Annotated in this window: 53 protein-coding genes (2 of these 53 running past the window's edge); 29 read left to right on the forward strand and 24 right to left on the reverse strand. The window is 71.6% G+C overall.

Going from position 1 to position 56,790, the window contains the following annotated elements:
- Positions 1-662: the 5' portion of a CaiB/BaiF CoA transferase family protein gene (locus tag O7605_RS23130; protein WP_269741102.1), read on the reverse strand. The gene continues 505 nt to the left of window position 1, outside the view; only the first 662 of its 1,167 coding nucleotides appear in the window; its start codon is at positions 660-662; its stop codon lies beyond the left edge, outside the window.
- Positions 663-904: 242 nt separating this feature from the next.
- Here O7605_RS23130 and O7605_RS23135 point away from each other — a divergent pair, with 242 nt between their 5' ends.
- The 5 genes from O7605_RS23135 to O7605_RS23155 all read left to right on the forward strand — a co-directional run bounded on the left by O7605_RS23135 (position 905) and on the right by O7605_RS23155 (position 4,974).
- Entirely contained in the window at positions 905-1,918 is a 1,014-nt protein-coding gene (locus O7605_RS23135) for a TerC/Alx family metal homeostasis membrane protein (RefSeq protein ID WP_269741103.1), read from the forward strand.
- A gap of 72 nt (positions 1,919-1,990) precedes the next feature.
- Positions 1,991-2,590: a sulfite oxidase-like oxidoreductase gene (locus tag O7605_RS23140; RefSeq protein WP_164447298.1), complete on the forward strand. Its 600-nt coding sequence runs from the start codon at positions 1,991-1,993 to the stop codon at positions 2,588-2,590.
- Positions 2,591-2,598: 8 nt separating this feature from the next.
- Complete coding sequence (locus O7605_RS23145) at positions 2,599-3,321, forward strand: ferredoxin reductase (protein WP_269741104.1); 723 nt, start codon at positions 2,599-2,601, stop codon at positions 3,319-3,321.
- A 13-nt stretch (positions 3,322-3,334) separates the two neighbouring features.
- Positions 3,335-3,616 carry a DUF6510 family protein gene (locus O7605_RS23150; protein WP_164447296.1) on the forward strand — a complete coding sequence of 94 codons (282 nt, stop codon included), beginning with the start codon at positions 3,335-3,337 and terminating at the stop codon, positions 3,614-3,616.
- A 56-nt stretch (positions 3,617-3,672) separates the two neighbouring features.
- The gene (locus O7605_RS23155) at positions 3,673-4,974 is read left to right on the forward strand and encodes an NAD(P)/FAD-dependent oxidoreductase (protein WP_269741105.1); all 1,302 of its coding nucleotides are present in this window, start codon (positions 3,673-3,675) and stop codon (positions 4,972-4,974) included.
- 70 nt (positions 4,975-5,044) lie between these two features.
- On the opposite strand, the gene O7605_RS23160 is transcribed toward O7605_RS23155, so the two are convergent.
- Positions 5,045-6,025 carry a DUF2267 domain-containing protein gene (locus O7605_RS23160; RefSeq protein ID WP_269741106.1) on the reverse strand — a complete coding sequence of 327 codons (981 nt, stop codon included), beginning with the start codon at positions 6,023-6,025 and terminating at the stop codon, positions 5,045-5,047.
- A gap of 213 nt (positions 6,026-6,238) precedes the next feature.
- Here O7605_RS23160 and O7605_RS23165 point away from each other — a divergent pair, with 213 nt between their 5' ends.
- Positions 6,239-6,541, forward strand: coding sequence for a hypothetical protein (locus O7605_RS23165; protein WP_269742724.1), 303 nt, complete (start codon positions 6,239-6,241; stop codon positions 6,539-6,541).
- A 66-nt stretch (positions 6,542-6,607) separates the two neighbouring features.
- Here the strand turns inward: O7605_RS23165 and O7605_RS23170 are convergent, their stop codons facing one another.
- Both O7605_RS23170 and O7605_RS23175 read right to left on the reverse strand, forming a co-directional pair.
- Positions 6,608-6,955: an STAS domain-containing protein gene (locus tag O7605_RS23170; RefSeq protein WP_269741107.1), complete on the reverse strand. Its 348-nt coding sequence runs from the start codon at positions 6,953-6,955 to the stop codon at positions 6,608-6,610.
- A gap of 55 nt (positions 6,956-7,010) precedes the next feature.
- Entirely contained in the window at positions 7,011-7,319 is a 309-nt protein-coding gene (locus O7605_RS23175) for an STAS domain-containing protein (protein WP_269741108.1), read from the reverse strand.
- 285 nt (positions 7,320-7,604) lie between these two features.
- Between O7605_RS23175 and O7605_RS23180 the strand changes: the two genes are divergently transcribed.
- The 3 genes from O7605_RS23180 (at position 7,605) to O7605_RS23190 (ending at position 11,070) form a co-directional block, all read left to right on the forward strand.
- The gene (locus O7605_RS23180; RefSeq protein ID WP_269741109.1) at positions 7,605-9,356 is read left to right on the forward strand and encodes a SpoIIE family protein phosphatase; all 1,752 of its coding nucleotides are present in this window, start codon (positions 7,605-7,607) and stop codon (positions 9,354-9,356) included.
- The gene (locus O7605_RS23185; RefSeq protein ID WP_269741110.1) at positions 9,353-10,399 is read left to right on the forward strand and encodes a cobalamin B12-binding domain-containing protein; all 1,047 of its coding nucleotides are present in this window, start codon (positions 9,353-9,355) and stop codon (positions 10,397-10,399) included. The genes O7605_RS23180 and O7605_RS23185 overlap by 4 nt, the downstream gene beginning before the upstream one ends.
- Before the next feature lie 224 nt (positions 10,400-10,623).
- Positions 10,624-11,070, forward strand: coding sequence for a response regulator (locus tag O7605_RS23190; RefSeq protein WP_269741111.1), 447 nt, complete (start codon positions 10,624-10,626; stop codon positions 11,068-11,070).
- A 42-nt stretch (positions 11,071-11,112) separates the two neighbouring features.
- Here O7605_RS23190 and O7605_RS23195 read toward each other — a convergent pair whose 3' ends face one another.
- From O7605_RS23195 to O7605_RS23205, 3 genes are all read right to left on the reverse strand, one after another.
- The gene (locus O7605_RS23195; RefSeq protein ID WP_269741112.1) at positions 11,113-11,967 is read right to left on the reverse strand and encodes a hypothetical protein; all 855 of its coding nucleotides are present in this window, start codon (positions 11,965-11,967) and stop codon (positions 11,113-11,115) included.
- A 342-nt stretch (positions 11,968-12,309) separates the two neighbouring features.
- Entirely contained in the window at positions 12,310-12,732 is a 423-nt protein-coding gene (locus O7605_RS23200) for an OsmC family protein (RefSeq protein WP_164447287.1), read from the reverse strand.
- 60 nt (positions 12,733-12,792) lie between these two features.
- Positions 12,793-13,740, reverse strand: coding sequence for a serine/threonine-protein kinase (locus O7605_RS23205; protein ID WP_269741113.1), 948 nt, complete (start codon positions 13,738-13,740; stop codon positions 12,793-12,795).
- Positions 13,741-13,904: 164 nt separating this feature from the next.
- On the opposite strand from O7605_RS23205, the gene O7605_RS23210 reads away from it, so the two are divergent.
- The 9 genes from O7605_RS23210 to O7605_RS23250 all read left to right on the forward strand — a co-directional run bounded on the left by O7605_RS23210 (position 13,905) and on the right by O7605_RS23250 (position 25,258).
- Positions 13,905-14,129, forward strand: a complete 225-nt coding sequence (locus O7605_RS23210; RefSeq protein ID WP_099846198.1) for a hypothetical protein — start codon at positions 13,905-13,907, stop codon at positions 14,127-14,129.
- A 91-nt stretch (positions 14,130-14,220) separates the two neighbouring features.
- Positions 14,221-14,967 (forward strand): response regulator transcription factor, encoded by a 747-nt coding sequence (locus O7605_RS23215; RefSeq protein WP_269741114.1) that lies wholly within the window; start codon positions 14,221-14,223, stop codon positions 14,965-14,967.
- Between the two features lie 17 nt (positions 14,968-14,984).
- On the forward strand, positions 14,985-16,421 hold the full coding sequence (locus O7605_RS23220; protein WP_269742725.1) for a HAMP domain-containing sensor histidine kinase: 1,437 nt from the start codon (positions 14,985-14,987) through the stop codon (positions 16,419-16,421).
- 45 nt (positions 16,422-16,466) lie between these two features.
- The gene (locus O7605_RS23225) at positions 16,467-18,593 is read left to right on the forward strand and encodes a glycosyltransferase family 39 protein (protein WP_269741115.1); all 2,127 of its coding nucleotides are present in this window, start codon (positions 16,467-16,469) and stop codon (positions 18,591-18,593) included.
- 5 nt (positions 18,594-18,598) lie between these two features.
- The gene (locus tag O7605_RS23230; protein WP_269741116.1) at positions 18,599-19,822 is read left to right on the forward strand and encodes a glycosyltransferase; all 1,224 of its coding nucleotides are present in this window, start codon (positions 18,599-18,601) and stop codon (positions 19,820-19,822) included.
- A 149-nt stretch (positions 19,823-19,971) separates the two neighbouring features.
- Positions 19,972-20,121 carry a hypothetical protein gene (locus tag O7605_RS23235; protein ID WP_155220336.1) on the forward strand — a complete coding sequence of 50 codons (150 nt, stop codon included), beginning with the start codon at positions 19,972-19,974 and terminating at the stop codon, positions 20,119-20,121.
- 9 nt (positions 20,122-20,130) lie between these two features.
- Positions 20,131-21,606 (forward strand): class I SAM-dependent methyltransferase, encoded by a 1,476-nt coding sequence (locus O7605_RS23240; protein WP_269741117.1) that lies wholly within the window; start codon positions 20,131-20,133, stop codon positions 21,604-21,606.
- Entirely contained in the window at positions 21,603-23,735 is a 2,133-nt protein-coding gene (locus O7605_RS23245; protein ID WP_269741118.1) for a sulfatase-like hydrolase/transferase, read from the forward strand. Before O7605_RS23240 ends, O7605_RS23245 begins: the two co-directional genes overlap by 4 nt.
- A 239-nt stretch (positions 23,736-23,974) precedes the next feature.
- Positions 23,975-25,258: a citrate synthase gene (locus tag O7605_RS23250; RefSeq protein ID WP_269741119.1), complete on the forward strand. Its 1,284-nt coding sequence runs from the start codon at positions 23,975-23,977 to the stop codon at positions 25,256-25,258.
- 81 nt (positions 25,259-25,339) lie between these two features.
- On the opposite strand, the gene O7605_RS23255 is transcribed toward O7605_RS23250, so the two are convergent.
- The 4 genes from O7605_RS23255 to O7605_RS23270 form a co-directional block, all read right to left on the reverse strand.
- Complete coding sequence (locus O7605_RS23255; protein WP_269741120.1) at positions 25,340-26,008, reverse strand: fasciclin domain-containing protein; 669 nt, start codon at positions 26,006-26,008, stop codon at positions 25,340-25,342.
- A gap of 85 nt (positions 26,009-26,093) precedes the next feature.
- A complete protein-coding gene (locus O7605_RS23260; RefSeq protein ID WP_269741121.1) occupies positions 26,094-28,193 on the reverse strand; it encodes a M14 family zinc carboxypeptidase in 2,100 nt (699 codons plus the stop codon).
- 121 nt (positions 28,194-28,314) lie between these two features.
- Positions 28,315-28,971, reverse strand: coding sequence for a response regulator transcription factor (locus O7605_RS23265; RefSeq protein ID WP_269741122.1), 657 nt, complete (start codon positions 28,969-28,971; stop codon positions 28,315-28,317).
- A gap of 175 nt (positions 28,972-29,146) precedes the next feature.
- Complete coding sequence (locus O7605_RS23270; protein WP_269742726.1) at positions 29,147-29,716, reverse strand: hypothetical protein; 570 nt, start codon at positions 29,714-29,716, stop codon at positions 29,147-29,149.
- Positions 29,717-29,815: 99 nt separating this feature from the next.
- Here O7605_RS23270 and O7605_RS23275 point away from each other — a divergent pair, with 99 nt between their 5' ends.
- Together O7605_RS23275 and O7605_RS23280 are read left to right on the forward strand one after the other, a co-directional pair.
- Complete coding sequence (locus O7605_RS23275; protein WP_269741123.1) at positions 29,816-30,262, forward strand: hypothetical protein; 447 nt, start codon at positions 29,816-29,818, stop codon at positions 30,260-30,262.
- Between the two features lie 129 nt (positions 30,263-30,391).
- Positions 30,392-30,877, forward strand: a complete 486-nt coding sequence (locus O7605_RS23280) for a DinB family protein (RefSeq protein WP_269741124.1) — start codon at positions 30,392-30,394, stop codon at positions 30,875-30,877.
- Between the two features lie 113 nt (positions 30,878-30,990).
- Here O7605_RS23280 and O7605_RS23285 read toward each other — a convergent pair whose 3' ends face one another.
- The gene (locus O7605_RS23285) at positions 30,991-32,394 is read right to left on the reverse strand and encodes a glycosyltransferase family 4 protein (RefSeq protein ID WP_269741125.1); all 1,404 of its coding nucleotides are present in this window, start codon (positions 32,392-32,394) and stop codon (positions 30,991-30,993) included.
- Between the two features lie 359 nt (positions 32,395-32,753).
- On the opposite strand from O7605_RS23285, the gene glgX reads away from it, so the two are divergent.
- The 4 genes from glgX (at position 32,754) to O7605_RS23305 (ending at position 40,054) form a co-directional block, all read left to right on the forward strand.
- A complete protein-coding gene (gene glgX / locus O7605_RS23290; protein ID WP_269741126.1) occupies positions 32,754-34,871 on the forward strand; it encodes a glycogen debranching protein GlgX in 2,118 nt (705 codons plus the stop codon).
- A 1-nt stretch (position 34,872) separates the two neighbouring features.
- Positions 34,873-37,158, forward strand: coding sequence for a malto-oligosyltrehalose synthase (treY, locus tag O7605_RS23295; RefSeq protein ID WP_269741127.1), 2,286 nt, complete (start codon positions 34,873-34,875; stop codon positions 37,156-37,158).
- 16 nt (positions 37,159-37,174) lie between these two features.
- Entirely contained in the window at positions 37,175-38,899 is a 1,725-nt protein-coding gene (gene treZ / locus O7605_RS23300) for a malto-oligosyltrehalose trehalohydrolase (RefSeq protein WP_269741128.1), read from the forward strand.
- A 135-nt stretch (positions 38,900-39,034) separates the two neighbouring features.
- Entirely contained in the window at positions 39,035-40,054 is a 1,020-nt protein-coding gene (locus O7605_RS23305; protein ID WP_269741129.1) for a DUF6236 family protein, read from the forward strand.
- 114 nt (positions 40,055-40,168) lie between these two features.
- Here O7605_RS23305 and O7605_RS23310 read toward each other — a convergent pair whose 3' ends face one another.
- Both O7605_RS23310 and O7605_RS23315 read right to left on the reverse strand, forming a co-directional pair.
- Positions 40,169-40,741: an HD domain-containing protein gene (locus tag O7605_RS23310; RefSeq protein WP_269741130.1), complete on the reverse strand. Its 573-nt coding sequence runs from the start codon at positions 40,739-40,741 to the stop codon at positions 40,169-40,171.
- A complete protein-coding gene (locus tag O7605_RS23315; protein WP_269741131.1) occupies positions 40,738-41,862 on the reverse strand; it encodes a helix-turn-helix domain-containing protein in 1,125 nt (374 codons plus the stop codon). The genes O7605_RS23310 and O7605_RS23315 overlap by 4 nt, the downstream gene beginning before the upstream one ends.
- A 196-nt stretch (positions 41,863-42,058) precedes the next feature.
- Here O7605_RS23315 and O7605_RS23320 point away from each other — a divergent pair, with 196 nt between their 5' ends.
- The gene (locus tag O7605_RS23320; protein ID WP_269741132.1) at positions 42,059-42,229 is read left to right on the forward strand and encodes a hypothetical protein; all 171 of its coding nucleotides are present in this window, start codon (positions 42,059-42,061) and stop codon (positions 42,227-42,229) included.
- Entirely contained in the window at positions 42,216-43,355 is a 1,140-nt protein-coding gene (locus tag O7605_RS23325; protein WP_269741133.1) for a helix-turn-helix domain-containing protein, read from the forward strand. The genes O7605_RS23320 and O7605_RS23325 overlap by 14 nt, the downstream gene beginning before the upstream one ends.
- Before the next feature lie 13 nt (positions 43,356-43,368).
- On the opposite strand, the gene O7605_RS23330 is transcribed toward O7605_RS23325, so the two are convergent.
- The 3 genes from O7605_RS23330 to O7605_RS23340 all read right to left on the reverse strand — a co-directional run bounded on the left by O7605_RS23330 (position 43,369) and on the right by O7605_RS23340 (position 46,925).
- Positions 43,369-44,481, reverse strand: coding sequence for a hypothetical protein (locus O7605_RS23330; protein ID WP_269741134.1), 1,113 nt, complete (start codon positions 44,479-44,481; stop codon positions 43,369-43,371).
- Between the two features lie 116 nt (positions 44,482-44,597).
- Complete coding sequence (locus O7605_RS23335; RefSeq protein ID WP_269741135.1) at positions 44,598-45,476, reverse strand: inositol monophosphatase family protein; 879 nt, start codon at positions 45,474-45,476, stop codon at positions 44,598-44,600.
- A gap of 372 nt (positions 45,477-45,848) precedes the next feature.
- On the reverse strand, positions 45,849-46,925 hold the full coding sequence (locus O7605_RS23340; protein ID WP_269741136.1) for a hypothetical protein: 1,077 nt from the start codon (positions 46,923-46,925) through the stop codon (positions 45,849-45,851).
- 551 nt (positions 46,926-47,476) lie between these two features.
- Between O7605_RS23340 and O7605_RS23345 the strand changes: the two genes are divergently transcribed.
- On the forward strand, positions 47,477-49,276 hold the full coding sequence (locus O7605_RS23345) for a cellulose binding domain-containing protein (RefSeq protein ID WP_269741137.1): 1,800 nt from the start codon (positions 47,477-47,479) through the stop codon (positions 49,274-49,276).
- Between the two features lie 118 nt (positions 49,277-49,394).
- Here the strand turns inward: O7605_RS23345 and O7605_RS23350 are convergent, their stop codons facing one another.
- Positions 49,395-50,366: a DMT family transporter gene (locus O7605_RS23350; protein WP_269741138.1), complete on the reverse strand. Its 972-nt coding sequence runs from the start codon at positions 50,364-50,366 to the stop codon at positions 49,395-49,397.
- Between the two features lie 81 nt (positions 50,367-50,447).
- Here O7605_RS23350 and O7605_RS23355 point away from each other — a divergent pair, with 81 nt between their 5' ends.
- Positions 50,448-51,416 carry a LysR family transcriptional regulator gene (locus tag O7605_RS23355; RefSeq protein ID WP_269741139.1) on the forward strand — a complete coding sequence of 323 codons (969 nt, stop codon included), beginning with the start codon at positions 50,448-50,450 and terminating at the stop codon, positions 51,414-51,416.
- Positions 51,417-51,463: 47 nt separating this feature from the next.
- Here O7605_RS23355 and O7605_RS23360 read toward each other — a convergent pair whose 3' ends face one another.
- The 6 genes from O7605_RS23360 to O7605_RS23385 form a co-directional block, all read right to left on the reverse strand.
- Positions 51,464-51,814: a UBP-type zinc finger domain-containing protein gene (locus O7605_RS23360; RefSeq protein ID WP_269741140.1), complete on the reverse strand. Its 351-nt coding sequence runs from the start codon at positions 51,812-51,814 to the stop codon at positions 51,464-51,466.
- Between the two features lie 130 nt (positions 51,815-51,944).
- On the reverse strand, positions 51,945-52,559 hold the full coding sequence (locus O7605_RS23365) for a GNAT family N-acetyltransferase (RefSeq protein WP_269741141.1): 615 nt from the start codon (positions 52,557-52,559) through the stop codon (positions 51,945-51,947).
- A 91-nt stretch (positions 52,560-52,650) separates the two neighbouring features.
- Complete coding sequence (locus O7605_RS23370) at positions 52,651-53,145, reverse strand: nitroreductase/quinone reductase family protein (RefSeq protein ID WP_269741142.1); 495 nt, start codon at positions 53,143-53,145, stop codon at positions 52,651-52,653.
- Positions 53,146-53,271: 126 nt separating this feature from the next.
- Entirely contained in the window at positions 53,272-53,991 is a 720-nt protein-coding gene (locus O7605_RS23375) for a GNAT family N-acetyltransferase (RefSeq protein WP_269741143.1), read from the reverse strand.
- Positions 53,992-54,137: 146 nt separating this feature from the next.
- Positions 54,138-55,016 carry an RNA polymerase sigma-70 factor gene (locus tag O7605_RS23380; protein WP_269741144.1) on the reverse strand — a complete coding sequence of 293 codons (879 nt, stop codon included), beginning with the start codon at positions 55,014-55,016 and terminating at the stop codon, positions 54,138-54,140.
- Positions 55,013-55,594 (reverse strand): carboxymuconolactone decarboxylase family protein, encoded by a 582-nt coding sequence (locus tag O7605_RS23385; RefSeq protein WP_269741145.1) that lies wholly within the window; start codon positions 55,592-55,594, stop codon positions 55,013-55,015. The genes O7605_RS23380 and O7605_RS23385 overlap by 4 nt, the downstream gene beginning before the upstream one ends.
- 123 nt (positions 55,595-55,717) lie before the next feature.
- Here O7605_RS23385 and argG point away from each other — a divergent pair, with 123 nt between their 5' ends.
- Positions 55,718-56,790, forward strand: partial view of an argininosuccinate synthase gene (gene argG / locus O7605_RS23390; protein WP_269741146.1) — the 5' portion only. The gene runs 376 nt beyond the window's last position; the window shows 1,073 of its 1,449 coding nt (coding positions 1-1,073); its start codon is at positions 55,718-55,720; its stop codon lies off the right edge, out of view.

Here is a 56,790-nt window from a genome sequence, read left to right on the forward strand (position 1 = left end):
GGGGTACGCCACATGCCGAGCTGTTGCAGCGCGTGGATCTGGGTGCTGAGCACCGCGACGCCGTCCACGATGGCCGCGTCCACCACCTGGCCGGTGCCGCCGCCGCGGACCGCGTACAGCGCGGAGACGACACCCAGGGCGAGCATCATGCCGCCGCCGCCGAAGTCGCCGAGCAGGTTCATCGGCGGCACCGGAGGCTCGCCGGCCCGCCCGATGCCGTGCAGCGCGCCGGTCAGCGCCAGGTAGTCGATGTCGTGTCCGGCGTACGGGGCGTTCGGACCGTCCTGACCCCATCCGGTCATCCGGCCGTAGACGAGTGCCGGGTTGACCGCCTGGCAGTCGGCCGGGCCGACGCCGAGCCGCTCGGTGACCCCGGGCCGGAACCCCTCGACGAGGGCGTCCGCGTCGCCGACCAGGGCCAGCACCACCTCGCGTCCGTCGGCGGACTTCAGGTCGACTCCGATCGAGCGGCGTCCCCGGTTCAGCAGATCGGGGTGCGGGGTGCCGAAGACCGAGGCGTCCACCTCGGTGACCCGGTCCACCCGGATCACGTCGGCGCCCAGGTCGGCCAGCATCATGGCGGCGAACGGCCCGGGGCCGATCCCGGCCAGTTCCACCACGCGTACGCCGGCCAGCGGGCCGGTCGCCAGGTCTGCGCTCACCGGGTCACGATAGGCGCTCGGATCGGGACCGGCGGGCCGCTCGTCGTGAGCGGAGCCACTGCGGCGGGCAGCGCCCCGCGTGGCGGGCGGAATTCGGCTGCCCTAACCTTGGCAGCACGAGGGGAGTACTTCCCACGAACCATGCCGGTCAGTACGGCGCGCCCGGAGCGCGCCTCGGGTGGTTGCCCACGAAACGTGGGTGAAGGAGACCTCGAACATGACACGGTGTTCGAGGAGGCCTCATGTCCGATTTGTCTGTCGCGGCCGGTCTGGATTCGGTAGGCACGCCCTCGCTGTGGGCGATCACGATCCTTGGCGTGCTCGCCCTGCTGGTGCTCGACTTCCTGGTGACCAGGCGCCCGCACGAGGTGTCGCTCAAGGAGGCACTCGGCTGGAGCGCCTTCTACATAGCCCTGCCCCTGGCCTTCGGCGCCTGGGTCTGGCACCGGTACGGCTCCGAGCGGGGCTTCGAGTACCTCACCGGTTACCTGGTCGAGAAGTCACTGTCGGTCGACAATCTCTTCGTCTTCATGCTGCTGCTGGCCGCCTTCGCGGTGCCCACCGAGCTCGCCCAACGGGTGCTGCTGTTCGGCATCACCGGAGCGCTGGTGCTGCGCGGCATCTTCATCGCCCTGGGCGCCGCGGCCCTGCAGACCCTGGACTTCGCCTTCCTGATCTTCGCGTTGATCCTGCTGTTCACCGCCGCCAAGCTGCTCCGCGACGCGTTCACCGGGCACGAGCAGTCGGTGGACATCGGCACCATGCGCTCGGTGCGACTGCTGCGCAAGTTCATGCCGGTGGTCCACGAGTACCACGGCACCAGGATGACCGTGCGGGTCGACGGACGCCGGGCGCTCACCCCGCTCGCGCTGGTGGTGGTGGCGGTGCTCGCCACCGACGTGGTCTTCGCCGTCGACTCGGTGCCGGCGGTGTACGGCATCACCGAGGACCCGTACCTCGTCTTCGCCACGAACGCCTTCGCCCTGTTGGGCCTGCGGGCGCTGTACTTCGTGCTGCACGCGGCGCTGAGCCGGCTGGTCCACCTCACCTACGGTCTGGCGATCATCCTGGCCTTCATCGGCGTCAAGCTCGGCCTGCACTGGGCGCACGGCATCTGGGAGGGCGTCCCGGAGATCCCCACCGTGGTCTCGCTGCTGGTCATCCTCGGCGTGCTGACCGTGGTCACGATCACAAGCCTGCGGGCCACCCGCAACGTGGTGCCGGGATCCAAGGAGGTCGTCACCGAGCGGAAGTGAGAGTTCCCGGCCCGGTGCGCCCGGGCCGGTCGAACCCGCCCGTGGCGGTGTGCGCCGTGGTAGGACTGAGCGGTGGGTATCGTCACACCGGGCTTCCAGGGTCGGCCGCGCGCCGACGCCGCGGATCTGCCACCCGGCCAGTACCTGACGCCGGACTTTCCCGTGCTCTCCGCCGGCCCGACGCCTCGGGTCCCGCGCGAGCAGTGGGAGTTCGTGATCAGCACCGAGACCGGTACGGAGCATCGGTGGAGCTGGGCCGAGATGATGGCGCTGCCGCAGGAGACGCCGACCGTCGACATCCACTGTGTCACCCGGTGGTCAAAGCTCGGCACCACCTGGCGGGGAGTCTCGTTGGACACGCTGCTCGACGGCGTGGAAACCGCCGCCGACTACGCCCTGGCCCACTCCTACGGCGGATACACCACGAACCTCCCGCTGGAGGACCTGCGTGACGGGCAGGCCTGGCTCGTGCACAGCTACGACGGCGACGACCTGCCGGCCGAGCACGGCGGGCCGGCGCGGCTGCTGGTACCGCACCTCTACTTCTGGAAGTCGGCCAAGTGGGCGCGCGGCATCCGGCTCACCGTCGAGGACACCCCCGGTTTCTGGGAGACCGCCGGCTACCACGACTACGGCGACCCGTGGCGTGAGCAGCGGTACCAGGGCGATTGACCGGGCGGATGAGCTGGCGGGCGGCCCGGTTGGTGGCGGACCGGGCCGAGACACCGACAGCGAGAACCCTGGTGCTGGAGGTGCCGGGCTGGCCGGCCCACCTGCCCGGCCAGCACGTCGACATCCGGCTCACCGCGCCGGACGGATACCAGGCCGCCCGGTCGTACTCGCTCGCCGCGCCCGCCGACGGCGACCGGATCGAGGTGTGCGTCCAGCGGGTGACCGACGGCGAGGTGTCGCCGTTTCTGGTCGACGGCTACCGCGAGGGCGACCCGGTCGAGGTACGTGGCCCGATCGGCGGCTGGTTCGTGTGGCGGCCACAGCAGACCGAACCGGTGCTGCTGGTCGCCGGCGGATCGGGGGTGGTGCCGTTGATGGCCATGATCAGAGCCCGGCGGGCGGCCGGAAGCCGGGTCCCGTTCCGGCTGATCTACTCGGTGCGCACCCCCGACGACGCGTTCTACACCGAGGAACTGCGACGCCGGGTACGTGACGACGCCGGTCTCGACGTGGCCCACGTCTACACCCGGCAGGCGCCCGAGGGATGGCGCGGCGAGCCGCACCGGCTCGGCCTCGCCGATGTCAACAACAACGGCTGGCCGCCGGAGCTGGAGCCGCTGGTGTACGTGTGCGGACCCACCGGTTTCGTGGAGGCCGTCTCCGATCTGCTCGTCGGGCTGGGGCATCCGGCGCGACGGGTACGCACCGAACGTTTCGGCCCGACCGGTTGAGAGGAGGCCGCGGATGACCGCGCTGCCCTACGTGGACGGCAACATGCTCGACGGTCCGTTGGGGGAGGTGTTCGCGGTCGACCTGAGCACCGCCACCGCCCGGTGCGCCAACTGCGGCACCCCCGGCCCGGTGGCCGGGCTGCGGGTCTACTCGCACGCGCCCGGCCTGGTGGGGCGCTGCCCGACCTGCGTCGAAGTGATGTTGCGGCTGGTCCGTGCCCCTGACCGTGCCTGGCTCGACCTGCGCGGCGCCACCTTCCTCCAGTTCCCGTTGCCGCCAGAACGCACCCGCTAGACCCGGCGACGGGCGATCGGACGTTTGCCGGCGCGGATCGCGGGAACCGGGCCGGAATGACGAAGCCTCGTGTAGTGATCGTGGGGGCCGGGTTCGCCGGGTACCACGCGGCGAAGACGTTGACCCGGTTGGCCCGCGGTCGAGCCGAGATCGTCCTGTTGAACTCGACCGACTACTTCCTGTACCTGCCGCTGCTGCCGGAGGTGGCGGCAGGGGTGGTGGAGCCGGGCCGGATCGCGGTGCCGCTGTCCGGCACGCTGGACGGCGTGCGGGTGGTCATCGGTGAGGCGGACAGCGTCGACCTGCAGAACCGGTGGGTCGGCTTCACCCAGCCGGAGGGTGACCGCAACCGGCTGGCGTACGACCGGTTGGTGCTGGCCGTCGGCAGCGTGAACAAGCTGCTGCCGATTCCCGGGGTGACCGAGTACGCACACGGCTTCCGGGGCCTGCCCGAGGCGCTCTACCTGCACGACCACGTGGTCCGGCAGATCGAACTCGCCGAGCAGGCCGAGGATCCGGCCGAACAGCAGGCCCGCGCCACGTTCGTGGTGGTGGGTGCCGGATACACCGGTACCGAGGTCGCCGCGCACGGCATCCTGTTCACCGACGAACTGGCCGCCCAGCACCCCCGGCTGAAGATCCGGCCAAGGTGGATGTTGCTGGACGTCGCCCCCCGCGTGCTGCCCGAGCTGGACCGACGGATGTCGGTCACCGCCGACAAGGTGCTGCGACGACGCGGGGTCGACGTGCGGATGGGCACCTCGGTGGCGGTCGCCACCTCCGACGGCGTCAAGCTCACCGACGGCGAGTACGTGCCCACCTGCTCGCTGGTCTGGTGCGTCGGCGTACGCCCCGACCCGTTCGTGGCCGAACTGGGCCTGCGGACCGAGAAGGGGCGGTTGGTCGTCGACGAGTACCTCAACGTCCCCGGATTCCCCGAGGTCTACGCCTGCGGCGACGCCGCCGCGGTGCCCGACCTGACCCGGCCCGGTGAGATCTGCACGATGACCGCCCAGCACGCGCAGCGACAGGGCAAGCTGGCCGCGCACAACATCGCCGCCTCGTACGGGCAGGGACGCCGCCGGCCGTACAAGCACCACGACCTCGGCTGGGTGGTCGACCTGGGCGGCAAGCAGGCCGCCGCGAACCCGTTGAAGGTGCCGCTGTCCGGCCTGCCCGCGAAGGCGGTCACCCGCGGTTACCACCTGCTCGCGATGCCCGGCAACCGGGCCAGGGTGAGCGCGGACTGGTTCCTCGACGCCGCGCTGCCGCGCTCGGCGGCGCAGCTCGGACTGATCTCCGCCACCGCCGTACCACTGGAGAGCTCGTCGCCCGAGATGCCCGTGCGGGTCCGCTGACCACGGGGCCGACCGACGTGGCGTGCGGTCGTGGGGGTACCCACGACCGCACGGCTGACATCTCGGCCGCTCAGCCGGCGGCCATGCCGGCCCCCGCCTCGTCGATGGCGTCGTCGACCGTGTGCGCCAGGTCGATGTCCATCGCGGTCACCGCCCCGGCGTTGGCCGAGGCGACGGTCAGCACGGCGGTCGTCGGATCGGCGCGGCCGATCCGTGGCCCGCGGCCGGTCTGCTGGCGAAGCTGGTCGAGCCGGTCCAGCACCCGGTCCAGGTTGCCTGGCGGCAGCTCCAGGGTCCGGGACAGCGCGGTCCCGTCTCCGGACCAGTACGGCAGGTCGGTCAGGGCCGCGCGCAGTTCGGCCGCGGACAACGGTGGCAGCGCGCTGACCGGACCGACCACGCCGCCGCCGACCTCCGGCGGCTCCAGCAGTTGCCGCAGCTCGTCCGGTACGTGCAGTGATTCGATCAGATCACCGTCGTGCGCGGCGAGCGCGGCGAGGGTCGCCTCGGCCTGATAGCGTGCCTGCTCCGGAGGTCGACCGCTGATCCGACCCACCTCGGACAGGAAGCCGGCCAGATCCTGGCGTCGCTCGATGCCGTCCACCGGCACCACGTCGTGCAGCGAGGCGGGCACCGCCTCCAGCAGCCGTCGCCGTTCGCCGGCCTCCAAGGCCCAGGCCAGGACCAGCACCGTCGACTCGACCCCGACCTTGGCGGTACGGAAGTCGACGCCGGCGCGGCGCACGACGTCCTCGACCAGCTCGCGGTAACCCACCGTGGTGACCCCGGGCGCCGGCCCGCCCGGCTCGGGGCGGGGCCGGGGGTTCTGCGCGGAACCGGCCGGTGGGGGAGCGGGCCCGCCGCGCGTGGCGTCCGGTTTGTGGCGGCTGCCGGCCGGCGCCGGGCCGGCCCGCTCGTGCTGGTCGAGGTGGGTCAGTTGTTTGGACGCGCTCAGGCTGGCACCGGTGTCGGCGGCCCGCATGCCCCGTTCCCGCGCCTGGCGGGCCAGTGCCCTCCGGCGCTGGTTGTCGCCCTCCATCTGCTTACGCATGGTGCACACCTCGCTTCCGCTGGTGGTGCCGGGCTTCGTCGATGGCCTTCCCGGCGGTCGCCGGGCGAAACGATCAGTTCGGTGCCGGCAGTGGAGCCCTCGACCACGACGGCGAGGCTTCATCCGGCCGGGGTGAGGGCCGGTCACCCGGGCGGGGTCGACGATCGCGGTGGACCGGAGATCTTCCGAGGCACGGCGGAAGGGAAGGTCGTGATGAAGCGGATAGTCGAGATCGTCCCCGCCCGACCCGGTTGGTACGCGAGGTGGCGGCTGGCACCCGAGCGCACCCGCTGCTACCCGGTGAGCCTGTGGGCGCTGTTGGAAGAGGCCGACGGCGGCGGTCGCGAGGTGATCGGCGTCGACTGCGCCGGCCAGTGGCCCGGCGATCGGGACGACGGATCAGGTGCGGAGTTCGTCCGCTATCTGTTTCAAACGCCGGATTCGGGCGTACCGGAGGACGCGGAGCCGACCACCCGGCCCCACCGCAGCGGCCCGTATCCGGTCCCGGCTCCCTGAGCCATCCTCCGGCCCCCGACCCCTGGTCCCAGGGTCGGGGGCCACCCCTTCGGTGGCCCGGGTGGGTCAGCCGGCCGCCTGCGTGTCCCGGTCCCCGATGGCCGGGGGAAGCTCCAGCAGCTCGGCGAGCCCGGTGCGGACCAGCAGCTGGTGCAGTGTGGCGTTGACGCCGACCAGCCGCAGCGGGACGGAGCCGCCCCGGTGGGCGATCACGAACGCGCTCAACCCCGACGAGTCGCACATGCTCACACCAGTGAGGTCGATGACGAACTGCTCGAAGCCCTCACGCCGTAGGGCGGCCACGGCGTCGACGAGTTCCGGCGCGCTGTCGAAGTCGAGGTCACCGGTCAGCCGCAACTCCGCATGCCCCGTGTCGTGCCGGACGACCTCGATGACCAACAGCTGTGCCTCCATGCTCCCAGTACGCCGGTCAAGCGCAAGTCGCGGGGGCCAGGTTCTCCGGCAACCGCTAAGCGGTGACCGGGGTCTGGCCGTCCGGTTCGGTGCCGGCGGGCTCGCGAGACAGCAGGCCGGTGACCCCCGTCATGTCGAGGATGGTTTCGAGGAATCGGGGAACCGCCCGCAACCTCAGTCGGACGCTCCGCTGCTGCCCCTCGCGCCAGGCGTGGACGATGACGCTGAGCCCGGTGCTGTCGATGAACTGCAGGCCACCGAAGTCGAGTACCAGGGTGGTCGGCTCGGTGCCCATCAACCGGTCGATCTCGGCCCGCAGCGGCGCGGCGGTGGTGTAGGCGAGATCACCGACGACCCGGATCACCGGTGCGAGCGGAACGGACCGGTCGACGGACATGCTCAGCGGCGGCGTCGGGGGTCTGCGACCGTGGGACAGCAACGATCACGCCTTCCGCGGTGGCGGGCGGGCAGGGGCGCTCGGATCGTAACAACCCGTGAGCTGGCCCGCCTCTCGGACGGCCGCCGGTACGCGCCGCGACGCTCGCCCGGGTGGCGGCACCGGCAGAGCCGCGTAGGCTGGGTGCCAGGACGCGACCATGCACGCCGCTCGAAGCGGCTGCGGAACCGACAAGGAGCGAGGCTCAAGCTGGTGACAGGTGCCGACGTCAGGGACCTCGACCCCGGCGACGGACGGTCTGCCACGCCGAGCGTCGCCCGGGTCGCCGCCTGGCGTTCGATCACGTCCGCGCCGGCCACCGGGCTGCCCGCCCTGGAGTCGCCACCGGGTCAGCTCGCCGCCGACTGGCCGGAGATCGCCGAACATCTCCACGAGGGTGTGGTGGTGTGCGGTCCGGACGGAACCGTGCGGCACGTCAGCCCGACCGCCCGGCGTCTGCTGCCCGAGGTGGTCGTCGGCGGTACGGCCGCGGCAGTCGAGCGGCTGGCCTCGAGCGAGCCACACCTGAGCCGGCACGGCCGACGGCTACGGGTGCGTCAGGTCCCGTTGTCCGCCGGGCGTAGCTGCTGGTACGTCGAGGATGTCAGCGACCACGAGACGCGGACCGAGGAACTGGCGGCCGAGCGGTCCAGGTCGGCCTTTCTCACCACGGTCGGCGACAAGCTGGGCAATCCGCTGCACCCGGACCGGGCCGCCGCCGCGGTCGTCCGACTCGCCGTGCCGACCCTGGCCGACGTCGCGGTACTGGTGCTCGCGCCCCGATCCGGGCGGGCCCGATGGTGGCGCGCCCGCCAGGACGCCGACGAGACACCCACTGTCGATCGCGGGGTGCTCGCCGCGACGGAGCTGCCTCCGGCGATCGTCGAGAGTCTGCGCGGCACGTCGCCGCACACCGTCGACTGGCTGGTCGAGCAGGCCATCGACGCGGGCTGGTTGCCCGGTGTCTCCGCCGCCGAGGTGGCCGCCCGCCTGGTCCCGTTGCCGGGCCGGGACGCGCCCGCCGGGGTGCTGCTCGTCGCGCGGGGTGCGGGCGGCTGGTACGGGGAGGACGACCTCGACCTGGTCCGCGCCTTCGCCGCCCGGGCCGGTGCGGCGTTGACCACCGCGCTGCTCTACCGCGAACAGGCGGAGGTGGCCGACATGTTGCAGGCCAGCCTGCTGCCCGTCGAGCCGGCGCCGGCACCGGGTGTGCAGTGGGGTACGGCGTACCGTCCGGCCCAGGCCGGCCTGCGCATCGGCGGCGACTTCTACGGTTCGCACCGGCTGCCCGACGGTGGCTCGGTGTTCTTCCTCGGCGACGTCTCCGGCAAGGGGGTCGAGGCGGCGGTCTTCACCGGGCAGCTGCGTCAGTGTCTGCACGCGCTGCACCGGGTCGAGCAGCAGCCGGCCCGGCTGCTGCGGCTGCTCAACGACGCACTGTTGGAGACGACCCTGGCGCACGGACAGGGCCGGTTCGCCACCATGGTGCTGGGGGTGGTCCGTCCACACCGTGACGGTGGCCTCGGGCTGACGCTCGCCGGCGGCGGACACCTGCCGCCGCTGGTGCTGCGCGCCTCCGGCGAGGTGGAGCAGCTGCCGTTGAACGGCATGCTCATCGGTGTGGTGCCGGACCCGCGGATCGGTCAGGTCACCACACGGCTCGCTCCCGGTGAGACGTGTCTGCTCTACAGCGACGGAGTCACCGAGGCACGGGGCGGTCGGCGAGGTGAGGAACTGCTCGGCACCGATCGTCTGGTGCAGGCGCTCGGTGGGTGTCACCGGATGCCGGCGCCCGCGCTCGCCGAGCGGATCGAGCAGGTGACGTGCGACTGGCTGGCCCAGCGTGACCACGACGACATCGCGGTGCTGGCGTTGCGCGCCACCGGCGTCGGTGGCCGCCCGCAGCGGCACCTGCACGCGGTGCCGCCCGTGGCCGAGCCGGCCCCGGAGGCGACGGACCGGTGACCGCCGCGACCCGGGGCACCTCACCCGAGGCCGTCTATCCGGACTACCTGCACTGTCTCGCCGAGGCCGACGAGCACGCCGCCGTCGAGGTGGCGCGCGGGTTGCTCGACGCGGGGGTGGCCGCCGACCGGGTGCTGCTGGACCTGGTCGCGCCGGCGCAGGCCGAGGTCGGGGAGCGGTGGGCGCGCAACGAGTGGAGCGTGGCCCAGGAACACGCGGCGACACACGTCAGCGAGCAGGTGGTGGCGGCCGTCGCCGCGTACGCCGACGTGCGCCCGACCCGCGCCCGGATCGTGGTGGCCTGCATGGACGGTGAGTGGCACGCGCTGCCGGCCCGACTGGTGGCCGAGGTGCTGCGGCTGCGTGGCTGGCAGGTCACCTTCCTGGGGGCGAGTGTTCCCGCCGCGCACCTGGTGTCGTACCTGCACCGGTACGACGCGTACGCCGTGGCGCTGGCCTCCGCGCTGCCGATGCGGCTACCCCACGCGCACCGGATGATCGAGGCGTGCCGGCGCGCGGACGTGCCGGTGCTGGTCGGCGGTCGGGGCTTCGGCGTGGACGGCCGGTGGGCGCGGCGGCTCGGGGCGGCCTGGGCCGCCAACGCCCCCGCCGCCGCCGACCTGCTCGCTGACGAGCGGGCCCTCCGCGCGGTGCCGCCGGCCGACCTGGCGCACCTGGCCGACGACGAGTACGCCACCCTGGTCAACCGACGCGGCGAGTTGATCGACAGCGCCCTGGCCGAGTTGGCCCAGCGGTTCCCGGCCACCCGCGACCACACCCCGGCCCAACTGGACTCGACGGTCAGCGACCTCGGATACATCCTGGACTTCCTGGGCGCCGCCCTCTACGTCGACGACGGTTCGCTGTTCACCGAGTTCGTCGAGTGGCTGGTGACCATCCTGGACAGTCGCGGCGTGCCGGCCGCGGCGGTGGACGCGTCGCTGGCGCACTACGGCCGGTTGCTGCACGATTTTCCCCGGGCGGTGGACCATCTCCGGCGGGGCCGCGCGGTGCTGGCGGCGGTGGATCGGCAAGCTGCCTGACCGGAGCGTGCCGTCCGGCCTGCCGGGCGGGCTCCTTATACTTGCCGGGCAGCAAACACCCGTCTCCGAGTGGCGGGTGCGCACCCGGACCGTCTCGGACCGGCTGCTCGGGTACGGCTGTGACGTGGTGGAACCCGGCGGTCGCCGATCGTCCGATGATGGGCTACATTTCCGCCAGCACGGGGCCGGTAGGTTCCGTCCTGGCCGACCTGAGGCAGGTAGAGATGGGCGCACGAACCCTCGCTCCGGTTCGCATCCTGGTGGTGGACGACGACCCGGGCGATGTGCTCATGATCGAGGAGGCCCTGGCCACCTCGGACGTCGAGAAGGTGATCGACGTGGTCGGCGACGGCGAGGAGGCGATGGAGTTTCTCCGTCGCGAGGGCCGGCACGGCGACGCCCAACGTCCGGACGTGATCCTGCTCGACCTCAACATGCCCCGCAAGGACGGGCGTCAGGTGCTGGGCGAGGTGAAGAACGACGAGGACCTGCGGACCATCCCGATCGTCGTGCTGACCACCTCGAACGCGGACACCGACATCATCAGCAGTTACACCCTCCAGGCCAACGCCTACGTCACCAAGCCGATCGACCTGGACGACTTCAACGACGTGGTGCACCGGATCGACGAGTTCTTCGGCCGGGTGGTCGTGTTGCCCAAGCGGGTCTGACCCGCCGTCGCCGGCGAGCCGGACCCGACGGCCGGGTCCGGCTCAGGTCAGAGCCGCCACCACGGTCGCGGCCCGCTCCTCGTGCTGGGCGTAGGCGTAGGGGAAGGCGGAGATCTGCACCGCCTGGGCGGCCAGGGTCAGGCTCATCTGCTGCCATCCGGGCACCTGTAGCAGCGCCTCGTAGAACACGCGCGCCGCGTACGCCGGCCGCATCAGGTCCCGGACGCTGCCCCAACCGCTGCTGGGGCGCTGCTGGAACAGCCCGACGGAGTCGTGGTCCCAGCCGACGGCCTGGTGCGGGTAGTTCTGCGACTCGGGCAGCACCCCACTGGCGTAGTTGAGCAGGGTGCTCTCCTGCATGGCGGTGGCGACCGCGATCACCAACCCCTGACGCGGGATCTTCATCTTGACGCCGACGTCCACGATCGCCTTGGCGTTGTCCATCTGTGCCTGGCTCAGCCCGGCGACGGGCCGGGGGCGCGTTGGTTTGGCGGGGGCCTTCTTCTTCGGCTTCGGCTTCGCGGTGGGGGACGGCTTGGCGGTGGGGGAGGGGCTGGCGCTGGTCGGTGCGGGGGTGGGGCTGCGGTCGAGGGAACGGGAGGCGGCCTTCTCCTGAGCCGCGAGAGCGCGGTCGGTGAGCGCCTCGGTCACCCGGGGCGGCGGTGCCTCGTCGTCGTGCCGGGCGGCCACGACGGCGGTGGCGCCGAGGCAGCAGGTGACGCCGGTGGCCAGAGCCACCCGGACCGGGGTGGAGGCGAGCACCGCGCGGACACCCCGGCGCGGTGCGGGTACGGCGCGATGCCGTCCCATCATCCTTTCGGGTGATGCCTCGTCGGCCGAAGGGCTCGCCGGTTGCCCGGGGGTCAGCTGCTGGTCGAAGTCGTCGTCGGGATGCACCCGCCGAGGCTAGAAAGTTGACGGCCGACTGCCATCGGCCCGGTTGGTGGCATGCGTCACAATTCGCGGCTATCCGCCCGGTGAATCTCCGCGCTGTTCGACATACCGGACCAGCTACGCCTGTCCGTCCCTGGGTAAATGTCGGAAATCAACGTATAAAACAGGGCGGAAACGGGATCTTGCTGACGTCGATCGCGCCGCTCGGCCGCATCCGCCGAACGGACGAGGCTGAGGTCGGTCCAACCGGGGGCGGTGGGGGGCGGTCGGACCATGGGTGTGGCCGCGGCCCGTGGTGTCGGCCCGGACGACCCGAAGCCGGGCCCGTTCACCGCGCCACGCGGATCAGTGTCGGCCGTTCTCCGCCGGACTGACGGTGAGCCGGTGCCGGCCGCCGTCCTCGCTGGAGAACGGCCAGAGCCGGTCGGCGTGCTCGACCAGTTCGGTGAGCTGTTGTCGACTCAGCCCGACCGACGAGATGGAGGCGTGCACGTCGGCCCGGTAGCGGCCGTCGTCGTCGCGCCCCAGCTTCGCCTCCGCGCGTACCTGCACGGTGTGCGCCTCGTCGGTGATCCCGCCGGCCGCCTCCACCGCCGCGTGGTGCAGGCAGGACGCGAACGCCGCGGCGAGCAGCTGCGACGGGGTCAGCCCGGTGCAGTGCGGCGCCAGCGGCGAGGCGAGGGCGGTCGACAGCGCCTCGTCGTCGGTGTGGATGTGACCGCCCTCGGCGGTCGCGGCGGCAACCTCGTTCAACCAGGAACTCGGCATCGCGTTCCTCCCGTCACTCCCCGCCCGGCTACCCGGGCCCGGACGCGTGAAACCGGGAAGTCATCCGCCGTGCCGGCTCCACTGCGCGACGGCGGCGGCCTCGGTGACCTCGGCCGCCGCCCGCTCCGTCCACGGGCTCACCGCCGCCGGCCGCTGCCGTGGCATCAGCGGCTCGTGCATCGGCACGTACACCCGGGCGTCGACCGCCTCGGCCAGCAGCAGCGCGGCCACCAGGCTGCTCGGCCGCCGGGTCGGGTCGTCGGCGAGGCAGCGTTGGCACAGGTCGGTCACCTCGGCGGGCAGTCCGGGCAGCTCCGGCAGGGGCCGCGGCACCCGGGGCCGGTCCCGTCCGAGCAGCTGGCTCACGCTGTCCGCCGGGTACGGCAGGCGTCCCGCCAGGCAGTAGTGGAGGAGGACGCCGAGGGCGTAGATGTCGGCCGCCGGGGTCGCCGGAGCGCGGTGCAGCTGTTCCGGCGCCAGGTACGCCGGCGTACCGACCACGAAACCGTCGGGCGCGGTGTCGGCGGCGCCGGCCGGCGTGGCGATGCCGAAGTCCAGCACCTTCACCCCCGACGGAGTGAGCATCACGTTCGCCGGCTTGATGTCGCGGTGCACGATGCCGTGGGCGTGCGCGGCGGCCAGCGCGGCGCCGACCTCCGCGCAGACGCGCACCGCGATCCGCCAGTCCAACGGGCCGGTGCGCAGGTGCGCGGCGAGGGTCTGTCCCTCGGCCAGCTCCATCACGATGTACGGCAGCTGGTGGCCCGTCCCCGTGTCGCAGGTACCGAAGTCGTGCACGCTCGCCACGTTGGGATGCACCAGGCGGGCCGCCGACCGCGCCTCGGAGCGGATCCGCTCCACCGCGGCCGCCCCGTCCGGCTGACCCGGCGAGACCAGCTTCACCGCGACCTGCCGGTCCAGCACGGTGTCGTGCGCCCGCCACACCTCCGACATCCCGCCGATGCCGATGCGCTGGTCGAGCCGGTACCGCCCGTCCAGCGTACGCATCGACCGCCTCCTACCCTCGTGTCGCTCCGCCACGACGTGCGAAACCGTGGCCTGCGCACGGTACCCCGGGTCCGATCAGGGCAAACCCGCCTCGGACGGCGGCTGGTGCGTTAGCGTGCGAGCCGGGACGCCCGACGCGCCGGGCGGGCTGGAGGCGGAACGTGATGAGTGAAGTGACCGTACGTTTCGTCGGCGGTCCGGCCCACGACCTGGTCCGGTCGCTGCCGGCCGGCCCGGACGGCACCCCACCACGACTGTGGGTGCTGCGCCGCCCCCAGGAGGCGCCCACGCCGGCAGCGGACCATCTCTACGTGCGGCAACGCCCCGACGGCTCGGGAACCTGGTCCATGCGTTTCGTCCGGACCGACCCGGTCGGCGTGACCGAGTGACCCGACACCGACCGCACCCCGGCCCGACCGCACAGCTGGCACACAGCCGCCACACAAGCGCCACCAAGTGCGCGGCAGCACCATGGCAGCCATGAGGATCTCCGACGGTGCCGGACTGGATCGGGTGGAGCTGCGCCGACCGGACGGTGAGCCGGTCCGGGTGCTGGTCGTCGACGACGAGCCGACCCTGACCGACCTGCTGTCGATGGCGCTGCGCTACGAGGGCTGGCAGGTGCGTACGGCGGCCGACGGCATGGCGGCGCTACGCGCCGCCCGACAGTTCCGACCCGACGCGGTGGTGCTCGACGTGATGCTGCCCGACCTGGACGGTCTCCAGGTCCTGCGCAAGCTGCGGGCGGACAACGATAGCGTGCCGGTGCTCTTCCTCACCGCCCGGGACGCGGTCGAGGAGCGCGTCGCCGGGCTGACCGTCGGCGGCGACGACTACGTGACCAAGCCGTTCAGCCTCGAGGAGGTCATCGCCCGGTTGCGCGCGCTGCTGCGCCGCTCCGGCTTCGCGGTGGCCACCCGTACGGAGGCGATGCTCACCGTGGGTGACCTCACCCTCGACGAGGACAGCCACGAGGTACGCCGGGACGGGCAACTGGTCACCCTCACCGCCACCGAGTTCGAGCTGCTGCGGTACCTGATGCGCAACCCCCGCCGGGTGCTCAGCAAGGCACAGATCCTCGACCGGGTGTGGAACTACGACTTCGGTGGCCAGGCCAACGTCGTCGAGCTGTACATCTCGTACCTGCGGAAGAAGATCGACGCCGGCCGCCAGCCGATGATCCACACACTGCGCGGAGCCGGGTACCTGCTCAAGCCGGCGGAGTGACCGGGGTGCGCCGGTGGCTGGCCGGCTGGTCGCTGCGGACCCGCCTGGTGCTGACCCTGGTGGCGCTGCTCGCCGTGGTCAGCCTGGCCATCGGCGGTCTCACCACCGTGGCGCTGCGGCAGTTCCTGATCTCCCGGGTGGACGAGCAGTTGCGCTTCACGCCCGGCGGGCGGCCCACCGCGCCGTGGGAACCCGGCCCCGGCACCGGCCCGTGGGGCGATGTGCGGGTGCCGCGCGGCTTCCCGCCCGGCACGATCAGCGCCCAGGTCGTCGACGGCCGGGTCACCGAGGCGTGGACGCTTGTCGGTCGACAGGAGCAGTCGGTACCGGTCGACCAGGTGCGGGCGCTGGCCGAGGTGCCCACCGACGGCCGGGCGCACAGCGTCGGCCTGGGCGAGCGGGGCGGCTACCGGGTGGTGGCCCGGCGGTCGGCCACCGGGACGGTGCGGGTGCTGGGCGTGCCGCTGGCCGGCGTGCAGGAGACCGTCTGGGCGCTGGTGGCCGCGCAGGCCGGGGTCACCGCCGTCGGCCTGCTGGTCGCCGGCACCGCCGGGGCGCTGATCGTCCGGGCCACGCTGCGCCCGCTGCGCCGGGTGGCCGCCACCGCAGCCCGGGTCAGTGAGCTACCGCTCGACCGGGGCGAGGTGGCGCTCTCCGACCGGGTGCCGGCCGCCGACACCGACCCGCGTACCGAGGTGGGCCAGGTCGGCGCCGCGCTCAACCGGATGCTCGGCCACGTCGCCGCCGCCCTCGCCGCCCGGCAGGCCAGCGAGACCCGGGTACGCCAGTTCGTCGCCGACGCCAGTCACGAACTGCGTACCCCGCTGGCGGCGATCCGTGGCTACGCCGAGGTGGCTCGCCGGGGCCGGGACGAGGTGCCGACCGACGTGGCCCACGCGCTGCGCCGGGTCGAGTCGGAGAGCACCCGGATGACCAGCCTCGTCGACGATCTGCTGCTGCTCGCCCGGCTGGACTCCGGTCGACCCCTCGCGGTCGAACCGGTCGACCTCACCGCGCTGGTGGTGGACGCCGTCAGCGACGCGCACGTGGCCGGCCCCGAGCACCGCTGGCAGCTCGACCTGCCCGAGACGGTGATCCGGGTGCCCGGCGACCCCGCCCGGCTGCACCAGGTGCTGGCCAACCTGCTGACCAACGCCCGGGTGCACACACCGCCCGGCAGCACCGTCACCACCAGCCTGCGCCGAACCGGCGAAGCCGCCGAGATCAGCGTGGCCGACGACGGCCCCGGGGTACCTCCCGAGCTGCGGCCGGAGGTGTTCGAACGCTTCGCCCGCGGCGACAGCTCCCGGTCCCGCGCGCACGGCAGCACCGGCCTCGGCCTGGCCATCGTCGTCGCCGTGGTGGAGGCGCACCACGGCACCGTCGCCCTGGACTCCCGGCCGGGCCGCACCGTGTTCACCGTCCGGCTGCCCAACTCCACAGCCCACGCATAGGCGAGGCACGGCGACCCGACAGTTGCCCGGCCGAGGCTGGCCGGCATGGACAACACAGGCAACCCGTCGCACCCGACCGGTGCATCCACCGCGTCGCCGACCCCGGCGAGGCCGGACCCCGCCTGGGTGCGGCCGGCCCTGGCCGCGCTGCTGCTGGCCACCGGGCTGCTCTACCTGTGGGGTCTGGGCGCCTCCGGCTGGGCCAACTCCTACTACGCCGCCGCGGCGCAGGCCGGCTCGCAGGACTGGACGGCCTTCTTCTACGGCTCGTCGGACGCGGCCAACTCGATCACCGTCGACAAGACACCCGCGTCGCTGTGGCTGATGGCGCTCTCCGTCCGCCTGTTCGGTCTGAACAGCTGGGCGCTGCTGGTGCCGCAGGCACTCTGCGGGGTGGCCACGGTCGGCCTGCTGTACGCCGCGGTGCGCCGATGGTACGGGCCGGTCGCCGGCCTGATCGCCGGCGTGGTGCTCGCGGTGACGCCGGTGGCCACCCTGATGTTCCGGTTCAACAATCCGGACGCGTTGCTGGTGCTGCTGCTGGTCGCCGCCGCGTACGCCATGGTCCGCGCCCTGGAGACGGCGAGCACCCGGTGGTTGGTGCTGGCCGGCACCCTGGTCGGCTTCGGCTTCCTGACCAAGATGCTGCAGGCGTTCCTGGTGCTGCCGGTCTTCGCGGCGGTGTACCTGGTCGCCGCGCCGACCACGCCGGGCCGCCGGCTGCGGCAGGTGCTGATCGGCGGGCTGGCGGTGGTGGTGGCCGCCGGGTGGTGGGTGCTGGTGGTGGAGCTGGTGCCCGCCGAGCACCGCCCCTACATCGGCGGGTCGCAGTCCGACAGCGTGCTGGAACTGACCCTCGGCTACAACGGCCTCGGCCGGATCACCGGCACCGAGGTGGGCAGCGTCGGCGGTGGCGGCGGCCCGTTCTCCGGGCAGGCCGGCCCGTTGCGCATGTTCGGTACGCAGGTCGGTGGGCAGATCTCCTGGCTGCTGCCGGCCGCACTGATCCTGCTGGTGGCCGGGCTGGCGCTGGCCGGCCGGGCGGCGCGTACCGACCGGGCGCGGGCCGGGCTGCTGCTCTGGGGCGGCTGGCTGCTGGTCACCGGCGGCATCTTCAGCTACATGTCCGGCATCTTCCACGAGTACTACACGGTGGCGCTGGCACCGGCGGTCGCCGCGCTGGTCGGCATCGGCGCGACCCTGCTCTGGCAGGCCCGCACCGTCGCGTCGAGGGCGCGCCGGATCGCGTCCACCCTGGTCCTCGCCGGCACCGTCGCCGTCACCGCGGTGTGGTCGGCGACGCTTCTGGGCCGTACCGCCGAGTGGTACCCGTGGCTCCGTACCGCCGTCCTGGCCGGCGGGCTGATCGCGGTGCCGGCGCTGCTGCTGGCCCACCGGCTGGTCCGGCGCGCGGCCGTCCCGGCACTGCTGGTCGGTGCGGCGGTGGCGCTGGTCGGGCCGGCCGCGTACGCGATGCAGACCGCGGCCACCCCGCACACCGGCGCGATCCCGGCGGCCGGTCCCCAGGCGCGCGGCGGCTTCGGACCGGGCGGGGGCGGACGTATCACCGCCGGCCCCGACGCAGGCCGTCCGTCCGGCCGCTTCGACGGCACCGGTCGGCCCGGCGACGGTCGGTCCGGCTTCGACCCGCCGGGTACCAGCGCCGGTACCGGCCGGACCGACGGGCGACCGGCCACCGGCCCGGCCGAGGGCCGTCAGGTTCCCGGCGGTGCGGCCTCCGATCAGGTCCGGGGTGGACCGGGTGCGGCCGGACGGACCGGAGCGAACCGTGGCGGCCCGGGCGGTCTGCTCGACTCCCGCGAGCCGAGCGCCGAACTGCGGGAGCTGCTCGAACGCGACGGCGACGACTACACCTGGATCGCGGCCACCGTCGGCTCCAACAACGCCTCCGGCTACCAGCTGGCTACCGGCCGGCCGGTGATGGCGGTGGGCGGCTTCAACGGCAGCGACCCGTCGCCCACGCTGGAGCAGTTCCAGCGGTACGTCGCCGAGGGCAGGATCCACTGGTTCGTCGGCGGGGGTGGCTTCCGGAACACCAACGGCGGTAGCTCCGCCTCCTCGGAGATCGCCGCCTGGGTCGCGGCGAACTTCCCGGCGCAGACCGTCGACGAGGTCAGCCTCTACGACGTGAGCAGCGGAAGGCAGGGGTGACCGCGATGATCACCTCGATCGAGTCCCGGACCGCCGTGCCCGCCCGACCCGGCACGTCGACCCCGGTGCTGGATGTCGTCGTCCCGGTCCACAACGAGGAGGTCGACCTCGGCCCGTGCGTCCGACGACTGCACGGCCACCTCGCCGAGCACTTCCCGTACCCGTTCCGGATCACCATCGCCGACAACGCCAGCATCGACGGCACCCTGGCCGTGGCCGAGGCCCTCACCGCCGAGCTGCCCGAGGTCCGGGTACGGCACCTGGCGGCCAAGGGCCGTGGCCGGGCCCTACGGGCGGCCTGGACGGCGTCGGACGCGCCGGTGCTGGCGTACATGGACGTGGACCTCTCCACCGATCTGGCGGCGCTGCTGCCGCTGGTCGCGCCGCTGATCTCGGGTCACTCCGACGTGGCCATCGGTACCCGGCTGGCGCGTACCGCCCGGGTGGTGCGCGGTGCCCGGCGGGAGGTCATCTCCCGGACGTACAACCTGCTGCTGCGCGGCACCCTGGCCGTCCGGTTCTCCGACGCGCAGTGCGGGTTCAAGGCCATCCGGGCGGACGTGGCACGCGAGCTGCTGCCACTGGTGCAGGACGCCGGCTGGTTCTTCGACACCGAGCTGCTGGTGTTGGCACAGCGGGCCGGGCTGCGCATCCACGAGGTGCCGGTGGACTGGATCGACGACCCGGACAGCCGGGTCGACGTGGTCGCCACCGCCCTGGCCGATCTTCGCGGCATCGGTCGCCTCGGCCGGGCGTTGCTGACCGGTGCGCTGCCCCTGGCCGAGCTGAGAGCGCAGCTCGGCCGGGCGCCGCTGGCAGCACCGCCGGAGCCGGCGCCCGCCGGACTGCCCCGGCAACTGGTCCGGTTCGCCGTCGTGGGGGTGGCCAGCACCTGCGCGTACCTGCTGCTGTTCACGCTGATCCGGACTTCGCTCGGTGCCCAGCCGGCGAACCTGCTGGCGTTGCTGCTCACCGCGGTGGCCAACACCGCCGCCAACCGGCGGCTCACCTTCGGCATCACCGGACGCCGGCACGGCGCCCGGCACCACGCGCAGGGACTGTTGGCGTTCGCCCTCGGCCTCGCACTCACCAGCGGTTCGCTGGCCACCCTGCACGCCGCCGCCGATCCCGGCCGGGCGGTGGAACTGGCGGTGCTGGTGGCGGCCAACCTCGCCGCCACCGTGCTCCGCTTCGTCCTCCTCCGCCTAGCCATGCACCACCACCCCTGAACCCCTTTTCCCGGGGAAGTGGGCGGTTGTGACCGACTGGGGGTGATGGGCGGCGTACGGTGGCATAGGTCCGGCCAGGCCGCTCGTATCCGAAATGTGAGCTACGGCGGTCGGAGTCGGTTTGTGACGGCATAGGGAAGGAGCGGTCGGTGAACCACCTGGCCTACCTGGACGCGGGATCCGGCAGCCTGATCGTGCAGGCGGTGGTCGGCGGAATCGCCGGGGTCGCGGTGGCGGCCAAGCTCTACTGGCGCAGGCTCGTCAGCCGGTTCCGCCGCCAGCCCACCGACCAGAGCTGACCCGACCCGATGGTGATCCCGGACCTTGGCCGGTCGCCACGGCCGGCCCCGCCGCACGTCGGCCCCCGGCCGGAACCCGGCTCGTTCCGCGACCCGGCCAACCGGGTGTTCCACGCCGGCGAGGACGTGCTGCGCGCGCTCGACCGGACCGCCGCCGAGGACTGGCGTGCCCTCGCCGCCAGCAGCTTCTTTCCGCCGCTGCTCGCCGCCGGCAAGGTCTGCGGCACCGAGGAACTGCCGGCGGAGTCGCCGTTGCGGGAACTGCCGTCCGGTCCGGCGGCGTCGGGCTGGGCGACGGTGCTGCGGCACGAGCGCGTCCCGTTCGTCTCACACCCGTACGAATGGTCCTTCGCCATGCTGCGCGACGCCGCGCTGCTGCACCTGGAGATTCTCCGGGCCGCCCTGCCGGCGGGCTTCACCACCAAGGACGGCTCGGCGTACAACCTCCAGTGGCGCGGCACCGAGCCGGTCTTCATCGACGTCGGGTCGTTCACCCCGCTGCGCGACGGTGAACCCTGGGCCGGCTACCGGCAGTTCTGCCAGACGCTGCTCTACCCGCTGATGCTCGGCGCCCACCTGGGGCTGGCCTTCCAGCCGTGGCTGCGGGCCCGGGTCGACGGCATCGAGCCGGAGCAGATGGGACCGCTGTTCCGGGGCACCCGCCGGCTGCTGCCCGGGGTGCTCACCCACGTCCACCTGCACGGCTCGGTGCAGCGCCGCAGCGCCGCCACCAGCACCGCCGACGTACGCGCCCAGTTGCGCGACGCCGGCTACACCCGTGAGCTGGCGGTCGCCACCGTGCGGGGGCTGGAGAAGCTGGTCCGCCGGCTGGACCATCAGCCGCCGGCCACCCACTGGGTCGACTACCAGCACACCTGCGGCTACTCCGGCGACGACCGGGCGAGCAAGGAGCGCTTCGTGGTCGCCGCGCTGAGCGCCGCCGGTCGGCGCCGGCTCGTGCTCGACCTGGGCGCCAACGACGGACGGTACGCCCGGCTCGCCGCCCGGCACGCCGACTACGTGGTCGCCGTCGAGCAGGACCCGGCGGTGGTCGACCGGCTGTACCGCACCCTGCGGGGCGAGGGTGAACGGCACGTGCTGCCACTGGTGATGGATCTGGCCGACCCGTCCCCCGGAGGTGGCTGGCGCGGTATCGAGCGGGCCTCGTTCGCCGCCCGGGCCGACGCGGACACCGTGCTCGCCCTGGCCCTGGTGCACCACCTGGCGATCGGGCGCAACGTGCCGCTGCCGGAGGTGGTGGCCTGCCTCGCCGGCCTCACCGCACCCGGCGGCCGGCTGGTGGTCGAGTTCGTCCACCCGGACGACCCGATGGCGGCCCGGCTGCTGGCCAACAAGCCCGACGGCATCTTCCCCGACTACCGCCGGGACGCCTTCGAGACGCTGCTCGCCGAACACGGCACCGTCGAGGATCGCCTGGAGCTGCCCTCGGGCACCCGCACCCTGTACCGGGTGGCGCTTCCGTGACCGACCGCCCCGGCACCGGAGCCGAGGCGAGCAGCCGCGGTGCCGCCCGGCCCGCCGACACCCTCGACGGCGATCCGACGCCTGACGGATCCGCGTCTCCGGGCGCGCCCCGGGAGCCGGCCCCGCCCGTACGGCGGTGGCGGGGCTGGGCCGGTTGGCGGGCCGAGGGCCGGCGGCTGCTGGAGGTCACCGCGCTGGTGGGACTGGTGGTCACCCAACCGCTGCTGGACATCCTCGGCCGCAGCCCGGACTTCTTCCTGTTCCACCGCGCCGACCGGGGTGAGATCCTGCTGCTGGTGAGCCTGGTCGCGGTGGTGCCGACGGTGGCGCTCGGGCTGGTGGGCCTGCTCGCCGGTCTGGCCGGAGCCGCGGCGCGCATGGTGACGCACAGCCTGCTGCTCGGACTGCTGGTCGCGGCGCTGGCGGTGCAGGTGGGCCGGCACACCACGCCGCTGCGGGGCGTACCGCTGCTGCTGGTGGCGCTGGCGGTCGGTGCCGGCGCGGCCGTCGCCCACCGGCGCTGGACGGCCCTCGGCCGGGTGCTGCGCCTGGCGGCCGCGGGCCCGCCGATCTTCGTCGGGCTGTTCCTGTTCGCCTCGCCGACCGGGCCGGTGGTGCTGCCGCTCGGCGACGGCGGCGTGGCGGGCACGGCGACCGGCAACCGGCACCCGCCGGTGGTCATGCTGATCCTCGACGAACTTCCGCTGGTCTCCCTGCTCGACGCCGCCGGTGGCGTCGACGCGACCCGGTTTCCGCACTTCGCCGAGCTGGCCGCCGCCTCGACCTGGTACCGCAACGCGACCGGGGTCAGCGGTTGGACACCGTACGCGCTGCCGGCGATGCTGACCGGCCGCTACCCGGCGGAGCCGGTCGCCCCGCACTACTCGCACTACCCGGACAACCTCTTCACCGCCTTCGGCGGGCTCTACGACATCCGCGCCGAGGAGAGCATCACCCGGCTCTGCCCACCGAGCCGCTGCGAGCAGCCGGTCACCCCGGAGCAGGGGATCGGCGTGCTGGTACGGGAGACGGCAGGGCTGCTGCGTCAGCTGACCGCCCCGCACGACAGTCGGATCGACCCGGAGGACTCCTACCGCGAGCGCACCGCGGCGGAGGCCGGTGTCGACGCCGCCGAGCCGGTGCCGACCGACCCGAAGTTCCGCTGGGACAGCCTCAACGTCAACCAGCCGGCCCGGTTCACCAGCTTCCTCAACGGACTGACCCCGTCGGCGCGACCGACGCTGCACTTCCTGCACCTGCTGATGCCCCACTCGCCGTGGGCGTTCCTGCCGTCCGGCGCACGGTACGAGGCCCCGGAGGACTTCCCCAACGAGGGTGACGGCTGGGTGGACCTGGCCCGCGCCCGGCACCTCGCCCAGCTCGGCTACACCGACCGGCTGATCGGCGAGACGATGCGTACGCTGCGCGCCAGCGGCCTGTGGGACGAGGCGCTGGTGGTGGTCACCGCCGACCACGGGGTCAGCTTCACCAAGGGGGTGCAGGGACGCGGCGAGGACGCGATCCGAGCCGCCGCCGACGAGGTGGCCTGGGTGCCGCTGTTCGTGAAGACACCCGGCCAGCGCGGCGGGCGGGTCGACGACCGCAACTGGCAACACGTCGACCTGCTGCCGACGGTCGCCGAGGAGGCCGCCATCCGGCTGCCCTGGCGGGTCGACGGTCGGTCCGCCCGACAGGCACCCCGCACCGACGCGGGCAAGGTCTTCTACGACCGGCCGTCGCAACCGATGCCGATCAGCGGCGGGGTGCCGGTCGCGCCGCCACCGGCACCCCCGCACCGGCTGATCGGCACCGCCGTGGGCGCGGCGCCGGCCGCCGGCAGCGCCCGGGTCGGCGGGTTGGGCGCCCTCCGCGCCGTCGATCCCGACGAGGGTGTGCTGCCCGGGATGATCTGGGGCACCGTCGGCGACGAGGTCACCGACGGCACCGAACTGGCGGTGGCCGTCAACGGTACGGTCGCGACGGTGGTGCCGGTGGTCGCGCCGGACCCGGGCGGCCGACGCTTCGCGGCCCTGCTCGCCGACGACCGGCTCTTCCGGGCCGGCGCCAACCGGCTGGACCTCTACCTGGTCGACCCCGACGGTCGGCTGCGCCAGCTGTCGATCTCCTGACCGGTCGGACGGCGCGGCCGGTACGTGCCGGATCGGTCCCGATCACGTCGCCTGGTTGCACATCACGTGTGCCTTTCGTGGCTGTCCGTCCCCGCCGTCCGGGTTTCCCAGCGCTTCGGTCGGGAATCGGGTGACGCATGCCTCACCGCCGAACCACGAGGGGCGGTGTCGCCGCAACCGCAATTACGGTAGAAGCGAAGGCAATTCAACGTAGATCTGCCGGCGAAGCGAGGAACCACATGACGGAAGTCAAGCTCGATCACCCCGGCGGGCAGCTGTCGATGCCGGTACATTCCGCGGTCGAGGGCCCCGCCGGGATCGGTGTGGGCAAGCTGCTGAAGGAAACCGGGCTGACGACGTACGACCCCGGGTTCGTCAACACCGCCGCCTGTTCGTCCGCGATCACCTACATCGACGGTGACGCGGGCATCCTGCGTTACCGGGGCTACCCGATCGAACAGCTGGCCGAGAAGAGCTCCTTCCTGGAGGTCTCCTACCTGCTGATCTACGGTGAGCTGCCGACCACCCAGGAACTGACCGAGTTCACCGAGCGGATCCGTCGGCACTCCCTGCTGCACGAGGAGATGCGGCGCTTCTTCGACGGCTTCCCCCGGGAGGCCCACCCGATGGCGGTGCTCTCCTCGGCCGTCAGCGCCATCTCCACCTTCTACCAGGACAGCCTCGACCCGTTCGACGCCGAGCACGTGGAGATGTCCACGGTCCGGCTGATGGCGAAGGTACCCACCATCGCCTCGTACGCGTACAAGAAGGCGATCGGGCAGCCGCTGCTGTACCCGGAGAACTCCCTGGGTTACGTGGAGAACTTCCTGCGGATGACGTTCGGTGTGCCGGCGGAGCCGTACGAGGTGGACCCGGTGATCGCCCGGGTGCTGGACATGCTCTTCGTGCTGCACGCCGACCACGAGCAGAACTGCTCCACCTCGACGGTGCGGCTGGTGGGCTCCAGCAACGCCAACCTGTTCGCCTCGGTCTCGGCCGGCGTCAACGCGCTGTTCGGCCCGCTGCACGGCGGCGCCAACCAGGCGGTGCTGGAGATGCTGGAGCGCATCCAGGCCGACGGCGGTGACGTGCAGTCGTTCGTCCGCAAGGTGAAGGACCGCCAGGACGGCGTCAAGCTGATGGGCTTCGGCCACCGGGTCTACAAGAACTACGACCCGCGGGCCGCGATCGTGAAGACGGCGGCGCAGGACGTGCTCGGTCGGATGGCCAAGCCGGATCCGCTGCTGGACATCGCGATGCAGCTGGAGGAGATCGCCCTCGCGGACGACTTCTTCGTCTCGCGCAAGCTCTACCCGAACGTCGACTTCTACACCGGCCTGATCTACAAGGCCATGGGCTTCCCGACGAAGATGTTCACCGTGCTGTTCGCCCTGGGTCGGCTGCCGGGCTGGATCGCCCAGTGGCGCGAGATGATCAACGACCCGGAGACCAAGATCGGCCGTCCGCGGCAGGTCTACACCGGTGCCGCCGAGCGGAACTACCTCCCCGTCGAGCAGCGCTGACCGCGAGCAACCTGACGCAGCCCGCACGACGACAGCCGCCGCACCCGGACCACGGGTACGGCGGCCGTCGTCGTGCGGTGTTCAGTGCGCCGGATGACCGTCGTCGTCCTGACCGGCAGTGGTCGGCAGGTCGCCGAGCACCTCGTTGACGACGTGGATGCGGGCGGCACCGGCCCGGTAGTCGGCGCACACCGTCTCGGCCCGGTCGCCGAGGCGGGCGCCCGGCCCGACACCGGTGACGGTGAGCCGGGTGCCGGCGACCGTGGTCACGGTGCCGGCGGCGACCAGCCCGGCCACCGGCAGCGCCCCGGCGACCACATGATCGCGCAGCAGCCCGCGCAGCTCGTCGGTGTCGCGCAGGAGCAGCTCGTCGAGATTGGTCCGGGAGAACTTCCCGGCGAACGCGTCGTCGGTGGGCGCCAGGATGGTCACCTCCCGGGTCAACTCCTCGGCGAGGCCGGTGGCGCGTACCGCCGCCTCGAAGGTGGTGAGCACCGGAATCCACCGCAGCGCCTCGCCGGCGGGCTGGTCGGCGAGCGAGGCGGGGTTGCCCGGTTCGGTGCCCGCGGGCAGCAGCTCGCACAGCGGCCCGGTCACGGCGGTTCCGGCCGGCCCGGCGTCGGCCCCGCCGGTGCCGCCGTCGGCCGTGCTGCCGACCACGACGAGCAGCACGGCGGCGAGGGCGGCACCGGCGATCGGCAGGGTCCGGCGCAATGCCGGCCTCGCGGTCGCGGAGTCGGTGTCGGTCATGGTGTCTCCACTCCTGCGTCGGGACGTACCGGCGGGCCGGGCGCGGGTCCGGCCCGCCGGTACGACAGGGGTCAGGCTCGACGGATCACAGCCGCGCGCACTGGTCGAACCGTGGGCCGCTGACCGCGTTGGCGACCTCGATGTTCACCGGGGCGGCGGCGTTGCCGGTGCAGCCCAGCGGACCGTTGACGGTGTTGCCGGCCAGCAGCGGGGCGACGCCCGCACTGTTGACCACGTTGACCGGGCCGCTGATCCGATTGCCGACCAGCAGGACCGGACCGGTCGTGCCGGTGACGTTCACCGGGCCGTTGACGGTGCCGGCGGTCAGCACGAGACCGGCCGCGCCGGCGGCGTCCACCGGACCGTTGATCGAGCCACCGTTGACGATCAGGGTGGCACCGGGCCGGACCCGGACCGGCCCCCGGACGGTGGCGTCGGCGAGGCAGGCCACGCCGGTGACCGTCAGCGGGCCGTTGTGGGTGCCGGTGCGCGTAGGCGCGATCCGCTCCCCGGCCACCAGGCCCTCGGCGGCCTGCTCGTCGAGCAGCAGCGGCACCAGCCCCCGCTCCGGCTGGGACAGCGGTACGAGGTAGCCGCCGGCCACCTTGACCACCGTCCAGCCGTGCGCGGCGAGCCGCTCGGCCACCGTGGTCTGCCGGCCGGCCGGGCCGTCGGTACGCGCACCGTGGTACTGCTCCTCGGTTAGCTGGTACGCGCACGGCGGCTGCGCCAGGATCTGGTCCGCACTCGGTGCGTCCAGCGGCGGCGGTGTGTCGCCCGGGTGCGGCGCCGGGTACGCCTCGATCGGGCGCGAGCCCCGGAAGACGATCCGGCCGGTGTTCGCCGACTGGAACCTGATCGCCTCGGCGCGGGCGGCGGTGATGGCACCGACGTTCGCCCCGTGGTACGCGAGGAACTGGTGGAACGTCCACAGTGCCGAGTACGTCTTGCGTCGGCGGTTGTTGGCGGTGTTGCCCTCGTCCGGCCGGGTGGGCCCGCCCGAGCTGCGCAGCTCCAGCAGGGAGTTGACCACGTTCTTCAGCCCGAGGGTGTTGCGCAGGATGGTCTCCTCGCCGAGGCCGACGTTGGCCCCGGTACACCCGTACGGGCAGGCCCACCAGCCGTCCCGGGCGCCCTGGGTGTACATGTGTCCCTCGATCATGTGCTGCGACCGGTCGAAGATCCCCTGTGCCACGTTCTGGTGCCGGGGCGGCAGCATCGGCAGGTCGCCGGTGTTGGCGTTGCCGTACTCGTGACCGTCGTAGCTGGCGATCGGCCGGTAGTCGCGGACCATCTCGACGAACGCCTGGGTCTCCGGTTGACGGATCAGCGAGTAGTCCCGGTTGAGGTCCTGCCCGGTGGAGTTGCCCCGGCTGTTGGCCGCCCGACCGTCGCCGTTGATCGTCGGGACGATCAGCATGGTGGTCCTCGACAGCAGGCCGAGCGTGGTCGGGTCGTCGGTGAACGCCAGCTGCCGGGCCATGATCAGGCATGCTTCGCGGTCACCGGGCTCGTTGCCGTGCACGTTGCAGTTGACCACCAGGGGGTTCGTCGTGGCCACCGCCTCCGGGGTCGCCGGTGGGGTGGGGTGACCGATGACGAACATGTTGATCGGCCGGTCCTGTACGGTGCGACCGATCTCGACCACCCGAACCCGGTCGCTCAACTCGTCGATCGCCGCCGTGTAGGCGTACTCGTTCACGTCGTCCGTGTACTGCGCGCCCAACGTGGTCTCCCACTGGGTACGCAGGCTCTGGCCGGGCACGTCCGGGTCGCCCCAGTGCCCCCGGGTGATGTCGCTGACCGGGTTCGAGTACGGCTGCTCGGTGCCGTCGAGGCGGGCTCGGACCCGCCACTGGAACCGGTTGCCGGGGGCGAAGCCGGCGTCGGCGAAGGTCGGCGCCGAGTTGTTGATCTGCCGGTTGGGCCGCCAGACGCCGACGATCACCGATGCTCCGGCGGCGGTGCCGTCCTCGGCGACCGGGGTGCGCTCGATCTGGTAATCGGTGGCCCCGTCGACCGGCGTCCAGGCCAGGGTCGCGTACCCGTCGCCCGGCACGACCGTGAGGTCCTGCACCTGGTGCGGCTCGGCCGCCGTCGTCGCCCGGGCGGGTTGTGCGGTCGCCGCGAGGGTGACGGCGAGCAGAGCGGAGAAGACACCGGCCGTTGTCCGTCTGTATCTCAAGGGGATCTCCAAACAGGAGGGATGGCTGGGTACGCACAGCACACCCGCCCTCACCCGGCCACGGGGTCGCGAGCTGGGATTCTTGAGGATGCTCTGAGGTTGCCGGCGACTGGTCGGCCGGTCAGGTGACGCGCAGCCGGTAGCCGACGCCGCGTACCGTCTCCACCAGACCCGGGTCGTCCAGCTTGCCGCGCAGCGCGGCGACGTGGACGTCCAGGTTGTGCCGGGTGGCCCAGGTGGTCTGCCAGACCTCGAGCTGCAACCGGTCCCGGGGCACCACCGTGCCCGCCTGCCGGGCCAGGGCCACCAGCAGGTCGAACTCCTTGCGGGACAGGCCGACCTCGCGGTCACCGACCCGCACCCGCCGGGCATCCACCTCGATGCGCAGGGCACCGACCCACAGCGTGGTCGCCGGCCGGACGGTACGGGCGGTGCGCCGCATCACCGCCTCGATGCGTGCCTGCAACTCGACCATCGAGAACGGCTTGACCACGTAGTCGTCGGCGCCGGCCCGTAGCCCGGCCACCCGGTCGTGCTCCTCCGCCCGGGCGGTCACCGCGATGATCGCGACCCCCTCGTCGTGCTGGCGGATCCACCGACACACCTCCAGGCCGTCGCGGTCGGGCAGGTTCATGTCGAGCAGCACCAGGTCGACCGGATCGGCCTCGACCGCCTCGGCGGCCGTCACCGCCTGGACCACCTCGTGCCCCCGCCGCCGCAGCGCCGAGGCGAGCCCCGCCGAGACGCGCAGGTCGTCTTCCACCAGGAGCACCCGCACCCGCGCCCTCCTCGGACCGCACCGCTGCCGGATGCCTGCGAGTGTGTCGGATGCGCAGCCGTGCCGACCAGTGTGGACACAAGATCGTAACGGCGGACCGAACCACCCGAACAGGTCCGGTGGCACCCGGCGGTGCGGTCCCACGTGCCGCCCGGCGGTGTGCCCGCCGGGCGGGTCAGCCGACGGCGGCCTTCAGCACCCAGGACGTCACCCGGGGATGGCCGACCAGCTCGGCCCGGCCGGTGCACCAGAGCAGCACATCGACCGGATCCCCGGCCGGGGCCTGCGGAAAGAGCCGGGCGAGCACTGCCGCGCACAGCTCCGCCGGTGGCCGCCAGTCGATGCCGAGCCCCTGGGCGATGTCCCAGGTGTGCACGAGCGTCTCGTTGACCCCGAGTGCGGCGAAGCCACCCGGGTCGGTCGGCCCCCAGTGCCAGCCACGGGCGGCCGGTTCGGCGGCACCGACCGCGTTGCTCAACAGCCGCCCGCAGGCGGTGACCACGGCGAGGACGTCGCGCGGTGCGGCGTCGTCCCGGACGGCCAGGTCGAACGGCAGGTACGCCTCGTCCGGGCGGGCCGCGACCTGACCCGCGTACGCCAGCAGGTCGTGGGCGACGTGGGCCGCCGTCGTCCAGCAACTCCACTCCAGGGTCCCCGCCCGGTGCTCCCGCCAGTCCCGCGACACGTGCGGCGTGAGCGTCCGCACCATCTCGGCCACCGCCTGGTCGACTTCGCCACCGTCCATCCCCGTCATGTCCACCATGCTGCCAGTCGCCCGGCCGGCCGGCGGCCCCGTCTTTTCCGGGGCTGCCGCACCAACCGGGTGAGCGGTACCGTGCCGCCCATGAGTCAGCAGGTGCGGGTCCGACCGATCTCGCTCGGCGGGCGGGTGGTGCTGGCGGCCCAACTGTCGATGCTGGCCGCCGCGCTCGTCGGCAGTTTCGGTGTGCTGCTCACGGCCGCCCTGCGCGTCGACGACCTGCCGGCGCTGCTGAGCCCGGGGGTGGAGCGGTTGGGCGATCCGAAGGACTCCCTCCCGCCCTTCGGGCCCGACTCGGTGTGGAATCCACTGCTCTGGGTCTTCGAACTCAGCCGCGTGGTGGCGATGTTCGTCCAGCCGCTTGCCGCGCTGGCCCTGCTTCTCGGGTTGGTGTCCCTCGCCCGCACCTGGCAGGTCGGCGATCGGTCCACGTTCCGTCGGCTCGCCGTCGGCACCGCCCTGTGGTGCGCGACAGCCGTCCTCGCGCTGACCCCGTACGGCATGCGACTGCACCACTGGCTGCTGGACTAGGGGTTGCCGCCAGGGGTCGTATAGCGAGTGCTGTCGGTCGGGGCTGCTACCGTCCCGCATTCGCTGGCGCCGATCCGGGCGACGCGTTCCGACAGGGGCCACCGGCTGGCGGGGGAGAGGGTGCACGCAATGGGCGACGAGGAGAAGAGCGCGCTGTCGATGTTCCTGAGGGCGCAGCGGGCAAGCGTCCTCGCGATCATCGACGGGCTCGACGTGACGGCCCTGACCACCGCCGTGCTGCCCTCCGGGTGGACGCCGCTGGGCCTGGTGGAACACCTCGGCTACGCCGAGCGGCACTGGTTCCAGGAGATCATGTTCGGCTCGGTCGAGCCGCTGGCCTGGCCCGACGACGACCACGCGCCGTTGACCACGCCCCGACCGCCGGCGGTGGTGCTGGAGTTCTACCGGGCCCAGTGCGAGCGGTCCGACGCCGTCCTCGCCGGCACGCCGCTGTCCGCGCCGGTACGCCAACGGCACCCCGGTCCGCTCGGAGATGAGATCACCGACCTGCGGCGCGTCGTCCTGCACATGATCGAGGAGACCGCACGCCACGCGGGTCATCTCGACGCGGCGCGCGAGTTGCTCGACGGCCGGACCGGCCTCGGGCCCCGATAGCCGGCCACCCGGTCAGCGTCGCCCGACCTGCGGCCGGCTCAGCGCCCCGACCGGCCGAGGGCCAGGTCGGGGCGACTGCGAGCGGGCCGGAAGCGCGTCAACGACGGCAGCGGTCAGCGCAGGCCGGCGGCGGCGAGCAGGTTGCCCTCCGGGATCGCCGGCAGGGCCCGCCCGTGTGCCATCTGCCGCGTCGCGCGGTCGGCGGTGAACGTCGGTGCCTGGGCGATCGCCGAGGCGTACGTCGAGGCGGTACGGCTGGCGATGGCGGCCCAGCCGTACCGGTCGTGCACCATGGCCCGGGCCCGGCGGGCCAGCGTCCGGGCGCGTTCGGCGTCGGAGAGCAGGGTGTGCACCGCGTCGGTGAGCGCGTCCGGGTCGTGCGGCCGGAAGGTCACCCCGGTGACGCCCGGCTCGACGATCTCGGCCAGCCCGCCGGTCTCGGCGACCGCCAGCGGCGCACCGGCGGCGGCGCCCTCCAACGCGACCATGCCGAACGGCTCGTAGATGCTGGGCACGGCGAAGCAGTCCGAGGCGGCCATCACCGCGGGCAGGTCGGTGCCGCCGAGGAAGCCGGGCAGGCTGACCGTGCCGGCGAGGCCGAGTCGACGCACGTCGGCCTCCAGCTCACCCCGGTACGGTCCGTCGCCGACGATCACCGCGCGCAGCCCCGGGTGCCGCTCCCGCAGCCGGGGCAGCCCGGCGATCAGGTGCTGCACACCCTTCTCGTACACCAGCCGGCCGGCGAACGTGACCAGCGGACCGTCCCCGGCGAACCGGGCCCGCGCCGCCGCCACGGCGGCGGCGGAGACCCGCCAGCGATGCGGCTCGACCCCGTTGGGCACCACGTCGACCCGCCCGTTCGGCACGCCGAACAGGCCGGTCACCTCGTCGCGCATGTAGCCGGAGCAGACGATGACCCGGTTCGACTCGCCGCCCAGCCAGTGCTCCACCCCGTGGATGGTGCGGTTCATCTCCTCGGGCAGCCAGCCTTGGTGCCGGCCGGCTTCGGTGGCGTGGATGGTGGTGACGAGGGGGAGGTCGAGGTGGTCGCGCAGGGTCATCGCGGTGTGCGCGACGAGCCAGTCGTGGGCGTGGATCACGTCGTAGCCACCGGTGGCGGCGGCGCGCAGCGCGGCCCGGGTCAGGGTGTGGTTGAACGCCATCGTCCAGGCCAGCAGCGAGCTGGTGGCCAGCGGGAACGTCACCGGGTCCTCGGCGGCACGGACGACGCGCACCCCGTCGACGTACTCCTCCAGCGGGGCACCGTCGGTGTGGCGGGTGACGACGGTGACCTGGTGACCGGCGGCGGCCAGGGCCACCGACAGGGCGTGCACGTGTCGACCCAGCCCACCGACGAGCACGGGTGGGTACTCCCACGACAGCATCAGGATGCGGCGGGGCTGCGACCCGGCGGTGGGACCGGACGACGCCGGGACCTGGGAACGCGAGGTGAGCGTGGGGCGGTGGACGCGGTCCGAAGCGGTGGCGGTCCGTCCGCCGACCCGCAGGGTGGTCACATCAGTCTCCGTCCGTGCAGGAAGGAACGCGCCGACGTCGGTGGCGGCGAGCGGGCAGGGTTGGGTTTCGGACACGCGTGAACGCGCCGGCGGTGCGAGGATCTGGTAGGCGCGCGGACGACGCGCCCGCGAACAAGGAAACGTCATGACGGCCGATCCCGCATCTCGAAGAGGGCCTCAGTGACCGACGACACCGCAGGGTTCATCTGGACTCGGACGCGCGGACACCGGGCATTCACCCGATCGGATGGATTGGCGGTGGACCGTGCGGGGCATTACGGCCGCGCGCATCACCGGTGGCTCCGGCGGGTGCGCTCATGGTGCGGGCGCGCTCATGACATGTGGGCCGAAGGAGCGAGATGCAGGTCTGGCCGGGCGAGCGATACCCCCTCGGGGCCACCTACGACGGGATGGGCACCAACTTCGCGATCTTCTCCGAGGTGGCCGAGAAGATCGAACTCTGCCTCTTCGACGAGTGGGACGTGGGCCACGAGCGCCGGGTCGAGCTGCGGGAGGTCGACGCGTACGTCTGGCACGCGTACATCCCGGGGGTCGGGCCGGGCCAGCGGTACGGCTACCGGGTGCACGGCCCGTACGACCCGGCGAACGGGCTGCGTTGCAACCCGGCCAAGCTGCTCATCGACCCGTACGCCAAGGCCATCGACGGTGACGTGCGGTGGGATCCGGCGGTCTACGACTACGTCCACGGCGACCCCGAGCGGATCAACACCGACGACTCGGCGCCGTACATGCCGAAGTCGGTGGTGGTGAACCCCTACTTCGACTGGGGCAACGACGCGCCACCGCGTATCCCGTACCACCACTCGGTCATCTACGAGGCCCACGTCCGCGGGCTGACCATGCGGCTGCCCGGCATCCCCGAGGAACTGCGCGGCACGTACGCCGGCATCGCCTCGCCCCCGATGATCGAACACCTGACCCGGCTCGGGATCACCGCCATCGAGCTGATGCCGGTGCACCAGTTCGTCAACGACCACCGCCTGACCGACCTGGGGCTGCGCAACTACTGGGGTTACAACACCATCGGCTTCTTCGCCCCGCACCACGCGTACTCCGCCCTGGGCCACCTCGGCCAGCAGGTGCAGGAGTTCCGGGGCATGGTCAAGGCGCTGCACGCCGCCGGCATCGAGGTGATCCTCGACGTGGTCTACAACCACACCGCCGAGGGCAACCACCTCGGGCCGACGCTGAGCTTCAAGGGCGTCGACAACCCCAGCTACTACCGGCTGTCCGAGGAAGACCGGCGCTACTACGTCGACTACACCGGCACCGGCAACAGCCTCAACGTCCGCAGCCCCCACTCCCTGCAACTGATCATGGATTCGTTGCGCTACTGGGTGACCGAGATGCACGTCGACGGCTTCCGCTTCGACCTGGCCGCCACCCTGGCCCGCGAGTTCTACGAGGTGGACCGGCTCTCCACCTTCTTCGAGGTGGTGCAGCAGGACCCGGTGGTCAGCCGGGTGAAGCTGATCGCCGAACCGTGGGACGTCGGCCCCGGCGGCTACCAGGTCGGCAACTTCCCGCCGCAGTGGACCGAGTGGAACGGCAAGTACCGGGACACCGTCCGCGACTTCTGGCGTGGTGAACCGGCCACCCTCGCCGAGTTCGCCTCCCGCATCTCCGGCTCCGCCGACCTCTACCAGGACGACGGCCGCCGCCCCTTCCACAGCATCAACTTCGTCACCTGCCACGACGGGTTCACCCTCAACGACCTGGTGTCGTACAACGACAAGCACAACGAGGCCAACGGCGAGGACAACCGCGACGGCGAGAGCCACAACCGCTCCTGGAACTGTGGTGTCGAGGGCGACACCGACGACCCCGGAATCCTCAGCCTGCGTGCCCGGCAGCGCCGCAACTTCATCGCCACCCTGCTGCTGTCGCAGGGCGTACCGATGATCGGCCACGGCGACGAGCTGGGCCGCACCCAGCGGGGCAACAACAACGCCTACTGCCAGGACAGCGAACTGGCCTGGATCGACTGGGACGACGCCGACACCGAGCTGCTCGACTTCACCCGCCGGCTCGTCGAGTTCCGCCGCCAGCACCAGGTGTTCCGGCGTCGCCGGTTCTTCACCGGCCTGCCGGTGCACGGTCGCGAGGTCGACGAGCCGCTGCCCGACCTGGCCTGGTACACCCCCGACGGTCGGGAGATGACCGGCGAGGACTGGGGCAACGACTTCGGCCGCTCGGTGGCGCTGTTCGTCAACGGCGAAGGCATCCGCGAACGCGGCCAGTACGGCCAACGCCACCACGACGACTCGTTCTGGCTCTGCTTCAACGCCCACGACGCACCGTTGGACTTCACCCTCCCGCCAGCCGAGTTCGGCCACCGGTGGGAACTGGTGATCAGCACCGCCGAACCGGACCAGGACAAGGGCACCACCGTGGAGGCCGGCGGCACGCTCTGTGTACCGGACCGCTCCCTGCTGGTGTTGGAGAGGGTGGCCTGACATGCCCGCGAAGCCCGTCACCGCCACCTACCGGGTGCAGGTGCGCCCCGGCTTCGACCTGGCCGCCACCGCCGACCTCGCCGGCTACCTCGCCGACCTCGGCGTCACCCACCTCTACAGCGCGCCGCTGCTGGCCGCCGCCCCGGGCAGCGCGCACGGCTACGACGTCGTCGACCACCGGCAGGTCAACCCGGAACTCGGCGGCGAGGCCGGCCGGCAGCGGCTGCTGCGGGCGCTGCGCGACGCCGGCCTCGGTCTGGTCGTGGACATCGTGCCGAACCACGCCGGAGTGGCCGTGCCGGCCGCCAACCCGGCCTGGTGGGACGTGCTGCGCCGGGGCCGCGAGTCGGCGTACGCCGGCTGGTTCGACATCGACTGGCAGCGGGGACGGCTGCTGCTGCCGGTGCTCGCCGACACCCCCGACGCGCTCGACGACCTCAAGCTCGCCGACGGGGAGCTGCGCTACCACGAGCACCGCTTCCCGGTCGCCGACGGCACCGGCGACGGCACCGCCCGCGAGGTGCACGACCGGCAGCACTACGAGCTGGTGTCCTGGCGACGCGGCGACGCCGAGCTGACGTACCGCCGGTTCTTCGCCGTCTCCAGCCTGGCCGGGCTGCGGGTGGAGGACCCGGACGTGTTCGCCGCCACCCACGAGCTGGTCCTGGCCTGGGCGGCGGCCGGCGAGGTCGACGGCATCCGGGTCGACCACCCCGACGGGCTGCGCGACCCCGCCGGCTACCTGGCCCGGCTGCGGGAAGCCGCCCCCGAGGCGTGGCTGATCGTGGAGAAGATCCTGGAGTACGGCGAGGAACTGCCCGGCTGGCCGGTCGACGGCACCACCGGCTACGACGCGCTGGGCGCCGTCGGAGGGCTCTTCGTCGACGGGGACGCCGAGGCCGACTTCACCGCCCTGGACACCCGCCTCGCCGGCCGGGCCACCTCCTGGGCCGACCTGACCCACGACACGAAACTCGGTGCCGCCACCCGGCTGCTGGCCGCCGAACTGACCCGGCTGGCCGCGCTCGCCCCCGACGTCGACCCGGACGCCGCCCGCGCCGTCCTGGCCGAACTCGCCGCCGCCTTCGCCGTCTACCGGGGCTACCCGCCCGACGGCGCCCGGCACCTGGCCAACGCCCGCGCCGAGGCCGGCCGCCGCCGCACCGACCTGACCGGCGCGCTGGACGCGATCACCCGCCGGCTGCGCGACCCCGACGACGAACTGGCCCGCCGCTTCCCACAGTTCACCGGCGCGGTGATGGCCAAGGGCGTCGAGGACACCGCGTACTACCGGTGGAGCCGCTTCATCGCCCTCAACGAGGTCGGCGGCAGCCCCACCCACTTCGGCACCCTGCCCGGCCGGTTCCACCGCTTCGCCGCAGCCCGCCACGAACGCTGGCCGGCGAGCATGACCACCCTGTCGACCCACGACACGAAACGGGGCGAGGACGTCCGTGCCCGCCTCGCCGTCCTCGCCGAGCTGCCGCAGCGCTGGGCCGAGACGGTCACCCGCTGGATGGCCGCGGTGCCGCTGCCCGACGCCGCCCTGGCCCACCTGCTGTGGCAGACCGCCGTCGGTGCCTGGCCCATCGAACGCGAGCGCCTGCACGCGTACGCGGAGAAGGCCGCCCGGGAGGCGGCGGCCTCGACCAGCTGGACGGACCCCGACCCCGCCTTCGAACGCGCCATGCACGCCCTGGTCGACGCCATGTACGACGACCCGGCCGTCACCGCGGAGCTGGCCGCCTTCGCCGCCGAGATCACCCCGCCCGGCTGGTCGAACTCGCTCGGGCAGAAACTCGTGCAACTGGCCATGCCCGGGATACCCGACACCTACCAGGGCACGGAGCTGTGGGACAACTCCCTGGTCGACCCGGACAACCGCCGGCCGGTCGACTTCGTCGTACGCCGGGAACTGCTGGCCCGGCTCGACGCCGGCTGGCAGCCGCCGGTGGACGAGACCGGCGCGGCGAAGCTGCTCGTGGTGTCGCGGACCCTGCGGGCGCGTCGCGACCACCCGGAGCTGTTCGGCGACTACCAGCCGCTCATCGTCCACGGGCCGGCGGCCCGGCACGCCGTGGCCTTCGACCGGGGCGGCGCGGTCGCCGTGGCCACCCGGCTGCCGCTGCGGCTGGCGGCGGCCGGCGGCTGGCGGGACACCACCCTGTCACTACCCGTTAAAGAGATGTCGTGCCTGTTCACCGGTCGGGTCTACAGTGGCTCTCAGGTCCGTCTCACGGACCTGTTGACCACCTATCCCGTCGCGCTGCTGGTGCCCACCACCTGACCCGGGAGGCTGCGTCATGACCGAGTTCACCGTCTGGGCACCCGAGGCGAGACGGGTGAGGCTGCACCTGCCGGGTGTCACCGACCACGAGATGCGGGCCGGCCGGGGCGGCTGGTGGCGCGTCGAGGTGCCCGACGCCGGCACCGACTACGCGTTCCTGCTCGACGACGACGACCAGCCGCTGCCCGACCCCCGGTCGGCCTGGCAGCCCTCCGGGGTGCACGGCCCCAGCAGGATCTACGACCACGCGGCGTTCCGCTGGAGCGATGGCACGTGGACCGGCCGGCAACTGCCCGGCAGCATCCTGTATGAGCTGCACGTCGGCACCTTCACCCCGGAAGGCACCTTCGACGCCGCCATCGGCAGACTCGACCACCTGGTCGACCTGGGTGTCGACATGATCGAACTGCTGCCGGTCAACGCCTTCAACGGAGAACACAACTGGGGCTACGACGGCGTCTGCTGGTACGCCCCGCACGAACCCTACGGCGGACCGGACGGCCTGAAACGGTTCGTGGACGCCGCCCACGCTCGCGGTCTGGGGGTGATCCTCGACGTCGTCTACAACCATTTCGGGCCCTCCGGGGCCTACGCGCCGAAGTTCGCGCCCTATGTGGGGGAGCGGCACACCCCCTGGGGTCAGGCGATCAACCTGGACGGCCCGCACTCCGACGGGGTGCGCCGGTTCATCATCGACAGCGTGCTGATGTGGCTGCGCGACTACCACGTCGACGGGCTGCGCCTGGACGCCGTGCACGCCATGCCCGACACCCGCGCCGTGCACCTGCTCGAAGAGATCGCCGTCGAGGTCGAGAGCCTCTCGACCCACCTGGGCCGCCCGCTGTCCCTGATCGCCGAGTCCGACCTCAACGACCCTCGGCTCATCACCCCCCGGGAGGCCGGCGGCCACGGCCTGCACGCCCAGTGGAACGACGACGCCCACCACGCCCTGCACACCCTGCTCACCGGCGAACGGCAGGGCTACTACGGCGACTTCGGCACCATGGAGTGCCTGGTGGAGGTGCTCACCGGTGGCTTCTTCCACACCGGCACCTGGTCCAGCTTCCGCAGCCGCCAACACGGCCGCCCGGTCGACCAGCGCACCCCTGGCCACCGCTTCGTCGCGTACCTGCAGAACCACGACCAGATCGGCAACCGCGCGGTCGGTGACCGCCTCTCGGCCTCGCTGTCCCCGGCGCTGCTGCGGGTGGGTGCGACCCTGCTGATGACCGCGCCGTTCACCCCGATGCTGTTCATGGGGGAGGAGTGGGCCGCCTCGACGCCCTGGCAGTACTTCACCTCGCACCCGGAGCCGGAACTGGCCACCGCGGTCGTCTCCGGCCGCCGCGCGGAGTTCGCCGCCCACGGCTGGCCGCCCGGCGACGTGCCGGACCCGCAGGACCCGCAGACCTTCCTCCGGTCCCGGCTCGACTGGGCTGAGCTGGACAAACCCGAACACCGCGAGATGTACGACTTCCACCGCCGCCTCATCGCCCTGCGCAAGTCCCGCCCGGAGCTGTCGGATCCACACCTGTTCGCGATGGAGGTACGCCACGGCGACCAGTTCCTGGTGATGCGCCGGGGTGGCTGCCTGGTCGCGGCGAACCTGGCCGGCAAGCCCCAGCGGGTGACCCTGCCGGGGGTGGCGAGGCGGGTTCTGCTGGCAACCGGGAGCGGTGTCACCGTGCAACGCGACCGCATCGAGTTGCCAGCAGAGACAGCAGCCATCGTCGCATTGTGATCCAGTGGACCCGAACCGGTGATGCTGGACATCAATCGTTGCTGTCACCATCGCGACAGTCGACTTGACCTTCTAGCGAAAGCTAGTTGGCTTGCGTCGGTTAGCTTGGGATGAGCCGGTGTTCTGGAGGTCGATATGGCCGGGATGCTCTACTATCCTTTCGCGAATGCGCCCCGGTCGGTTTTGCAGCGGGCGATCCTTTACTGGGATAATCTTGCGACGGTCGTGGCTCCGGGATGGGAAGCCAGGCTGAGCGCGTGGATGCGAGAGGTTCAGGATGCGGGCCTCTATCGACCACTCGAAGCCAATCGTGCATTCGGCCCTTATGCGCTCCACGAGATCGAAGGGGAACTCGAACGTGTGCTGAGAAGGATTCCGACCGACGACCTGCTGCCGCCAACGGCACCGCCGAGCGGCGAATTCAGTACGCTCCACGTCGAAAAGCTGCATGGCAGCGTCGTCGATGAACTGCTGCAACGGCAGTTGGTGTATCCTCACCCGGACAGCCCCTCCCGGCTTGTGGCCGCGCCCGCCTTGCTCAACGTCGTGGTGAGCCTTATCGCCGGACGAATCGCAGCCGAGCACAATGATCGTTCCGGCTGTATCGGGCCGGAAGGGTTGCGCCCGTACACGGACCATGAGGTTGCTCACCGCCTCGGTACGGAGCCGCTGTCGGACTATGACGTGACCGCCTGTTGGCACGTCGATGTAGGGTCGCTGCTGCCGGTTCCGAGCAGTGACATTCGAATCAACGATCTCGTCCGTTTTCGCGAAGAATATGATGACGAGCGTCAGCGACTGATGTTCGCAATCGATGAGATGCTTCACAGGCTGAAGCAGGCTGGCCGCCATCCGCAGGACGCCTTCAGTCTGGTCGAAAAAGAACTCAGCGAAGCGTTGACCGATGTGCGTGCTGCTGCCCAAGGTCGGAAGTTGAACCTTGTTGCTCGGCCGCTTGCGGTGACGGTCGCCATCGGGGCTGCCGGCATTGGGGCGATCGCCGAGCCGGCACTCGCTGTTCCTATGGGAGTCCTCTCCTCGATCGTGGTGAATATGGCGACGGGTCGAATCCGGCGCGCCGGTAATGACTCAAGAAAACTGGCAGACTTCAAGTACTTGCACCGCGTGAAAGAAGCAGTAGGAGGTGCTGCTTGAGCGATAATCGCGGCTGAAAACAGCTAATCGGGGGCGAGGGTGATTAAGACGCTCTGCCGCATCCGGCGCCGACGTTCGCGCGGGATGGGGTGAGTTGTGAACCTTTCAGGGGGCTTACGGGCGGCTTTGAAGCCAGGCGAGGGGTTGTCCGGTGAGGGCGGCGTCGGCGAGACGGTGGGCGGATGCGGTCTTGAGGGCGGCGCGGGAGCTGTCGATCCAGCGCTGAACGTCGTCGATGCCCTGATGCCGGTACTCGACGGCTTGGACGAGGCATTCGAGTTTGTCGGCGTCGCGGGCGACGATGGATTCGAGGGTTTCGCCTGCTTCGTACTCGGCGACGGCAGCGTTGATGACGTCGGCGACGACGGGTGGGCAGGCGGCGACCTGGTCGGCGGTGACGGTGGTGTTGGGCACGGCGGTGAGGTAACGCTTGGCGATGTGCGGGATGTCGGTGATCCGGGTTTCCTGGGTGTCGTGCAGGGTGCAGAGCATGGAGACCCGAGCCGGATCGGCGCCCTCCATCGAGGCGAGGATCATGCCGATGATCGCGGTGCGGAACGAGTGCTCGGCGATCGACTCAGGGTGCTTGACCCCGGCGAACCACCAGCCGGTGCGGGCGGCGCGTTTGAGCACACCTGCCTCGAAAATGAAGCTCATCGCCCCGGCGGCCTCGTGGTCGTCGCTCATGTGCCCGTCCTTGTGCCCGTGATTCCGTCCGCTCGCAGGCTGTAGACGATAGACGTTAGTTCCTGCCTGGACTGTGCAGAGATGCTGTAGTGATCGAGTAGGGCGGTGCTGCGGTCGACCAACGCTCGGCTGGTGGCAGGGTCGTCGTGGGAGAGTCCTCGCCGGGCGGCGAGCAGAGCCCACGTGTTGTGAATGTTGAGGTCCACGAACGGGTGTCCGGCTCTGAGGCGCGCCACCAGGTGGCGGAGGAGGCGTGACCCGCGCCAGTCGGTGCGAGCGGCGGGCATGAAGGAGTCGTTTCGCTGGCGGTAGGGAAGTTCGCCGACCCAGTAGGCCGAGTAGTTCAGCGCCGCGTGCTGGCAGGCATCGTCCGGGTGGGCGCGTGCGATGAAGTCGCGGAGTGGTTCTGGGTTGCCTTGGTTGGCCAGCGAGGTGACCACTGATCGGGCGTCAGCCCACGTCGGTGACCAGGTGTGGAGGCTGGTCATCCGGCGTGCCGTCCGGGAGTTGTGCTGCGCGAGCCAGGAGGCGGACTCCTTCGTGGGATCGGTGCCGGCGAGGAAGCAGGCTTGCCGGTGTAGCAGGTCGTGCCGACCAGCGGCAGCACGTTCGGCCAGCACGTGAAGTTGCTGGAAGAAGGCGTGACGCTGATCGGCGGGGAGGATCGGTCCGTCGGCGACCGGACCTCGGCGCGGGTGAGGTGATGGGAGGTCTCTCACGAAGCTCGGTCGTCGGCCGGTGACCGCCCAGACGATCAGATCACTCAGCCGGTGGGTGAGCACCGACCAGCCAAGCGCTTGTTGACTCAGGTCGGCTCGCTCCATCTGCTGGTCAAGGATGTTGGCGACGATGGAGTCTGCCTCGGCGGCGTCGTCGACGGCGGCAAGCAATCGGACACTGGCTCCGAGCCTGCCAAGCTTCTGACGGACTGTGAGCGCCTGCCCGAAAGGCACGGCCGTGAAGGACCGTCGCCCGGATTCCCAGCTCTGCACCGTTGCGCGGTCGACCCCCAACTCGGCGGCAACTTGTTCCTGCGTCAACGGGATGGACTCGCGGATCAGCTTCAGCAAGTACCCGGTCACGTAGCCCTGCGGCCTGGACGATCGAGCGTGAACCGACACCTATACCCCCACGTTGACCAGTGGTCGATGTTTGTCCCGCCGACTGCCTCTCTCGCGCGGAGCGTGGCCTGCGCATCCGTACTGCTGGTGAGTCCTACGACTGCCGTCGTGATCGTAGCGTCGTGATTACTGAGAGTGCCACATCCGGGCCGTGATTCGAGTTCGGCCATGTCCGCACTGCTGGAAAGGACACGACATGTCTGGGGCACGCGACAAGTCGGCGGTGAGCCGGAGCGAGCAGGTGGAGGCGGCTGAGCGCGAGGCGGCTAGGCGGCGGCTGTTGGAGCAGGCTGAGGCGGAGCGCGTACCGGTTGAGGAGACCACGCGGGCGGTGCCGGACCGGCGGTGGCGGCGTGAGCAGCGGTGAGCTGCCGATCGGTCGGCGGGTGGCGCGCTGGCGGGTCCGGCGTGGGATGACCCAGCAGATGCTCGCCGACCGGTTGGGTAAGTCGAAAAGCTGGGTGGACAAGGTGGAACGGGGTGCCCGGCGACTGGACCGGTACCCGACGATCCAGCAGATCGGCGAGGTGTTGCGGGTCGATCCGATGGTGCTGCTCGGTCAGCGTCGCCCGCCGCAGCAGCAGGATGCCGGTACGCCGGACGGGGTGGACGGGATCCGGGCGGCGCTGGCCCGCTACGACCGGGCGCTCGGCGATCCTGTCTCGCCTGTCGAGGTGCGTCGGCAGGTCGAGCATGCCTGGTTGAGTTTCCAGCATGCGCACTACGCGCCGTTGGTGCGGGCATTGCCGGGGTTGCTGGACGCCGCTCATGCGTCGCCGGTGCGAGACCTGCTAGTGCAGGCGTACCGGATCACCGTGTCGGTGCTGGTGAAGCTCGGCGAGGCCGACCTCGGCTGGCTGGCCGCAGACCGGGCGATGGGCGCGGCGAGCGGTGACGCGTTGCTGTCCGCGTCGGCGGCGGTGTCGGTGGGGCAGGCGTTGCGGGCGCTGAGCCGGCACCGGCTGGCCCTGGCCGCGACGAATGCCGCCGCGAGCCACCTCGGGCCACACCATGCCGCCGTACAAGGAACGTTGCTGCTTGAGGGTGCGCTGGCTGCCGCAGGGTGCGGCGAAGCCCGACGTGCCGCCGAGTTGATTGGATGGGCGGCCGGGCTCGCCGCCAAGGTTCGTGAAGACACGCAGCGGACTGGGTTCGGGCCGGCGGCCGTCGAGTTGGCACGGGTGGTGGTGGCGATCGAGTTGGGGGACGCGGGGGCGGCGGTGCACGGCCACTCGGTGATCATGCGGCGGGACGGATGGCGGCGGTTGCCGGCCGAACATCGGGGCGCGTATCTGGTGGACGTGGCGCGGGCGTACCTCCAGATCGGTGACCTGCGAGGTGCGGCCCGCGCGCTGGTCGACGCCGACGCCATCGCGCCGGCCGAGATCCGCTGCCGGCCGTTGGCGCGTACCGTCATCGCCGATCTCGCCCACCGTCACCCGGTCCCGGCCGGCGTCGCTCGCCTGGCCACCCTCGTCGGTCTCACCCGCTGACCAGCCCGGCGGATCAGCGGCCGGCGCGTTTCCAGGCGCGGTAGAACTCCTTGTATAGGAAGCGTTGCACCGGGGTGCCGGTGGCGGAGACCTGTTTGCCGAGCGCTCGTGCGCCGATCCACATGCCGGCGACCTTGGGTACGCCGGGGACCGACTCGGTCACCGATGCCACCCCGTTGACCAGCTCCTGTTCGACCGGCGAGAGCGCCACCCGGCGCAGACCGAGCCGTTCCAGGAGCTGTCGCTTCGCCCCGTTGATGTCGCGGGCGAGGCGGAGATGATCCTCGTCGGTGACGCAGCGGGCGACGGCGGCCCGCAGCTCGGCTGCCTTGTCCCGGTAGTCGGCGATCCGGGCGACGATCAGGTCGATCCATTCGCGTTCACCGAGCCGGCCGGTCTCGTTCGCCTGCCAGAGACGGCCGCCCAGCAGCGGAAGTTCGAGTTCGAGAAGCTGTACGCGGTGCGTGTCGCTGTCGTCCGCGGCCGTCACGAGGGACTGGTGGATCCCCCGGATGGCCTTGATGACGTCGAGGACCACCGTTTCCGTCGCACCCTCGGTGGAGAGGTCGAAGGTCAGCAGGAAGTCGCGCCGAACGGGATGGGCCTGATAGGACAGGCTGGTGGCGTCCGCGCGCGCTTGATACTTCAGCCCGCGCGCCAATGTCGCCGCGACGTAGACCTCCTCGCCAGGCGGCGCCATCAGTCGCAGCGGGCCACGTAGCACGATCGAGGCCGCCCGTGCCCAGGTGCCGAAAGGGTCGTCCTCGACCCCGTCGGAGGTGGTGATTCGATCCGTGTGATGACCGGCGACCCGTACATTGGCCGCCTGGAAGGCGCACCAGCCGTGGATGCGCTTCGACAGCGAGTTCCGTGAGTCGGGCAGGGCATCGTCGCAGGTGACAGCCTGCCCGATGAACTGACCGAGGACCTGGTTGCCGCGCCAGCTCTGTAACTCGTGCAGCGCCGCTTCCTCGGCCTCGCGTACCCGACCGGTTTCGTCATCGGTCAGTTGCAGAGGATGCAGCAGTCCCGCGCCGGCCAGCGCCCGGAGGAGATAGGGCCTGGCCCCGAAGTCGACGGCCCTGGGGTGGGCGAGTACCGGGTGGGCCACCCACACCCGTTCCATGAAGATCAGCGATTGGATCAGTTCGACAAACGCTTGGCGGGCGAACGGGTCGTCGGGCCGAGTCGCGCGGTTCTGCGCGACGACGAAGTCCTCCGCGCTGATGATCGACGTGACGTCTACGAGGACTTCGGTGTTCCGGTGGGGGAGTCCCGGGCTAGCTCCACGAACCACTTGACGGCCTCCGGGCGACCCATCACGGTGCTGGCGAAAGTCGGCTCAGGTTGGGCGAGCGTCTCCATGGGCACCGGCAGATGACGGCTCCCATTCACATCTGTGGACATTAGACCGACGATCTCACCGAGGCACAAGCCTGCGAGGCCGTCCCAGACCTTCTGGCGAGGGCGGTAGAAGAGGTCGAAACGCGGTGCGTCCGTCGTGAGATCGGTGAGGTTCAGGGCGGTACGCAGCATGTCCAGCGTCTGTGACGTGGTGCGCGTCTTCAGGGCGTAGCCGGCCTCGGCCATGGCAGTCTCGTGCGGCGGGGCTTCCGATCGGGCGCTGCGGGTCAGGGATGCGACACGGACGGATTCGCTGTTGTACGCCGCCACGCTGCCGTTGACGGTGATCGTCTGGTTGGCCCGGGAGGCGACCACCACGATCGGCTTGCCGCCGTCTCCCAGCTCAGGCGCGACGATGAGCGCGGCAACCGGCTCCCGTCGCTCCAGTAGGCAGACGACCGAGCAGAATTCGGTGCTGCGCGGATTGACGAACTCGGCGGTGCCATCGATAGGGTCGATCACCCAGATCCGCTCGGGTTCCTCGTCGTGACCGGGCCGCCAAGCACCGCTGCCCGACTCCTCCGCCAGCACGCGAGCCTCGGGGTCCACCGCGCGGATCTTTCTTATGATCATGTCTTCGACCGCGAGGTCGGCCTCCGTGAGCAGGGTGTGGTCGGCCTTCTCCTGCCTGTCCAACTCCGTTACCCGGGATCGGTACGAGGCGAGGACGGTCAACAGTTCCGTCGTCAGGTCGGCCCACAGCGGGTCAAGATTCATCGACTCGACACTCCTCGCGACCGGCTCGGCACCGCCCTCGATCGATGGTCCCATCATTCCACTCCGGCACTCATTCGCTGAGCTGGCTCCGTGCCACCCGGCACCCGCCGGAGCAACCCGCCTGGCCACACTGGTTGGCCTCACCCGCTGAACGTTTCCGGTCGAGCTGACCTTCCGATCTGTGGCAGTCGAGGTGGTCGACACGCCGGGCAGGAGACACCTTTAATGCCACGGATACCTCGCTTCACCGACGGGGTCCCGGCGTCCTGCTGGCCACCGGGGACGGCGTCACGGTGCAACGCGACCGCATCGAGCTACCGGTCGAGACGGCAGCGATAGTGGCGCTCTGAGCCGGGATCCGGTGGCCGCCGGCTACCAGAAGCGCCACCGGGTGGGATCCTCGTGGCCCTTCACCAGCCGGATCGAGGCGGCCAGCTTGAGGGCGTCGTCCCGATTCCCGATCGCGGCAGTAGCGGCTGGGGGGATGACCAGCTCCGCGACACACTCGGCGCACCCACCGGGAAGCTGCGCCACCCGGTAGATGCCTACGGTGCCGCCGCTGCGCGATTCCCGTGCGGTGGCCCGCCGGCCCGACACGGTGACGTCGTCGCTGTGTGCGGCGCTGCCCATGCTATCCGTGTCGATACCGAGCGTGATGACAGGCCCCGGGTAATCGTGGTCGTTCTCGACCGGAGCCACCAGGTAGTCGGCGGAGGCGACGACAGGTCCGTCCGCCTCCCAACGCAGGTACGTACTTTTCCGCACGGCACCGTCGGGCAGGCCGTCCACCTGGAACGGCAGGGCTCGTGGCCGGGTCTCCCAGCGAACGCCCTCGGCCACCTGACGGGCCATCTCGTCGCGACGCTCGGGAGTGCTCGCCGTGCTCAGCATCATCCGGATCCACGCGTCGGGCGCGTACTCCCAGGCCAGCACCCGATTCTGGTCTGACAGGGCCTGGACGGCGGGACGACCGCGCACCGGTTCGACGCGCTCTCTGGGAATGACGGCAGCGCCCGAGTCTTCGTCGTACGGAACGAAGCTGTGGACGTCCGCGCCCCGTGTTGCCATCAGGATCTCCACCTGCCAGGCAAAGTCCGACGAGAGGTGGTCCCCCCTGCTGGGCGAGGCGTCAGTCAGTGCGCCGGAGATCTCAAGTTTGTGCAGGTCGGGCCTGATGGTGTAGCTGGCGGTGCGGACGGGGCCGGGCAGATCGCCGAGGCGGAGCAACTGCCGGCCGAGGTCGAATTCGACGGGTGCTGAGGCGGTCAGGCCGCCGGAGGTGTCGCCCGTCTCCGGTGCCCGTCGGGTGGCCCAGACGGTCAGACCCGCCACCACCGCGACCACGATCACCATCCCGAGGATGAGGACCCGGCGACTGCGCACGCTGGCCGGAGGATCCTCGGCGCCGGAGGCACCTGATGCGCCGCCCGGCTCGTGCGAATCACTCACCATGGACTCCTCCCCGAGCCGGCGCGCCGTGCCGCAGCGCGACCGGGGCAGTCTACGACCGGCCCCTTCCTCGCCGCTGCTCGTGACCGGACCACCAGATCGTGGTGGAGGCCGGCCCTCACGTTCCCGAGCCGGCCTCCACCACTTCCGTGACTGTGGCAGCGGAACTGTTCGACACGCCGCGCTCGGAACACCTGCACTGCCACGGTCGGCATCGGGCACGGGACACAACAGTGCGATGCAGGTGCTACAACTCCGTTGTCAGGTCGGTTCACAAAGGGTCACGGTTCATCGACAGGGCGCGGGCGGCAAACGATTGCAGTGCCTCGGGACGCACTGGCAAGATGGCTGTCGATGCGTCGCGTGGGAGTGGCAGCGATGATGACCTGAGCCGAGGGCAACGGCCGGGCATCGGATGTTCCTGATCGACTTGTAGCTGGGGGCGACGGCAGGCGGCCGGTCGGCTGCCCGTCCGGCCGCTCGGGCTGACCCCTGCCAGCTGCGCCGAAACGCCGCCACCTGCGTCGCAGCGGCGGTAGAGAGGAAGCCCGATGAGGCTTGCCCATCCTGACACCGTCCCACCGTCCCGCCGCCGGAAAGCTGTCGCGGTCGCCGTGCTCGCCGCGACGACCTCGCTGGTCACCGTGGCGGGAATCCTGACCGCGCCACCTTCGCTGGCCGCGACCCCCGACATCACGGTCAACACCTCGTCGAGCTACCAGACGATCGACGGGTTCGGCGCCGCGACGCCGATCTTCGGTGGTTCCGGTGACCCGTGGACGACGAGCGAAACCCAGACCCTCGTCGGTACGGGGCCGGGACAGCTCGGTCTGTCGATCGTACGGACCGTGGTGTCGCCCGTGACGAGCGAATGGGGTCTGTACGCGGCCAGCCTGCAGACGGCGAAGTCCTACGGATCCGACGTCAAGATCCTCGCCTCGCCGTGGACCGCGCCGGCCCACTTCAAGACGAACAACAGCAGGGTCAACGGCGGCAAGCTGAGGACCGACTACTACGACGACTATGCCGAGCACCTGAACAGCTACGTGCAGTTCATGAAGGGCCGAGGCGTCACCGTCGACGTGACCTCGGTCCAGAACGAGCCGGACTGGCACCCCGACTACGACTCGATGGACTGGACCGGCACCGAGATGCGGAACTTCGTCCGCGACCACGGTGCCCGGGTCAGGGACACCCAGCTCATGGTCGGCGAGTCCCTGCGGTTCGCGCGCCAGTACTCCGACCCCACCCTGCAGGACGCGACCGCGCGCAACAACATCGGATACGTCGGCGGCCACCTGTACGACGCCGAGAACAGCGGAAACCTGTCGCCGTACCCGCTGGCCGCGCAGTACGGCAAGAACCAGTGGATGACCGAGTGGAACCTGCACGCCGCCGACGGAAACGGCGCGAACATCTGGGGAGACCCCGGCAACACGGCCGTCTGGAACGAGACCCTCGACGACATCATGCGGACCGTGCACCGGTCGATGGAGGCGAACTGGAGCGCCTACATCTGGTGGTACGGCCGCCGCTTCTACTCCTTCATCGGTGACGGCGACGCGCAGTACGGCACCACCAAGGGGGCGGTCCTCAAGCGCGGCCAGGCGTTCTCCCAGTACGCCAAGTACGTCCGTCCCGGTGACCGCCGGGTGGGCGTGTCGAAGAGTTCGCGGACCTCCGGGCTGGAGGTCACCGCCTACCGTGGCCGGGGCAAGGTCGTGCTGGTGCTGCTCAACCGGTCGAACAACACGGTCAACGACGCGGTCGTCCAGGTGCCGCAGAACATCTCGGCGGCCGAGTACACCGTCACCTCGCGGACCTCGGGCGCCCAGTCACAGGCGGTGAACGTCAGTGGGGGCCAGGCGACCGTGAACGTGCCCGCCCGGAGCATCTCCACGATCGTCCTGACCGAGGGGACCGCCTCTCCGACGCCGACGGCCACTCCGACGCCCACGCCTACGGTCAGCCCGACCCCGACCCCGACCCCGACCCCGACCCCGACGCCCACCCCGACTCCGACCACCGGACCGCCCACGGGGACGTGTCGGGTGACCAACGCGGTCAACGCGTGGAACAACGGCCTGGTGGACAACATCACCATCACCAACACCGGTACGAGCGCCGTCAACGGCTGGTCGCTGAAATTCACTCTCGCTCCCGGTCAGACGATCACCTCAGGATGGGGTGCCACGTACGCACCGACCAGCGGCCAGGTGACCGCGACGAACGTCAGCTACAACCCCTCGATACCGCCGGGAGCCTCCGTCACCATCGGCTTCCAGGCCACGCACAGCGGCAACGACGCCCCACCCACCGGCTTCACCCTCAATGGCGCCGCCTGTAGCTGAGCAGCGCCTTTCCCGTCGAAGCGGTGCACGCCGGCCCGGCCGGCGTGCACCGCCCGACCGCTGGTTGCCCGCCCGCGACGCGAGGCGCCACTCGGCGACAGTGGCAGGTCCAATCCGGTCAGCGGCGCGTCGCGAAGACCACACCGGTCAGGCAGAGCGCGCCGCCCAGCAGGGCCAGCGGTGCCGGCACCTCGCCCAGCAGCGTCCAGGACAGCAGGACGGTGACCGGCGGGACCAGGTAGGTGGCGGCGGTGGTGCGCCCCGCCGTCCAGCGAGACAACACGTAACCCCAGGTGAGGAAACCGATAGCGGTCGGGAACACGCCCAGGAACAGCACACCGACGGTGGCCGCTGGCGGGGCTGCCGCGAGTTCCGCCAGCAGCGTCGGGGCGAACGGCAGCAGGGCCGCCGTCCCGGCCAGCGCGCCGAGCCAGGTCATCGTCGGCGCGGCCATCCGCGCCAGGAGACGCTTCTGCAGCAGTACGGCGAAGGCGTACAGCAGGGCGGAGAGCACCGCCAGCGCGACGCCGACCTTGTCGGCGTGCCCGGTGAAACCACTGGCCGCGATCAGGGCCACGCCCACGAAGGCGACCGCCACCCCGACACCGAGCCGGCGGGTGAGCCGCTCGCCCAGGACGAGGACCGCGGCCACCGCGACCAGGATCGGCGCGACCGCCACCAGCAGTGCCGCCGTCCCGGCGTCGACCAGCCGCTCGGCGGCGTTGAGCGCCACGTTGTACCCGCCGAACCAGGCCACGCCCCACAGCGCGACGAGTCCCAGCACCCCACCCCGGGGCAGGGTGCCCGGGCGGGTCCCCACGTGCGGCGTGCGGGCGCGCCGGCGGCCGGCGGTGACCGCGACGAACACGCTCAGCGCGGCCGACGCCGCCACCATGCGGCCCAGGGCCATCGCACCGGGGGAGTAGTCGTGCCCGGCGAACCGGATGCCCACGAACGCCGAGGCCCAGAGCAGGATCGTGGTCCCGGCCGCGGCGACGATCGGCCAGGACCGGGGCCGGTCCTCCGGCCAGGTGTACGCGGGCACGGCTCGGATCGGGGCGGCGGGCTCGGTCATCGACGGGCTGCTCATGGGATGATTCTCGGCCGCCCGACGATTCAGCACCAGCGACTGTTTCTTCACAACGATTAAGTCGCGCTTTATCGTTGGGTGGTGCTTGACGTTCACCGCCTCCGGGTCTTCCGTTCCGTCGTGGCGTCCGGGTCCGTCCAGGCCGCCGCCACCAACCTCGGCTACACCCCCTCCGCCGTCAGTCAGCACCTCAGCGCACTGCAACGCGAGACGGGCCTCACCCTCCTCGCCAAGGCGGGGCGAGGGTTGCGGCCCACGGCCGCGGGGCACGCCCTCGCTGCCGAGGCCGACCGGGTGCTCGCCCGGGTCGGTGCGGCCGAGTCGCTCATCGCGGATCTGCGCACCGGCCGCACCGGCACCCTGTCCATCGCGTACTTCGCGTCGGTGGGCGCGGCGTGGATGCCGCACGTGGTGCGGTCCGTCCTCACCGGTTTCCCCGGCGTACGGCTCGACCTGCAACTGCGCGAACACATCCCGGACAGCCGGGAGGAGCGCGCCGACGTGCAGGTGGTCGTGGCGGGTGGCGGCTTCGACCCCGGGCCGGGCTTCACCGCCCATCACCTTCTCGACGATCCGTACGTCGCGGTGGTGCCGGTCGGGCACCGCCTCGCCGACCGGACGGAGACCGACCTGGTCGACCTCGCCGACGAACGCTGGGTCGACAACGACTTCGCGCGGGGCTGGTGCCGCGCCAACCTTCTCGAAGCCTGCACCGCCGCTGGTTTCCGCCCGGCCTTCCGGGTCGAGGCGCACGACTACCGGACCGCGCTGGCCTTCGTCGCCGCCGGCATCGGCCTCACGGTGCTCCCCGCGCTCGGCGCGGCACACCTGCCCGAGGGGGTGACCTGCGTGCGGCTGCTCCGCCCGACGCCGACCCGGTCGATCCACGTGGTGGTGCACGACGCCGTCGAGCACACCCCGGCGGCCAGGACGGCGGTCGCCGCCCTGCGCGACGCCGCCCACTCCGCCCGACCGCTCGGTGCTGATCATGCACTTGTCGGGCCTGACGGGCGGGGTGATTCCGGCTTCCCCGGTGCCGGAACCGCATGACCTCGTCGAGTTCAGGCGAGGGTGCGGCGATGCTCCGCGGCCAGGGTCTAGCGGTGCAGGTGGCGCTTCCAGTCGGCCGGCACCCGGTCGGCCGGGGCCGGTGCGCCCTGCTCCGGGGGACGGTGCGCCGGTGCCACCAGCGGCGGACCCTGCTCGTACAGCACCTGCTGGTCGTAGTCCCAGAACCACTCCTCGCCCGGCTCGAAGCTGCGGACGAACCGGTGCCCGGTCGCGGCGTGGTGGGCGCTGGCGTGCTGGCTGGGCGAGGAGTCACAGCATCCGACGTGACCGCACTGGCCGCACCGCCGGAGATGGAACCACCAGCCCGGCGGGTCGGCCGCCATGCAGTCGGCGCAGCCCGGGCCGCTCGGCGGCACCTCGGGGTCGATGCCTTCCATGGCGTGTCCTCTCCGTCATGCGGTCCGCCCGGCGGCGAGCACCGCGCGCCAGCAGCCGGCAACTCTACCCCCGGCCCGTCCGGGCGGGTCACGCCCTGGTTCCGCGCCGCACGGTCCCCGGTCGGGCGGCTCATTCGGGTCGGGTGGCCTGCCACTCCTCGCGGGTGATCGCGTACTCGACCTCGCCCTGTTCCGTCCCGGGCAGCGGATCGTCCCAGGACGGGAAGAAGGTGCGGATGTGGCGCAGGCCGACGGCCGCCATCACCCGGCGGGATCCGGTGTTCACGGTCATGGTCTGCGCGATGACCCGACGCTGGCCGACCGTGTCGAAGGCGTGCCGCAGCAGTTCCCGGCTGGCCTCGCTGGCCAGACCCTTGCCCCAGTGCCGGCGCGGCAGGCGGTAGCCGAGATCGCTGACCGTCGGGTCGTCCGGCTGGTCGGGGCCGTGTGCCGGCGGAAGCATCATCAGCCCGACGAACTCGCCGTCGTCCTCGGTCGTCGGCGGCGTCGAACCGTGCGCCCCGCCGTCGGTGCCGAACGCCATCCAGTAGCCCAGGCCGTCCACCTTGTCGGCCAGCGCCATCCGGTTAGCGTGCGACCCGACCACCTCGTCCCTGGTGCGGGCCCGGCCGTGGAGGTAACGCAACACCTCCGGGTCGGAGTCCAGCTCGACCTCCAGGTCGAGGTGCCGGTCGGCGAGCGGGACCAGCAGCAGACGATCGGTACGCAGAATCGGTTGCGGCATCGGGCCACGATCGCACGACCCGGCACCGCACGACGCGGGATTTTCGCCTCGCCCCGGGCAGCGGCGCGGCCCGGATGCCGGCCCGGCCGGTTCAGCTGTCCGATCGGGGCAGTATCCGGAACACCGGGTATTCGGCGGCGATTCGCGCGAACTCCGCGAGCGGCGCCCCCCGGTGGACCGGCAGGTGCGGCCTCGCGCCCGGGGCCTTCTCCAGATAGTGACGCAGGATCGGCGCCCGCCGCTCGACCGGCTCCTCCACCAGCAGCACCGGTCGGCGGCGGCCGTGTCGCAGCACCGCCCGCCCGGCGGCGGCCCGTACGTTCCGTACCCAGTTCGCCTGCTCGCCGAGCATCGACACCAGGTACCGCCGGCCGTCGTGGTCGACGGTGACCACGGGGAACGACACCGTCCGACCGCTACGCCGCCCCGCCACCTCCAGGGTGACCCAGTTGCCGGGGGCGAGGAAGCCCGCCGAGAACTGCCACGCCGAGACGCGGTTCATCGACCGGGCCAACCAGTTCGGCCTGCCGCTGCGGTACATCCACCGCTTGAACCGGTGGAGCGGTCGGTCGCTGACCTGTTCCATGATGGGTCCTTCCCGGCGTCGCGTCCCTCGCGTCGACGGTAGGGCGGTGGCTGTCGGTTGCTCAGGGGCGGAAGTCCCGAGACGGCGGACGTCAGCCGGCCCGACTGATCGCGAGGTGGGACCGAGTCACCTGCCGTCGACGCGGACGCTGAGCTGGGCGCCGAGTTCGCGGAAACCGAGCGCCCGCGCCACCCGACGGGAGGCTGCCGGTCGAGCCCGCCACTGGGGCAACAACCCCTGGGCCAGGCCGTCTGCGGTCGCCGCAGCGGCGACGGTGCGGGCGAAGCCGCGTCCACGCCGGCTCGGCGCGGTCAGCACGCTCAGGTGGGCCACCCGTCCCGGCCAGTGCCGGTAGCCGGCCGCCGCGACGATGGCGGTTCCGACCCGGAGGACGTACGCGGTAGAGGTGATGTCGACCAGCCCGCACTCCGCCGCGTCCTCGGCCGGCACCGACGCCAGGAAGTCGACAAGATCAGGGTGGTCGACGGGTAGTCGTTCCGTCGCCTCCCGCCGGTGCGGCCGGTAGCTGTGCTCGTCGCAGTAGGCCAGGGTGGCCGGACCCAGCACCTGTGCGACGGGTAGCACGGCGGACAGCCGGTCGGGGTCGGTCAGCGCCTCGACCGGGAGGGTGTGGCAGGCGTGCGTCACCATGCCCACCAGGTCGTCCGTCGGTACCGTACAGATCGCGGCGTCACCCAGGGCGACGACGCCGAGCCAGCCCGGCGGACACATCGACGAGTTCGCTGAGGCGGCCACCGCGACGTGCCGGGCGGGGAAGCTGATCGGCGAGCCGGCCAGCCCGGTCCACACCTGCCGGGCCTGCGCCAGCAGCGGGTCGACATCCATGTCAGCAGCCTGCTGCCCGATCGTCAGCGTCGGCCACTGATATTCCCTTCGGCGGGGCCGACCTGTCCGGCCGCGCGACCCGTCCGCCCCCGCCGGGAACCGGCTCAGCGGCCAGCCGTCGAGCCGGTACGCCGGATGCGACGCGCTCAGCGGGTGAGGTGCGTCCGCCGGTCGAGGTGGGCGAGCTTGTGCGGGTTGAGCACCGAGTAGAGCCGGCTGATCCGGCCGTCGACGATGAGCAGGTTGACGACCGCGAACAGTCTGCCGTCGAGATCGAACCGGACCGCGACGGCGCCGTTTATCCACATCGGCGTGACCTGGTAATCGAGGCCCATCTCGGTCAGCTTGGCCAGCAGCGGGGCCACCCGCCGGGCGCTCTCGACGGGGCGGCGGGCCGCGGGGGCGAGGCCACCGCTGTCGGCGACCACGATCACGTCGGGTGCCAGCACGTCGAGCAGTTCCCGCAGGTCACCGCCGCGCACCGCAGCCAGGAAGCGGTCCACGACGGCCTCCTGCTCGGCGCGGCTGACCCGTACCCGGGGGCGCCGCGCCGCCACGTGTTCCCGGGCGCGGTGGGCGATCTGGCGGACCGCCGCCGGTGTCCTGCCGACGGCTGCGGCGATCTCGTCGTACGGGGTGTCGAACACCTCGCGCAGCACGAACACGACCCGTTCGGTGTGGCCCAGCGTCTCCAGCACGGTGAGCATGGCGAACGACACGCTCTCCGCGAGTTCCACGTCCTCGGCCACATCGGGGCTGGTCAACAGCGGTTCGGGAAGCCACTGCCCGGTGTACTCCTCGCGCCGTCGGGCCAGCGTACGTAGCCGGTTGAGGGCCTGGCGGGTGACGATCCGCACCAGGTAGGAGCGCGGGTTGCGGACCTCGGCCCGGACCTCGGTGTCGAGGTCCGCCCACCGCAGCCAGGTCTCCTGCACGACGTCCTCGGCGTCGGCGGCGGAACCGAGCATCTCGTACGCGACGGTGAAGAGCAGGCTGCGGTGCGCGACGAAGGGGTCGCCGGTCATGCCCGCGAGGTTACGTGGCTCGGCTGGGCCAGGGGCGGTAGGCCACATGCCGCCGCCATGCCCTGCGCCTCGATGCCGAGCGCGACGTTCATCCGCGCGGCCAGGTTCGCGGCGGCGACGAACGCGGTGAGTTCGACAAGCGCCGGGGCCCCGAGTTGGGTGAGCAGTCGGGTGGAAAGGTCGTCGGTGACCGTCGGTGGGGTCTGCGACATCGCCTCCGCATACGCCAGGACGTCGCGTTCCAGCGAGGTGAAGACCTCCGATTCGCGCCACCGGGGCACCTCGCGGGCCTTGGTCAGGTCGAGCCCTTCGTGGTGCGCCTGGAAGTAGCCCAGGTCGAGGCAGAAGGAGCAGCCGATCAGGGAGACGGCCGCCATGTGGGCGTACGACTTGAGATCCTGGTCGCAGGCGTTCCACCGGCCGGCCGCCCGGCCCATGCCCATGCTGGTGCGCAGCACCCGCCGGTTGTGCCACATGACTCCGAGCGCGTCGGGTACCACGCCGAACTTCTTCCTGATGATCCGCTTGAGCAGCGCGCCGTGTACGCCGGTGAGTTCCGCCGCGGGAATGCGGGCCATGTCTCCTCCTCGCCTGTCGGTCCTGCCCATCCAGACACCGGCCGGCGAGGCGCTGTGACAGCCCGGCCGGAAACACCGACCAAGCGTTTGCATGACCATACGCCATGGTGCATACTTTTCCTTGTGTCCAAGGTCCTGACCTCCCTGCCCACCGGTGAACGTGTCGGCATCGCCTTCTCCGGCGGCCTCGACACCTCCGTCGCGGTCGCGTGGATGCGCGACAAGGGCGCCATTCCGTGCGCCTACACCGCCGACATCGGCCAGTACGACGAACCCGACATCGCCTCGGTGCCCGACCGGGCACTCAGCTACGGCGCCGAGGTCGCCCGGCTCGTCGACTGCCGCGCGGCCCTGGTGGAGGAGGGCCTTGCCGCGCTGACCTGCGGCGCCTTCCACATCCGCTCGGGCGGGCGGGCCTACTTCAACACCACGCCGCTGGGGCGCGCCGTCACCGGCACGCTGCTGGTGCGGGCGATGATCTCCGACGACGTGCAGATCTGGGGCGACGGCTCGACCTTCAAGGGCAACGACATCGAGCGGTTCTACCGCTACGGCCTGCTCGCCAACCCGCAGCTGCGCATCTACAAGCCGTGGCTGGACACCGACTTCGTCGGCGATCTGGGCGGTCGCAAGGAGATGTCGGAGTGGCTGCTGGCCCGGAACCTGCCGTACCGGGACAGCACCGAGAAGGCGTACTCCACCGACGCCAACATCTGGGGTGCCACGCACGAGGCGAAGACCCTCGAACACCTCGACACCGGCATCGAGACGGTCAACCCGATCATGGGCGTCCGGTTCTGGGATCCGTCGGTGGAGATCCCCACCGAGGACGTGACGATCGGCTTCGACCAGGGCCGGCCGGTGACCATCAACGGCAAGGAGTTCGGCAGCGCGGTCGACCTGGTGCTGGAGGCCAACGCCATCGGCGGCCGGCACGGACTCGGCATGTCCGACCAGATCGAGAACCGGATCATCGAGGCCAAGAGCCGGGGCATCTACGAGGCCCCCGGCATGGCGCTGCTGCACACCGCGTACGAGCGGCTGGTCAACGCCATCCACAACGAGGACACCCTGGCCAACTACCACAACGAGGGCCGTCGGCTGGGCCGGCTGATGTACGAGGGCCGGTGGCTGGACCCGCAGGCGCTGATGCTGCGTGAGTCGCTGCAGCGCTGGGTCGGCACGGCCGTCACCGG

It is taken from the genome of Verrucosispora sp. WMMA2121 (assembly GCF_027460185.1).
Taxonomy (GTDB): domain Bacteria; phylum Actinomycetota; class Actinomycetes; order Mycobacteriales; family Micromonosporaceae; genus Micromonospora; species Micromonospora palythoicola.

Excerpts from the sequence above, each read along its gene's own strand:
- O7605_RS23320 (WP_269741132.1), top strand. The coding sequence starts at position 42,059 with ATGTCTGGGGCACGCGACAAGTCGGCGGTGAGCCGGAGCGAGCAGGTG.
- glgX (WP_269741126.1), top strand. The coding sequence starts at position 32,754 with ATGCAGGTCTGGCCGGGCGAGCGATACCCCCTCGGGGCCACCTACGAC.
- treZ (WP_269741128.1), top strand. The coding sequence starts at position 37,175 with ATGACCGAGTTCACCGTCTGGGCACCCGAGGCGAGACGGGTGAGGCTG.
- O7605_RS23255 (WP_269741120.1), bottom strand. The coding sequence starts at position 26,008 with ATGACCGACACCGACTCCGCGACCGCGAGGCCGGCATTGCGCCGGACC.
- O7605_RS23210 (WP_099846198.1), top strand. The coding sequence starts at position 13,905 with ATGAGTGAAGTGACCGTACGTTTCGTCGGCGGTCCGGCCCACGACCTG.
- O7605_RS23270 (WP_269742726.1), bottom strand. The coding sequence starts at position 29,716 with ATGGACGGTGGCGAAGTCGACCAGGCGGTGGCCGAGATGGTGCGGACG.
- O7605_RS23190 (WP_269741111.1), top strand. The coding sequence starts at position 10,624 with ATGGGCGCACGAACCCTCGCTCCGGTTCGCATCCTGGTGGTGGACGAC.
- O7605_RS23380 (WP_269741144.1), bottom strand. The coding sequence starts at position 55,016 with ATGACCGGCGACCCCTTCGTCGCGCACCGCAGCCTGCTCTTCACCGTC.
- O7605_RS23280 (WP_269741124.1), top strand. The coding sequence starts at position 30,392 with ATGGGCGACGAGGAGAAGAGCGCGCTGTCGATGTTCCTGAGGGCGCAG.
- O7605_RS23360 (WP_269741140.1), bottom strand. The coding sequence starts at position 51,814 with ATGGAAGGCATCGACCCCGAGGTGCCGCCGAGCGGCCCGGGCTGCGCC.
- O7605_RS23385 (WP_269741145.1), bottom strand. The coding sequence starts at position 55,594 with ATGGCCCGCATTCCCGCGGCGGAACTCACCGGCGTACACGGCGCGCTG.
- O7605_RS23275 (WP_269741123.1), top strand. The coding sequence starts at position 29,816 with ATGAGTCAGCAGGTGCGGGTCCGACCGATCTCGCTCGGCGGGCGGGTG.
- O7605_RS23145 (WP_269741104.1), top strand. The coding sequence starts at position 2,599 with ATGAGCTGGCGGGCGGCCCGGTTGGTGGCGGACCGGGCCGAGACACCG.
- O7605_RS23335 (WP_269741135.1), bottom strand. The coding sequence starts at position 45,476 with ATGAATCTTGACCCGCTGTGGGCCGACCTGACGACGGAACTGTTGACC.
- O7605_RS23205 (WP_269741113.1), bottom strand. The coding sequence starts at position 13,740 with ATGCGTACGCTGGACGGGCGGTACCGGCTCGACCAGCGCATCGGCATC.
- O7605_RS23350 (WP_269741138.1), bottom strand. The coding sequence starts at position 50,366 with ATGAGCAGCCCGTCGATGACCGAGCCCGCCGCCCCGATCCGAGCCGTG.
- O7605_RS23160 (WP_269741106.1), bottom strand. The coding sequence starts at position 6,025 with ATGCGTAAGCAGATGGAGGGCGACAACCAGCGCCGGAGGGCACTGGCC.
- O7605_RS23155 (WP_269741105.1), top strand. The coding sequence starts at position 3,673 with ATGACGAAGCCTCGTGTAGTGATCGTGGGGGCCGGGTTCGCCGGGTAC.
- O7605_RS23345 (WP_269741137.1), top strand. The coding sequence starts at position 47,477 with ATGAGGCTTGCCCATCCTGACACCGTCCCACCGTCCCGCCGCCGGAAA.
- O7605_RS23200 (WP_164447287.1), bottom strand. The coding sequence starts at position 12,732 with ATGCCGAGTTCCTGGTTGAACGAGGTTGCCGCCGCGACCGCCGAGGGC.
- O7605_RS23165 (WP_269742724.1), top strand. The coding sequence starts at position 6,239 with ATGAAGCGGATAGTCGAGATCGTCCCCGCCCGACCCGGTTGGTACGCG.
- O7605_RS23150 (WP_164447296.1), top strand. The coding sequence starts at position 3,335 with ATGACCGCGCTGCCCTACGTGGACGGCAACATGCTCGACGGTCCGTTG.
- O7605_RS23135 (WP_269741103.1), top strand. The coding sequence starts at position 905 with ATGTCCGATTTGTCTGTCGCGGCCGGTCTGGATTCGGTAGGCACGCCC.
- O7605_RS23365 (WP_269741141.1), bottom strand. The coding sequence starts at position 52,559 with ATGCCGCAACCGATTCTGCGTACCGATCGTCTGCTGCTGGTCCCGCTC.
- O7605_RS23215 (WP_269741114.1), top strand. The coding sequence starts at position 14,221 with ATGAGGATCTCCGACGGTGCCGGACTGGATCGGGTGGAGCTGCGCCGA.
- treY (WP_269741127.1), top strand. The coding sequence starts at position 34,873 with ATGCCCGCGAAGCCCGTCACCGCCACCTACCGGGTGCAGGTGCGCCCC.
- O7605_RS23305 (WP_269741129.1), top strand. The coding sequence starts at position 39,035 with ATGGCCGGGATGCTCTACTATCCTTTCGCGAATGCGCCCCGGTCGGTT.
- O7605_RS23250 (WP_269741119.1), top strand. The coding sequence starts at position 23,975 with ATGACGGAAGTCAAGCTCGATCACCCCGGCGGGCAGCTGTCGATGCCG.
- O7605_RS23310 (WP_269741130.1), bottom strand. The coding sequence starts at position 40,741 with ATGAGCGACGACCACGAGGCCGCCGGGGCGATGAGCTTCATTTTCGAG.
- O7605_RS23170 (WP_269741107.1), bottom strand. The coding sequence starts at position 6,955 with ATGGAGGCACAGCTGTTGGTCATCGAGGTCGTCCGGCACGACACGGGG.
- O7605_RS23240 (WP_269741117.1), top strand. The coding sequence starts at position 20,131 with ATGGTGATCCCGGACCTTGGCCGGTCGCCACGGCCGGCCCCGCCGCAC.
- O7605_RS23370 (WP_269741142.1), bottom strand. The coding sequence starts at position 53,145 with ATGGAACAGGTCAGCGACCGACCGCTCCACCGGTTCAAGCGGTGGATG.
- O7605_RS23225 (WP_269741115.1), top strand. The coding sequence starts at position 16,467 with ATGGACAACACAGGCAACCCGTCGCACCCGACCGGTGCATCCACCGCG.
- O7605_RS23230 (WP_269741116.1), top strand. The coding sequence starts at position 18,599 with ATGATCACCTCGATCGAGTCCCGGACCGCCGTGCCCGCCCGACCCGGC.
- O7605_RS23330 (WP_269741134.1), bottom strand. The coding sequence starts at position 44,481 with ATGGAACGGGTGTGGGTGGCCCACCCGGTACTCGCCCACCCCAGGGCC.
- O7605_RS23375 (WP_269741143.1), bottom strand. The coding sequence starts at position 53,991 with ATGGATGTCGACCCGCTGCTGGCGCAGGCCCGGCAGGTGTGGACCGGG.